This window comes from Mesorhizobium sp. M0563, assembly GCF_040321065.1.
Lineage (GTDB): Bacteria > Pseudomonadota > Alphaproteobacteria > Rhizobiales > Rhizobiaceae > Mesorhizobium.
Genome location: NZ_JAMYQV010000005.1, coordinates 114,792 through 171,189, shown reverse-complemented (window position 1 = coordinate 171,189; position 56,398 = coordinate 114,792). Strand labels below are relative to the sequence as shown.

The following is a 56,398-nucleotide window of genomic DNA, read 5'->3' as shown; positions in this document are numbered from 1 at the left end:
CAGGCGCCATGTCCCGTCGCCCCCTTTTTTCCAAACGACAATGTACTTGCCCGCAACGGTGGAAGGGGCACCGCCTTTGCTCGGCACACTGAGCGTAAATGCGCCAACTTCGTAGGCGAGATTCCCGCTCCCTTCCACTTCCAGCGCCTTCAGGGTGAGATTCTTCATCCCGGCCTTGATTGCGCCCTGCCAGAATTCTTCCACGCCCTTGCGGTCATCGACGCGTTTGCCGTCGGGTGGCAGCAGAGCGGCATCGTCGGTATACATTTGACCTACCGCTGCTGCGTTTCCGCTGTTGAAGGCGTCCATGAATTTTACCAACGCCGCTTCGATGTCCTCACGAGCCGAGTGGGCGGCCGCAGACAATGCAGACGAAAGAAGCAGCACAGCAGCAAATGCAAATGACTGAACCAGTCTCATTTCGTCCTCCCTTGCGTACCCGACATGCCCACCCGATGAATAGCGCCGACCCGAGGGCGCCGCGGCGTTCGATGGCTAGGCGCGGATTATATTAGACTTATCTGATATGACGGCGCAAGCGCAGCTGCGACCCTCTGAACGACCAGCGTAGCAGCTGCCGGAGAGCTTCAAAGCGGCGGCTACCGCCTCACTGCCCTCCTCGTCTCGACGAAAGAGTTCGTTCGAATGATGCTTTTCCGTGGCTTTGCTCGCAAGTTTTCGTCAGCCAGCGCAGGGCCTCCTCTTACGCTCGCTGGTCGTCAAGGCCCAGCGGCCACTAGCTGACAGTCCCCCCGCAGCCAAGCCGCTGGGCCCTCGACGTGGGGAACGAGCATTGGAGACGATGTCGCGCTTTCCGTTACAGCCCGAAGGCGGGTGACAGATGACCGTGTCAGCCTCTCCACCCGAGCTACGATTTCACGCATTCGATCAGGCACAGCTCTCTCGGGCTAGCGCGCCAAGCAGGAGTTAGCTCCCGAATGAGCAGGTGCCACCCAGTTCAACTTCGGCCCTTGCGCGCGCAAAGTATTGGGCGAGATCGATCGGCAGTCCGGTCGGCAAATTGGGGCAGCGATGGCGAGAATGAATGCCAGGAACTTCCCTTCGGTGCCGCTTCGTCGATCTGTTTGCCGAGAAGACGCGCGCGCTGCGTGCCGTCCCCCATACCGCAGAGAACTCACTTCAGGTCACACACACACACACACACGACGCCACCGAGATCCTGCATCAGTTTTCTACTCCGACGCCGCCACGTCACCAAGATCAGTCGCGAGCGTGATCGCGGCTATCAAATCGGGATCGCGCGCCGGAGCGCTCTATGAGTGAGCCCCGAACGGCGCGGTTCTCCTCGAGCAATCCGGCTCGACGTAAGGCGGGCCATCCGTGCCGGCCTCGTGACTAAGAGACGGGCGAATGGCGGTTCCTGGACTCACCTTTTTGTCATGAAGTCGCTTCCTTGAGCCGGTGGCGGAGTTCTTGCTTGATGACTCCAGCACCGTTTAGAATCGGTTTTCGGAAAATTTGTCTTGTGGCATCAATTTTCATGGAATAGGATCATTTTTCACAGGTGTTGGCCCAGCTGAACCAAAATTCGATGAAAGGATTCGCTTTTCATGCCTCCGGTGCAAGAGCACCAATTTTCAGGTCCTGTTACCGTTTTTCAGGAAATCCGCCTTCCTGAAACGGCGACCCCGGCCGGGTACAGCGCCCTGGTCGGAGCCTACAGGCTCGCCGTGCCCTTGCCCCGTAGGTTGTTCGCCACGGGCGAGCATCATCGCATTACCGAACGGGATGGCTGGCGGATCATGACCCCCCGCCACGCCCCAAATCCTACCCTCGAAGGCCACCTGACCTTTGCGCTCAAGTACGAGGGACTGGACCTTGCCGTCCTCAAGCGGCTGTTCCAAGTGACCGGTCCCGCGCCGATCGAGGCGCTGGTCCGTGAAAGCCCGACCGGCAGTTATGCCCGCCGCATCTGGTTTTTATATGAATGGCTGAGGGGCGCCCGTATCGATCTGCCGGACGCGGCGGCCGGACGATACATTCCGGTTGTCGATCCCGAGCTGCAGTGGCCCGGACCCGACAAGACCGCTTCGCGCTACCGCGTAAGGGACAATCTCCCCGGCACGCGTGAGTTCTGCCCTCTGGTGTTCCGCACCAAGATTCTCGAAAAATTCATCGGCCTTGAACTACCGCGGCGCGCGGAGGCAATCGTAGCGGACGTGCCGCGCGACCTTCTTGCTCGGACCGCCGCCTTTCTTTTGCTCAAAGACTCGCGATCAAGCTATGCGATCGAGGGCGAGCGCCCGCCGCAAGATCGCATCCAGCGCTGGGGCCGCGCCATCGGCGAAGCCGGCCGCTGGCCGATCGATCGCGATGAGCTGCTGCGTCTGCAAAGAATTGTACTTGGCGACGCCCGTTTCGCAAGACTTGGCTTCCGAAAAGAAGGAGGTTTCGTCGGTGAGCATGACCGAGACAACGGCACGCCCTTGCCCGATCACATCAGCGCTCGGCCCGAGGACCTGCCGCGGCTAATCGATGGAATGGCGGCGTTCGATCAGGGCCCCGCGCAAAACCTTGATGCAGTCGTAGCCGCCGCAATCCTCGCCTTCGGCTTTGTCTACATTCACCCGTTCGAGGACGGAAACGGCCGCATTCACCGCTACCTAATCCACCACGTCCTTGCCATGCGCGGCTTCAATCCGCCGGGAGTGGTCTTTCCCGTCTCGGCCGCGATCCTGGACCAGATCAACGAGTACAGGGGCGTGCTCGAGAGCTATTCGCAGCGCCTTCTGCCATTGGTGGAATGGGAACCGACGCCGCAATTCAACGTCCGGGTGCTGAATGACACCGGTGATTTCTACCGGTTCTTCGATGCAACCCCGCACGCCGAATTCCTCTATGCCTGCGTTCAGCGGACGATCGAACGGGACCTTCCCGAGGAAACCGCATTTCTGCAGCGCTACGATCAGTTCCGGCAGCAGGTGGACGCCTTTATTGACATGCCCGAGCGGTTGACCGATCTGCTCTTCCGTTTTCTTCACCAGAATGATGGACATCTATCGAACCGCGCGCGCGAAAAGGAATTCGCCACGCTGACCAGTGACGAGGCAGGAAGAATCGAGGCGATCTACGCGCAAACCTTTGGTGCCCATTGAAGGTGTGATCATCAGGATCGATTTTTAGTCCGACGGTTTGTAATTCCCTTGTCCCTGCCTTCATCTCCGAGGCTTGACTTGTCGCCGAGACATGCACGATTTTTTCCGCACGGTCTGACCGGCCGCCGATCAGCCGCGGCCAGAACGCGCTTGACAAACCGGAGCCGTCCCGTCCAACCTCACGCATTCACCAGGGGAGTCCCGGCAAGGGGCTGAGATACTGCTGGCATTCGCGGCGCAGTGACCCGTTGAACCTGATCCAGTTCATACTGGCGTAGGGACGGTGCAAGCGCTTGCGGGAGTTTACGCCCGAGGTCCTGTTTCGGCAGGTCGACAGAAGCGTCTTTTCATCCTCCCGGCACAGAACTGGGTCTCCAATGCAACGAGCAAAGGAGCCTCAAGATGAATGCCCTCACCCCCGCCGTCTCGACGGGACCGCTGCCCGCCTCACGAAAAATCCACAAGCCCGGTGCCATCCACCCGCAGATCAGGGTGCCGATGCGCGAAATCTCCGTCCATCCGACGGCCGGCGAACCGCCCGTCACCGTCTACGATCCGTCCGGCCCCTATACAGACCCGACTGTCGAAACCAGCATCGAAAATGGCCTTGCACGGCTTCGCCACGAATGGATTACGGCGCGCGGCGATGTCGAGGCCTATGACGGCCGCCATGTCCGGCCGGAGGACAACGGATTCGCGACGGGCGAACGCCTGACGCCGGAATTTCCCATTCGCCATCAACCGCTCAGAGCCAAAGCAGGCAAGGCGGTGACGCAGCTTGCCTATGCGCGCGCCGGCATCATCACACCCGAAATGGAGTTCGCCGCCATCCGCGAGAACCTTGGTCGCGAGATCCTGCACGGCAAGCTTGAGCGCGACGGCGAGGCTTTCGGCGCGACACTGCCCGATTTCGTCACGCCGGATTTCGTGCGTGATGAGGTGGCGCGCGGACGCGCAATCATTCCCGCCAACATCAACCATCCCGAGAGCGAGCCGATGATCATCGGTCGCAATTTCCTGGTCAAGATCAACGCCAACATCGGCAACTCCGCCGTCACATCGTCGATGGCTGAAGAGGTCGAAAAAATGGTGTGGGCGATCCGCTGGGGCGCAGACACGGTGATGGACCTGTCGACCGGTCGCAACATCCACAACATCCGCGACTGGATCGTCCGCAACGCGCCGGTTCCGATCGGCACGGTGCCGCTCTATCAGGCGCTCGAAAAGGTCGGCGGCATCGCCGAGGACCTGACCTGGGAGGTCTACCGCGACATGCTGATCGAACAGGCCGAACAGGGCGTCGACTATTTCACCATCCATGCGGGCGTGCGGCTGCACTACATCCCGCTGACCGTTGACCGGGTCACTGGCATCGTCTCGCGCGGTGGCTCGATCATGGCCAAATGGTGCCTGCATCATCACCGGGAAAGCTTCCTCTACGAACATTTCGCCGAGATCTGCGACATTTGCCGCGCCTATGACGTGTCCTTTTCGCTGGGCGACGGCCTTCGTCCTGGCTCGATCGCCGACGCCAATGACGCAGCACAATTCGCCGAGCTGGAGACGCTCGGCGAGCTGACACAGATCGCCTGGGCGAAGGATTGCCAGGTAATGATCGAAGGCCCCGGCCACGTGCCGATGCACAAGGTCAAGGAGAACATGGACAAGCAGCTCGCCGTCTGCGGCGAGGCGCCGTTCTATACGCTTGGGCCGCTGACGACCGACATCGCGCCGGGCTACGACCACATCACCTCCGGCATCGGCGCGGCGATGATCGGTTGGTTCGGCACCGCCATGCTCTGCTACGTCACGCCCAAGGAGCATCTCGGCCTTCCCGATCGCAACGACGTCAAGATCGGCGTGATCACCTACAAGATAGCCGCCCATGCCGCCGACCTGGCAAAAGGTCATCCGGCGGCGAAAGTCAGGGATGATGCCCTTTCCCGCGCGCGCTTCGAATTCCGCTGGAAGGACCAGTTCAACCTGTCGCTCGATCCCGAAACCGCGCGGTCCTTCCACGATCAGACCTTGCCCAAGGAGGCGCACAAGCTGGCGCATTTCTGCTCGATGTGCGGGCCGAAATTCTGCTCGATGCGAATTTCCCACGACATCCGCACCGAAGCGCAGAAGGAGGGCATGGCGGCGATGGTGGCGAAATACCGCGAGGGCGGCGATCTCTACCTGCCGGCGGACGAGACCGGCGCACCGCTCATACCTCAGCCACGTGAGCCATCATGAAGGTGCTGGTCAAAGGGGCCGGCGTTGCCGGCCTCACCGCCGCCTTCGAGCTCGCCGCACGCGGCGCGGCGGTTTCCGTTGCCGAGACAAGGCCTGGCCTTGGGGGCAATGCGTCGTGGTTCGCCGGCGGCATGTTGGCGCCATGGTGCGAGCGCGAAAGCGCCGAGCAGCCGGTGCTGGATCTCGGGCGCGGTGCCGCCGACTGGTGGGATGCCGCAACCCCCGGCCAGGTGACGCGGGCCGGAACGCTGGTCGTGGCCGCGCCGCGCGATGCGGGCGAGATCGACCGCTTCGCCAGCCGCACCTCGGGCCATCGGCGTGTCGATGAAGACGAAATTGCGCTCCTGGAGCCCGACCTCGCCGGCCGCTTCCGGCGCGGATTGCTCTTCTCCGACGAGGCGCATCTCGACCCGCGTCAGGCGATGGCAGCGCTTCATGACAAGCTCGCAGCCATGGGTGTCGAGTTTCACTTCGGCACCGAGGTCTGGCATGTTTTTGGTTTCGATCATCAGATCGACTGCACGGGAATGGCAGCCATCGATGACCGGCTACGTGGCGTTCGCGGCGAAATGCTGATCCTGCGCACGCCCGACATCTCGCTGTCGCGCCCGGTCCGGCTGCTTCATCCGCGCTTTCCGCTCTATGTGGTGCCGCGCACCGGCCAGTGTTTCATGGTCGGTGCGACCATGATCGAGAGCGGGTCCGCCGAGCCGGCCACGGTGCGTTCGATGATGGAGCTTCTGGGTGCCGCCTATGCCCTCCATCCGGCATTCGGCGAGGCCGGGATCGTTGAAACCGGTGTCGGCGTCCGTCCTGCTTTTCCCGACAATCTGCCGCGTGTCGAGGCACATGGAAGCACCGTCGCAGTCAACGGGCTTTATCGCCATGGCTTTCTTCTCGCCCCTGCCATGGCGCGCCAGGCGGCCGACCTGGTCTTCCATCAAGACGGAACGAAGGAGCTTGCTCATGAAACTGACGGTCAACGGCAAAGTGCATGAGGTTGCAGCCACCACGCTGGCCGAGCTGCTTGCGGCGCTCGACTATGAAGGCGATTGGCTGGCAACGGCCGTCAACAGCGAACTCGTGCACAAAGCCAACCGGGCGGAATTCCGGTTGAGCGACGGCGACCGGATCGAAATCCTCTCACCGATGCAGGGAGGCTAGGCCATGTTCGATCTTCTCGGAACGTCGCTTGCCTCCCGCCTGCTTCTCGGCACCGCTCAATATCCATCGCCGGCCATCCTTGCCGAGGCCGTCAAGGCGTCGGGCGCTTCGGCGGTAACCGTCTCGTTACGCCGTGAGATGGCAGGCGGCAGGGCCGGCGAACAATTCTGGTCGTTGATCCGCTCGCTCGGCGTCAGAATCCTGCCCAACACTGCCGGCTGCCACTCCGTCAAGGAAGCGGTCACGACCGCGAAGATGGCGCGCGAAGTTTTCGGCACCAACTGGATCAAGCTCGAAGTGATCGGCAACCACGACACGCTGCAGCCGGACGTGTTCGGGCTGGTCGAGGCCGCCCGCATCCTGTGCGAGGACGGTTTTGATGTATTCCCCTATACCACCGACGATCTTGTCGTCGCCGAGCGACTGCTGGAGGCGGGCTGCCAGGTTCTGATGCCGTGGTGTGCACCGATCGGTTCCGCCCTCGGGCCGATCAACATTCCGGCGCTGCGCTCGATGCGCGCACATTTCCCAGGCGTTCCGCTGATCGTGGATGCGGGGCTCGGACGGCCGTCGCACGCGGCAACCGTCATGGAGCTCGGCTTTGACGCCGTACTCCTGAACACCGCAGTCGCCAAGGCGGCCGATCCGGTCGGCATGGCGCGTGCGTTCGGCAAGGCGGTCGAGGCCGGTCGTGAAGCTTTCAACTCGGGAATGCTCGAACCGCAGGACGTCGCCGTGCCGTCGACGCCGACAATTGGCAGGGCAGTTTTTTCATGAAGCTCGACCCCTTCTACCTGATCGTCGACAGCGCCGCCTGGATCGAACGGCTGGTGCCGCTTGGCGTCAAGCTGGTTCAGTTGCGCATCAAGGATAGGGACGAGGCCACGTTGCGGACGGAAATCCGCCGCGCGAACGGCGTCTGCGCGGTCCATGGTTGCCAACTGATCGTCAACGACCATTGGCGGCTCGCCATTGAGGAAGGCTGCGACTTCGTCCATCTCGGCCAAGAGGATTTGGCTGCGGCCGACCTGCTGGCGATTAAGTACCCCGGATTGAAGCTTGGGCTCAGCACGCACGATCATCTCGAACTGGAAACGGCCATCGCTGCCGAGCCCGACTATATCGCGCTCGGCCCCATCTATCCCACCGTCCTGAAGCAGATGAAATGGGCGCCGCAAGGGCTCGAGCGGATCAGCGAGTGGAAGCATCGGGTGGCGCCGATCCCATTGGTCTCCATCGGCGGCCTCAACCCCGACCGGCTCGACGGTGTCTTCGAGGCTGGTGCGGACAGCGCCGCGGTGGTCACCGACATCACCTTGAATGCCGATCCCGAAGCGCGCACGCGAGAATGGATCGAAAAGACAAAGCCATGGCGCTGAGGCGAGAACCGCATGTGCTCGTGGTCGGCGGATCAGACTCCAGCGGTGGGGCTGGAATTGCACGCGATATCGAGACGATCTCTTCCATTGGCGTGCGCACCTGCCTCGCTGTCACCGCGCTCACAGTGCAAACGCACGACGCCGTACTGGAAATCCTTCATTCGCCACCAAGCCTGGTGGCTGATCAGATGCGCGCCGCGCTGCAGGCCAACGAAGTGGCGGCAATCAAGATCGGCATGCTCGGAACAGCCGAGACCATCGCTGCGGTTGCCGCCGTACTGCGCGAAAATCGACAGGTGCCGGCAGTACTCGATCCAGTGCTGGCCTCCACCTCAGGCCGGGCGCTCTTACAGGCAGCCGCTATCGCTGTCATGAAGCGCGATCTGATGCCGCTTTGCTGCCTTGTCACGCCCAACCTTCCCGAACTGGCGCACCTTATTGGCCCCGAACTGGCAGTGGATGAGGACGATGCGCTCCGACAAGGACAAAGACTGTTGGCCGCCGGCCCTCAGGCCCTGCTGATCAAGGGTGGGCATGCCTCGGGACTCCGATCGACCGATATTTTATTACGCTCCGATCATGAACCCATCCACGTCGATACACCGCGCCTTGCCACATCAATGCGCGGAACAGGTTGCATACTGGCCAGCGCGATTGCGGCGCATCTGGCGAAGGCGAAGCCGCTTGAAGACTGCGTGCGCGAAAGCAAGCGGGTTGTCTTCGCCACGTTTCAGAGGAATGGAGCAGAATGAACCCGGCTATGCGGTACAAGCAGCTTTGGCCGCTAGTATGCTGGATCCTGAGCGTCTTGCTCGCTGGCGCAAACTCTTAGACGAAAATCGCAACAACACGGCGGTTCGAACCGGACCTCGTGGAAGCAATTCGGCCGCGGTCGCAGCGATCATTCATGAAGGAGGAGAGCTGGTCCTCTTGTTTCGAGGGGATCGGCAGCTCGTAGTTCGCAGTTTCGTTCAGTCCGGGGAGTCGGAGTGGATTCGAACGGCGTGACCGCCCAACCCAAATTAGAGAAAGTGGTGCGGGTGGCAGCGTGAACCTGCGACCCCATCGTCCCGAACGATGTGCGCTACCAGCAAAGCCGCAGCTTTTTGGGCCCGATCGTCACGCTTGCTTCGCAATGATCGCGTTTCCTTTCGAGCTTTGGGTGGGAAACATAGGGCCCCCCCTGCCGAGTTCATGTTTCATTGTCATCTGTCCTGAGACCGATTTCGTCGCCTCGGCGGCGACCTGCTTCTTGGCGATCTTCTCGGCGGCGTCTGCCTGGAAGTCGGGATGATGGTGGCCATAAGTATCGATCAGGACATCCACGGTGATGCCCAGAAAGCCCGCCGCCTGCCACATGTCGGCGCCGGCCCGCATCAGCCAGGTCGCAGCGGTGTGGCGAAGCGTGTGCGAAGTGACGTCGGGACCGAGGCCGGCTGCCTCGCGAGCTCTCCTGAAGCTCTTCTTTACCGACACCACCGGCTTTCCATTCCATTCCACGACAAAATCTTGCGATATTTTTCGGCCGATATTTGCGCTTTTGCCGCGCGCCTTGGTTCTGATATCGAGATCCGTGCACGCCCAGCGGCGGAGGTGAGCCAATAGCCGGTCCGGCAGGCGCACGGGCGGCTGGCGTTTTTTGGTCTTCTTTGCGCCATCGGCACGGCGGTAAAAGATGCCGCGGTCAAGGTCCACATAACCACGCCCTTTGGTTGGACGGACGGCGGCGCCGCAGACTGCGGCAGAGCGTGTTCCTGTATAAAGCGCGACAAGCATGAAGCGGGCGAGGTGTCGTCCGGTACGCCGGCCGCTCTCCTGGCCCTTCCATTTCTGCTTCATACGCCAAGCTGCCCAGATGAGAGCGGCCGCTTCACTGCGCGTCAACCAGCGCTCGCGTGCACCAGCCTTGTCGGGCAGGACAATCGTCGGTGCGGCAGTCGTGTAACCTTCCCTGCGATAGTAGTTGATGGCTGCACGAAAATCCTCGAGTTGGCGGCGCGCAACGGCTTCTGTGGGACAGGACGCGGCGTAGTCGCGGCAGAGTTTGCCGTTAATAGCGGCGAGGGTCTTTTCACCGAAGAAATCGAGGATGTTGTCCAGCCGAGCCGCCGTCTCTTCCGGCGCGGCATGCTTCGGTGCAACCTCTCTCAGGTAGACGCTGACGACATCGGCTATCAAGACATCTTCGGCACCGCGCGCTCGGTGGTACTTGCTGGCGATGTAGACCGCGAGCGCCTTTTCAGCTTCAGGTCCTGGATGGCCCTTTTCGCCGCTGCCAGCGCTGATGAACGTTGTTCGATCGCGGATAAACCATCCAGCTTTGTTTCGGAGTGTTCCGTCCTTTTTCCAGCTTTCGCCGCGCCAGACGAGGCGTGGCCCTTTCGACGCCCGCGGCATAGTTCCCTCATTCTGGTGATCGCCAGCAAGGTGACGTACTCCTTTCCTGCGATTAGCTCGGTTTCAAGTCCGCCGGCGTCACGTTCCTTGCGTAGGCCTGCTGCGCACATCGAGCCATCGGGAAAGGCAATTCGTGCTGCAATCGCGACGCGCAGGGGCGTGGTCTCGTCGAATTGGTCGGGGATTTTCAAAACGGAGCCCTCAGCCAATCTCTATGGTCCGATAGTTTCGCTCGGAAACAGACGGATCGCGGTTCGCATTGAGCACACTTTTCTGTCTCGCCATTCCGGATGCCCTGCCGCACGATCTTTTCTCTGAATATACGGCTGCGAAAAGCGCCGACTGGAGCGCCTGCGGCAAAGATGCTCCTTTGACCTGCTAATCGGAACGGTTGCGCTGACGCGCACTCCACGAGCCTTTCGGCTGGCTCCCCACTTCCGTGGCCGGTGGAACCGCTCCTGACTGGCTTCGGCTGTCTGTGCGGCTTCCGTTTTCATGGACTCACTGCCGGGTCGCTTGGGCCTACTCCCGTGCGCCCGGCTTAGTGGGTTCTGCTGATCGCCTCACGCTGCGGTTTCGAATGGTGTCTTCCACCTCGGAGTTGGTCGGCAACCGAAATCTTCATTTGAGTTCATAAAGTTGGAGGGCCGCGCTTGGCGCACTGACGGGTTGAAGGCTGGGAGAGAGGCTCCCGGCGCCCGGCGCGGAGACTCGCAATGACCAAGCATCGGCACCAAGCTGCCCCGACGCGGGCCAGCGTATATGAGGACATCACCAGCAAGATCATCGGCGAGCTGGAGGCCGGTCGGCTGCCCTGGGTTCAGCCATGGGGAATGGCAGCTGCGAAGGCGCCGCTCGCCATGCCGAAGAACGCCGCCACCGACCGGCAATACTCTGGAATCAATGTCCTGATCCTCTGGGGTTCGGTGATCGAGCAGGGCTTTTCAGGACAGAGCTGGCTGACCTTCCGCCAGGCGCTCGCGCTTGGCGGTAGCGTCCGCAAGGGTGAGCATGGAACGACAGTCGTCTACGCCCATCGGTTCGTGCCCGACGACGAGAAAAAGCGTACCCGCGAAACCGGCGAGCAAGCCCGATCGATCCCATTCCTCAAACGCTTCACGGTGTTCAACGCCGCGCAGTGCGACGGGCTGCCCGACGATGTTGCGATGGCCACGCACCCGCCCCTACCCGGCCTGATCGAGCCGAAGGTCGAGAGGCTGATCAAGCAGACGGGGATCGATTTCCGGGTTGGTGGCAGCCGCGCCTTCTACGCTCCGGCCCACGATTATGTGCGGGTCCCGCCACCCCAAGCCTACTTCGAGCCGATCAATTGGCACCGGACCGCCCTGCATGAACTCGGGCACGCCACCGGTCATGCCTCACGCCTCAACCGGGATTTGTCTGGTTCCTTCGGCACCAAGAAGTATGCCTTCGAAGAGCTGGTTGCCGAGATATGTGCGGCTTTCTGTTGCGCCTCGCTGGGCATCACGCCGACCGTGCGTCACGCCGACTATATCGGCTCGTGGCTGGAGGTGCTGCGCGAGGATAACCGTGCGATCGTTCGCGCCGCCTCTCTGGCAAGCAGGGCTGCGGATTATCTCTTGGGTTTTTTGCCGGACAAAGTGGCCGCTGACGACGATCGGCGGGAGGCAGCGTAATGGCCGCCCGCTTCCAGTTCGGCGTCTTCCTGCGGATGCGTTCATGACCGAAGTCTGCCTCGATGCCGGACCCCGCTGCGGCGAAGTCGTTGCAGAGCGCCAGGACCGACCTGCTGCTCCGCGACAAGTGTCGCGTGGCTGCGAGCACATCAGAGGGCGAGGAGTGACGGAATTCTCATGACGGGTTTGGAGGTCGAGAGAGAGGCTCTCGGCCGCCCGTCGCGGAGTACATCCCGATGGCTACTGCCGTTCAGAAGATCACCCTGTCGTCCTCGCGCGACATTCCGTTCAACAAGCTGGTGCTCTCCCAGTCCAATGTCCGGCGCGTCAAGGTCGGCATCTCGATCGAGGATCTTGCGGCCTCGATCGCCCGCCGCGGCTTGATCCAGAGCCTCAGCGTCTTGCCCGTCGTCGACAGCGACGGTAACGAGACTGGCATGTTTGAGGTGCCTGCCGGAGGCCGGCGCTTCCGCGCGCTTGAGCTGCTGGTGAAGCAAAAGCGCCTCGCCAAGACCGCCCTCGTGCCCTGTGTCGTGCGCGCCCGTCACAGCGCGATCGTTGCCGAGGAGGTGTCGCTCGCCGAGAACATTGAGCGAGCGCCGCTGCACCCGCTCGATCAGTTTCGCGCCTTCCAGGACATGCGCCAAAAAGGCATGAGCGAGGAGGAGATTGCCGCAGCCTTCTTCGTGCCGGTCAACGTTGTTAAGCAACGGCTTAGGCTGGCTTCTGTCTCCCCAGTGCTGCTCGATGTGTATGCCGATGACGGGATGACGCTGGAGCAACTCATGGCTTTCACGGTCTCTGAAGACCGCGCTCGCCAGGAGCAGATCTGGGAGGCAATCAGGGATGCCTGGTCGAAAGAGCCCTATCAAATCCGGCGCATGCTGACCGAAACGACGGTGCGCGCCTCCGACAAGCGCGCCGTCTTCGTGGGGACCGACGCCTATGAGGCCGCGGGTGGTATCGTCATGCACGACCTGTTCCAGTCGGATGACGGCGGCTGGCTGCAGGATGCAGCGCTGCTGGACCGCCTGGTCACAGAGAAGCTCAAGGCGGTTGCCCAGGAAGTTGCAGCCGAGGGTTGGAAGTGGGTCGAGGTCGCCATCAGCTTCCCCTACGACGCAACGCGTGGGCTGTATCATCTGCAGAGTGATCCGCTCGATCTCTCTGCCGAGGAGCAGGCTACCATCGATGCCCTCAACGCCGAGCATGCCAAGCTTGAAACCGAATATGAGGGTGCTGACGAGCTGCCCGAAGACGTCGATCAGCGACTCGGTGAAATCGAGACCGCGCTCGCCAATTTCGACAAGCGCCCAAGGCAATTCGATCCGGCCGACATCGCCGTCGCCGGCGCGTTCGTCAGCATCGACACTGACGGCTCACTCTCGGTCGACCGCGGCTTTCTCCGGCCTGAGGACGTGCCGCTGATGTCATTTGACGGCGCGAATGAATCGAAAAGGGACGGCAGGTCCGGAGCTGCCGACAGCTCGTCGGTGCACCGTGCCGTTGTCACCATTGGCGGCCAGGCTGTCGAGTGCGAGGAAGACGAGGACGATGCGGTCAAGCCCCTGCCGGACCGACTGATGACAGAGTTGACCGCACACCGGACACTGGCGTTGCGCGATGCGGTTGCCGGCAACCCTCACGTCGCCATGACAGCGCTCTTGCACAAGCTGGTCACTGACACGTTCCAGCACCGCACCACGAACGGGTGCCTGGAGGCCTCGATCCGTCACGTCTTCTTCCCTCTGCAGGCAGGTGACCTGAAGGACAGCCCCTCGGCGAAATCGGTGGCCGAACGCCATGAGGGCTGGAAATCGGACCTGCCGACCGAGGACGATGCACTTTGGGACTGGATCGCCTCACTTGATGAGACCAGCCGCGCGGCGTTGCTCGCCCATTGCGTCAGCTACGGCGTGAACGCGCTCCACGAGAAAGGCGACCGCTATGGCGGCGCTGTCTCGGCACACGGCGTTCGGCAGCGGATCGCGCAAGCTGATCGACTGGCACGCGCGGTCGGTCTCGATATGGTTGACGCCGGCTGGACACCGACAGTCGAAAACTATCTCGGCCGCATCACCAAGTCCCGCATTCTCGAGGCGGTGCGAGAGGCGAAGGGCGAACAGGCCGCGCAGCTAATCGAGCATCTGAAAAAGGGAGATATGGCGAAGAAAGCCGAGCGCTTGCTGACCGATAGTGGCTGGCTGCCCGAGCCGCTGCGCCTGGTCGACCTCGACGGCAGCGCTGGCGCTGATAACGGCGCCGGCACCGACGGCTATGGGGAAGAGCTGCCCGAATTCCTCTCAGACGACGATGCGCAGATTGAAGACAGCGAACCGCACATGGCCGCTGAATAGATCGCCTCGCGCGGAGCGGGTTCGGCCCGCTCCGCGCCCTTTCCTACCGCTGCCGGACGCTCACTTTCTCAGACACGGGCAAAGCTAATTGGCCGCTTCAGCCGCGTCCTTCTCGCTCGGCGGCTGCTGCCCCGCCGTCCCCACTGCGTGCCAAGATATCGCCCCGGGCTGCCAACCGCGTTGCCGCTGTCGTCGTTGGGCTGACGGCGGGTAGCGGCGCAGCGCCTGGATCGAAGAAGGATCGTTATCGGCAGGACCGCAGTCCAGAGGGGAGAGGCCGGCCAGGGCGGATTTGAGCCGGATTGGTCGAGAGAGAGGGCCGCCCGGTTCATTCCCGTTCCGCTCTCCTCGAGGTTTTCTCCATGTTTGATGTTTCTTCGAAGACTGCCGCTCCGGCAGTGCCGCTTCCGCTTGTCTCATCCCCGGCTGTCGAACCAGCTGCCGCCATCCACAGCGCGGCGCAGTTTCTTCTGCCCCATCTCGAACGCGGTCAGCGCGTCGACGTCTCGAGCCTTCGCTCGGCCATGGAAGCTGCCTTCGGTGCCTCCGATGCGTCCGGCGCATGGGACTGGAAATCAGCCTATGACGCTTGCGAAGTCGCGACGGTGCTGTTCCTGCGCAAATACGGAAAGTCGCTTTTCCGCAAAGCCGGTTCTGCGGCCGCCGCACTTCCGATGCTGGGCAAGATCGCCGGCCTGTTCCCAACTCACACGCGCCGCTCCGAAGAGACCGAAGCGCTTCAGCAGTTCAGCACCCCCATTCCGCTCGGTCTGGCGGCCGTTACTGCCGCGGCAATCACCCCTGCCGACCGCGTGCTTGAGCCCTCCGCCGGCACCGGGTTACTTGCTATTCTGGCCGAGATCAGCGGCAGCACGTTGCTGCTCAACGAACTGGCCGAGGCCCGCGCCGGGCTTCTCTCATTGCTCTTTCCGGCCATCCCCGTCACTCGCTTCAACGCAGCGCAGATCGATGATTATCTCGATCCCGGCATTGCACCAAGCGTCGTGCTGATGAACCCGCCGTTCTCGGTGCTTGCTAACGTCAGCGGCCGCGTGTCCGACGCTGCCTATCGTCACGTCGCCTCTGCGCTGGCCCGGCTCGCCGAGGGCGGGCGGCTTGTCGCAATCACTGGCGCAAATTTTTCCCCAGAGCTGCCCATCTGGCGCGAGTCCTTCGTCAGGCTCCAGGAGCGCGGTCGCGTCGTGTTCACCGCCGCGATCGACGGCGCCGTCTACGCCAGGCATGGCACCACCGTCGAGACCCGGCTGACCGTCATCGACAAACTGCCGGCCGACAAACGAGGCACCCTTCCAGCATCGGCCGGCATGGCGCCCGATGTCGCCACACTGATCGCCTGGATTGACAAGCATGTTCCCGCGCGACTGCCGGTCAGCGCTTCGGCTTTCGTGCCCGCCGTCAAGGCGACGGGGCCCACCGCGCGCGGCGTGCGCGGCTATCTCGCCAGATCCGCCGGTCCCACTCCGGTGCGCAGCCTTGCCGAGCCGGAAGGCACCGCGCTTGCTTACGAGACATTGGACTGGACGCCTGCCGAAAGTAGGCGCATCACCGATGGCATCTATGAGGAGTACGGGTTGCAGGCGATCCGCATTCCGGGCGCCCATCCGCATCCGACCAAGCTGGTCCAATCGGCGGCAATGGCATCCGTTGCCCCGCCGAAGCCGAGCTACCGGCCGATTCTTCCTGCCAAGGTTGTCAGCGACGGCCTCTTGTCCGACGCGCAGCTAGAAACAGTCATCTATGCCGGCGAGGCCCATTCGGAGTTCCTCACCGGTTCCTGGACGGTGGACGACACCTCCGACCTTGTCTCTGCCGCGCGCGACGATGCCGCGCACGCCGTGCGATTCCGCCGGGGCTTCATGCTCGGCGACGGGACGGGCGCCGGCAAGGGCCGCCAGTCAGCAGGCATCATCCTGGACAGTTGGATGCAGGGCCGCCGCAAGGCGATGTGGATCTCCAAATCCGACAAGCTGATCGAAGACGCCCAGCGCGACTGGTCTGCTCTCGGCATGGAGCGCCTGCTGGTCACGCCGCTGTTGCGGTTCCCGCGGGGCAAGGCCATCCGCCTCGATCAAGGGGTCCTATTCACCACCTACGCCACGCTGCGCTCCGACGAACGCGGTGAGAAGATCTCGCGCGTGCGGCAGATCGTCGAATGGTTGGGCACCGACTTCGACGGAGTGATCATTTTCGACGAGAGCCACGCTATGCAGAACGCGGCAGGCGGGAAGGGAGAACGCGGCGACGTCGCCGCCTCACAGCAGGGACGCGCCGGGCTCCGCCTCCAAAACGCCCTGCCGAACGCCCGCGTCGTCTATGTCTCGGCGACGGGAGCAACCACCGTCCACAACCTCGCCTACGCGCAGCGTTTGGGCCTGTGGGGTGGCGACGATTTGCCCTTTGCGACCAGGGCCGAATTTGTCGAGACGATCGAGGCTGGCGGCGTTGCCGCCATGGAAGTGCTGGCCCGAGACCTCCGCGCAATCGGTCTCTATACGGCCCGATCGCTCTCGTACGATGGTGTCGAATACGAGCTGGTCGAGCACCAGCTTACCTCCGAGCAGACCCGCATCTACGACGCCTATGCCGGAGCGTTTAGCGTCATTCATAACAATCTCGACGCCGCGATGCGGGCCGCCAACGTCACAGGCGAGACCGGGACACTGAACCGTCAGGCAAAGTCGGCTGCACGTTCGGCTTTCGAGAGCACGAAACAGCGCTTTTTCGGCCATTTGCTCACCGGCATGAAGACGCCGACCCTGATACGCTCGATCGAGCGCGATCTCCATCAAGGCCATGCCGCCGTCATCCAGATCGTCTCGACCGGCGAGGCGCTGATGGAACGGCGCCTCGCGGAAATTCCAACCGAGGAATGGAACGACGTTCGCGTCGACATCACGCCGCGCGAATATGTCCTCTCGTATCTGCAGCATTCCTTCCCCGTGCAACTCTACGAGCCGTTCACCGACAGCGAAGGCAATTTGTCGTCACGTCCGGTCTATCGTGACGGCCAGCCCGTCGAGAGCCGCGAAGCGGTCGCCCGCCGCGATCACCTCATCGAGCAACTCGCTTCACTCGCCCCCGTCCCGGGGGCACTCGATCAGATCGTACAGCGCTTCGGCACCGACCTCGTAGCGGAAGTGACAGGCCGGTCGCGCCGCATCGTGCGCAAGACCAGCACTCGAGGCATCGATCGCCTTGTCGTCGAAAACCGCGCCGGATCGGCCAATCTCGCCGAGGCACAGGCATTCATGGATGACTGCAAGCGCATATTGGTGTTTTCCGACGCCGGTGGCACTGGCCGCAGCTATCACGCTGATCTCACTGCGAAGAACCGCCGCCTTCGAGTTCACTATCTGCTCGAGCCGGGCTGGAGGGCCGATGCCGCCATCCAGGGCTTGGGGCGCACCAACCGCACGAACCAGGCGCAGCCGCCGCTGTTCCGGCCGGTTGCGACCGATGTGAAGGCTGAGAAGCGCTTTCTCTCGACGATAGCCCGGCGCCTCGACACATTGGGCGCCATTACGCGCGGCCAGCGCCAGACCGGCGGCCAGGGCCTATTTCGCCCTGAGGACAATCTGGAGTCGCACTATGCCCGCGACGCGCTGCGGCAGCTTTACCTGCTGCTGGTTCGCGGCAAGGTGGACGGCTGCTCACTCCAGATGTTCGAGGAAGCGACCGGCCTAACACTGACGGATTCCACCGGCATCAAGGACGAGCTGCCGCCGATCACGACCTTCCTCAATCGGCTGCTGGCGCTTACCATCCCGCTTCAAACCGCCCTGTTTACGGCCTTCGAGCAATTGCTGAATGCGAAAATCGAGGGCGCCATCGCCTCCGGTGCCTACGACATCGGCTTGGAAACACTGCGTGCGGAGAGCTTCGTCGTCACCGAGCGACGCGTCATCCATGTCCATGCCGCCACCGGTGCGGAAACGCGACTGCTGACCATCGCCCAGCGCAAGCGCAACCGACCCGTTTCACTTGCCGATGCCCTTGCTCAGCTTCACGATCCCCGCGCGAAGCTCCTGGTCAACAACCGATCCGGCCGCGCCGCCGTACAGGTGCCAGCGCCAGCGCTGATGCTCGACAACGGCGAGATCGAATGGCGAGTCCGGCTGATCCGGCCGATGGAGCACCATCAGGCCTCATTGAAGATGATGGCGGAGAGCCACTGGGTTGAGGCTGAGCAGGCTGCATTCGCTGACGCCTGGAGTGCCGAGACGGCTGACGTGCCCGAATTCACGGACAGCACTATCCATGTCGTTGCCGGCATGCTGCTGCCGATCTGGAAGCGTCTGCCCAGGGAATTCTCACGTGTGTACCGGCTCCAGACTGACGATGGCGAGCGCATCATCGGTCGTCAGGTCCCGCCAGCATGGATCGCGGGCGCACTGGCAACAAGCTCGCCTTCGATCACAGCCAGTGATGCTTTCGTTGCGCTTCTGGGCGGTCGAACGATCCTCGACCTCGTCGATGGTCTGCAGCTTCGGCGCAGCCGCCTCATGGGCGTCAGCCGAATCGAGCTGACGGGCTTCAACGACACAATGCGTGACCGTCTTTCGGCTTACGGCCTCTTCCGAGAGATCATCTCCTGGAAGCTGCGCATGTTCGTGCCCGCCGACGCATCTGGACCCGCAATTCTGGGCAAGTTGCTGAAGGGTTATCCAGTCCAGCGCATCGACACGCGGGAGGATGCGTGATGGCCCGCCACGATGCGTCAGAACTGGCGCACCGCCTCGGCCGGCACGCTGAGGCGGTTTGTCGCTACTATCTTTCGAACGGGCATCGCGAGGGCCGCTACTGGCTTGTCGGCGATGTGCAAAACACGCCGGGCCGCTCAATGTTCGTGCGGCTCGTCGGGTCAGCGAACGGAAAAGGAGCCGCCGGCAAGTGGGCCGATGCGGCGACTGGCGAGCATGGCGACCTTCTAGACGTCATTCGCGAAAGCCGCGGCTTCAGCAACTTCAAGGACGTTGCGAATGAAGCAATGACGTTTCTCGGCTTGCCGCATCCCGAACCAGAGCAGATTTCTCCCCGGCCGAAATCGGTAGACACGCCATCCGGATCATCGGAAGCAGCGCGTCGGCTGTTTGCGATGTCGCAGCCGATTGCGGGTACGGTCGTAGAGGCGTATCTGCGCAACCGCAGCATTGCCGCTTTGCACGGGACCGAAAGCCTGCGTTTTCACCCGCGCTGCTACTACCGGCCCCACGAACATGCGCCGACTGAGACCTGGCCGGCGATGATCGCTTCCGTCACCGATCTCGACGGCCATTTGACTGGCGCACATCGCACCTGGCTTGATCCTTCCGGCAGGGGCAAGGCACCGGTCGGTACGCCGAAGCGCGCGATGGGCGATCTTCTCGGTCACGCGGTTCGCTTTGGCCTGCCGGGCGACGTCATGGCGGGCGGCGAAGGCATCGAGACCGTCTTGTCGCTTCGGTGCATCCTGCCCGATATGGCTATGGCAGCGGCACTCTCGGCAGCCCATCTCGCTGCCATGCTGTTCCCCCTCACGCTGAGACGGCTCTACATCGTGCGCGATGCCGATCCAGCCGGCGACAGCGCGCGTGACACCTTGATCAAAAGAGCGAATGCTGCCGGGATTGAGGCGATCGTGCTCTCGCCGGCACTTGGAGACTTCAACGAAGATCTCTGTACGCTTGGCGTGGATGATCTTCGAGCACGCGCGCGTGTCCAGCTCGCCCCGCAGGACATCGCCCGTTTCATGGCAGTGGCGGGATAATTCGAAACGAACAACCTGTCCGCTGTCGCTTGCATCGCTCGAATGCCCCCCGAAGTCGGAGAGAACCGCGCCTGCGGGCCTTCGAGAGGGCGATCGGCCAGCAAACGACCCGGACCCGCAATGTCTTCGGCCGACTATTTTCCGGCGCGCTCCCAAGGGAGCGCTTTCCATCGCGAAGCAAAATAGCCGGCCTTCCCCCTCCTCCGCTGACACTCCGGCCCTTCGCTTCGCTGCGGGTGCAGGTCCGTCCCGTCCGCCGGCTTCCGTCGCCATGAAGGCCGCGAGGTCGCGGTCCAACCGGCGGAGCATCTAATGAGCGAGCATGACGACTACGAACCACAGCACTCGTCTTCACCCATCGACCAAGTCCTCACCGAACTCCAGCTCTATGGCTACCGACCCTTCGCAGATGAGCCTGATCCTCGACCGCTTCCAGAGGGGCACTGCGTCGCCGTCGCGATCGCTGACATCTTCGACGCCCTCATCGTGGCACTGCAAGACAGTCGCCTCGAGCCCGATCTCGACGATCTTCTGTGGTCGACCGTCAACATCTTTCACCGCGCCGCAGATCGAATCGAGCGCGAACTCGACCACAACGAGCAGGCGCAACGCCGCAGCCAGCGTGAGCAAGACGGCAGCGAAGTGAAATCCGTCGAGCTGGAACACCTGACAGCCGAAGGGCAGACGCTGATCGAACGCCAATGCGCCTTCGAACTGATGCGTGATCAGGCCGCGGAGCACTACGAGCGCCACACCGGATCAAGTTGGCGACCGCGCAGCGGATCGATGGTCAACCACCGCAACCTGACCTCTGCGCTGATCGACAGCCGCGACTTTCTCAGCGCCAAGAAACGCGCCTCGCAGGAAGTCCTTCTGCCACCTGGCCCGAAAATCGCCTTCACCGCTGGGCTCGACTTCAATGACCACCAGCTGATCTGGGCCAAGCTCGACCAGGTCCACGCCCGGCATCCAGACATGGTCTTGATGCACGGGAAATCGCCGAAGGGTGGCGAAAAGATCGCCTCCTGTTGGGCAGACCATCGCAAGGTACCCCAAATCGGCTTTGCCCCTGATTGGACAAAGCATGCCAAAGCCGCCCCGTTCAAGCGCAATGACGCAATGCTGGAGTTGCTGCCGATAGGCGTCATCGTCTTTCCCGGGACCGGAATTCAGGACAATCTTGCTGACAAGGCAAAAAAGCTCGGCATCCCAGTCCTCGACTTCCGCCCCAAGGGAGGCGGCGCGTAAGCGCTGCCCGCCCCTACCCTTTTTTCGATTGTACGATACGGCCGCGATGGGGCAGCGCGGCGCCGCCCGTCTTATGCGATACTCAAGTCCGCGCCCTAGCAAAGGCGCGCGACGCCGTCACGCTTGCCGTCAACGTTTCAGCTGCGTCGCAGCTGGCATCACAGCTGCGAATAACGACGCCTGTTCAACCGAACAGGGGCTGGATCTGGGCGAACTCACCGAACAACCGGCGTGGGCAGGATGCTTGTTTCTGACCGGCCGTCGCATTGTTAGCGTTGTCGCTGACACGGCATGGCGCGACGCACAGCTCGAATCCACCACGGCGTGCCGTCTCGTTCCAAAGATCGCGGATATCCGGCGATGCACGTCAGCCGTGACTTGAGCCGTGTCTTAAGCGCGGTGCTGACAACAGCTTGCGACTCGCGATGCCTGTACAGAGGAGCATCGACGCCGCTGATCGTCGTAGCCGGGATTTCGCCAGCGACGGTATCGCCAGGTTCTCCGTTGATGTCTCTATCTGGTGGGCCGCTCCAAACGGCCTCTTTAATGGGCTGATCTGGCCGAAGGTCGGCTGCGCCTCGATCGCCTAAGCCGCAATGGCGCCGATCGACTTTCTTCCCCTGCCGGCTACGCCGTCATTCCTCGCCAAACAACAAAGTCGCCTGGCTGCCATCCTCCGCTGGCGCTGCGGTCGCAAGCGATGCGGCGTCGATCGCCCCCGGCCCGCCGATCGCCATCGAGGCCGCAACGGTGCGGGCTCGAAACAGAGTTCAAGGAGAAAACTCATGGCGATAATCGGAACCTTCAAGAGGGCCGGCAACAACGAGTTCACCGGCGAAATCGTGACCCTCTCGCTCCAGACCAAGAACGTCCGGGTCGTGCCCGAGACCAACCGCTCTGGCGACAGCGCCCCCAGCCACCGTGTCTTCGTCGGGCAGGTCGAGATCGGCGCCGCATGGTCCAAGCGCTCCAATGACGGCCGCGACTATCTCAGCATGAAGCTGGACGATCCGAGCTTCACTGCTCCGATCTACGCCAACCTCTTCAACGATGAGGAAGGCGAAGGCTTCAGCCTCATCTGGTCCCGCCCCAACGGGCGCCGCAACGCCGAGTAAGGGCCCGACCAAGGCTCCGCCCGGACGAACAGGGCGGGGCCGATCTCCTTTCATCCGACAAGTTGAGCGCAGTCGCTGCGCAACGAGCTCCGTCGGACTGTGGGGCGACTACCGGTCGTGTTCGCGACTGGCGACTTCATTCTTGCATGTTGCCTCGCCGATCATCGAAAATTCGCGGTGCTTCCCGCGTCAACTCACGGTGCCGATTTTCTGATCAACTCGCAAGGCTCCACATTCAGCGCAGTGGCGATCCTCCCAAGAACACTGATGCTGGCCGAGACCCGAGCGCGCTCGATCGATCCCACGTAACGCATGCTCAGTCCAGAGCGGGCGGCCAGTTCCTCCTGCGTCACGTTCTGGTCATGGCGCAGACGACGCATGTTGGCCGCCATGATCTCCTTGAGATTCATGACGGATTAGGGACCAGAAAGGGAACTATCGTTCTAGGAATGATCGTTCCTATTCGCTATGATTGGTGCTCGATCTAAAGGACGGCTCCTTCGAGATCGCGATCGAAATATGAACGGTCAAATACCATGCTTAAACCGCTGCTCGATCCTGATGTCGCCGACATTGCGCCGGATGCCCCGGTCCTGACCGGCTATGACGAGGAGCGTCTGCTCACCTACATTCGCCTGCTTGATGCGGCAGCGGAAGATGCCGATTGGCAGGAGGTGGCCAGGATCGTCTTGCATATAGACCCGGAGCAGGAGCCGGAACGAGCGTTCCGGTCCTGGGAGACCCATCTTGCTCGCGCGCGATGGATGACGACCAGCGGCTACCGATATCTTCTCGCTGGCGGCGCTCCGCACTGACGCGACCGGCGCTCCACCTTGCTGAATCGGCATAATGGTTTGCCGATTCTCCAACTATCCAACTTCCTTATCCCCCTGAATGTTGACGCCGACGCCTCACATCCGGGTACGCGGAGAGGACAGGAGCAGTGCAAGGCGATTGGACCGATCCGGCGGCGTATGCACATATGTGCAGCTACCAGGCTACGGAGTTCGCTGCCGAGTATCTGATCCGGAATGACGAATTCGTGGCAGAGTGCAGCCAGCTTGCATCGCAATCCGCTGGTTCTGGAGAACCTGCCGGTCAGCCCGATCTCGCCGCCCGTTGGGGCGCGCGATTTCAAAACTGCCGCTGCCGGACTTCCGAAAGCTGACAATATCATCTGGACGGAACAGGCCTCGCCGCGCGTGCTCCGGGTCATGCGGGTACCTGCATCCCACCAGACAGTTCAACCTTCCAGCCTTGGCGGAGCCAGCGTTTGGCCGCAGGACGAAGGCCTTCACATTATTTGGTCTACCTTAATTGGGAAAAGTCATCTCGTCGCTGACGACCGCGCCGGTGAATTCAACGCTATCCTTCTGCCGCTCGACGCTGCATTCGAGACGCGGCTCGATGCAGCGCGCCGGTTCTGGCGCGCACTGAACGGCCGGGCAGCCAGTCCATCTTACGGCGCGCTGCCGCAACAGACCAAGACCAGGCATATCCTCAATTTACGCGCACATGATGGTCAACGCACGGGTGCAACCTATCGTCAGCTCGCGGAGGTGCTGTTTTCGCAAGAGCCGATTGTGCCGCGAGATTGGCGTGATCATCATCTCCGCCACAAGGTCCGAGCTATCTTACGCCGTGCAGCTTTTTTTGTCGCCGGCGGCTATCGCGATCTTCTCTTCTACCCCCACAACCGCAGCGAAAGGTCCGGCCGCCGAAGTCCTTCTTCGGGGTAGCAAAAACGCACCCCCCCATCTTTGCCCTCCCTCGCCTTTCCTCATTTCGATCATGGTCCACTTCGCGCGTCCCGGCAGGCCAGGACGACAGCAGAACCGAATGGAGATCGAGCGATGTCGAAGGGTCCCGCGGACGCGCCCCAAAAGTATTTGCGCACGAAGGAGGCAGCACCCATCGTCGGGCTCTGCGCCCGCACACTCGAAAAGCACCGGACCTACGGCACCGGCCCAAAATACCGAAAGGTCGGCGGGCGCGTTCTCTACGACATCAACGACCTGCACGCCTGGATAGACCTGGGCGCACGCACCTCCACCAGCGATGCCAACGCGACCTATGTTCCGCCGGCAAAACCCCATGCAGCCCGCGCGCCCGCCTATGTCGGCAGGCGCGACCGCAGCTCCTGATCTGTGGCGCACCGAAATGCCGTATCGCGAGACCGTTCAGCAGCAATTTGCGCTGCCTCATGTCCCCTCATCCGGCTTCCCTCCACCCGGCACGCGGGACGTTGTGGCCTGGCAGCTCGTCTTGATGGTGAAATCCGGCCGCCTGACACCGATCCACTCTCATGCGGGCGAAGAATCGACCTGCGTTGAGGCGGCAAGTGTGCACGGCATGGCAACGATTTGGAACGCTGCCATCCTGGTCTGGGCTGCGTCGCAAACCATCCACGCGCAAGCCAGGAGATTGCAACCGCGCCGCCTGGTAGCGGCGAAACAGCAGCAAACCCTGATCTTCATGTCGCTGCGTAAACGGCGGCATGTCCACAGCCGGATAGCCGCACGCGAGCAGCCGAGTCCATACACGGCCAAGCGTCGTAAAACTTGCCTGCTGCGCCCCGGGATCGAGTCATGAGCAAGCGCACAAAGATCATCGCCACGATGGTTGGCGGCGTAGTGCTCGCCGCGGCGCCGGCATGGATTAGCCATCCGCCGCTGTCCATCTGGAACGCATCGGCGAGCATCCCCGTCGGGCTCTACCGCGTCCAGCCGGCCGACAAAATCGGTATTGCCAATATCGCCGTCATCATGCCGCCCGAGCCATTGGCGGCCTTCATGGTAAGACGCGGGTATCTGCCGAAAAATGTGCCGCTCCTGAAGCGTATTTTGGCACTGGGGGGCGCAACCGTCTGTCGCCAAGGCACAACGATCATCGTCAACGGCAAGACGTATGGACATGCGCGCGAGCGTGACGGTCGCGGTCGACCCCTGCCCATCTGGCAGGGCTGCCGCGACATTGCCGAGGCGGACGTCTTCCTTATGAACCCGGGTGCAGCCGACAGTTTTGACAGCCGCTATTTCGGCCCGCTCCCGCTCTCATCAATCGTTGGCCGCGCGCTTCCCGTCTGGACCACGGAGCCCACCACTCCGGTGCTGGAATTCACCAACGATCCCCTTGCTAGCGAGCCGTGACGGCTCGGTTCGACGTGCACTAACACCCATGAAAGGAGCACTGCAATGACTCAGATCGGAATATTCACGCGCAACGATGACGGCTTCTTCGGCAATCTCTCCACGCTAACGATCGAGGCGAAGATTGCCATTCTGCCTGCCGAGAAATCCAAAACCGAAAACGCGCCCGACCATCTGATCTATTGCGAAGGGACGGCGGTCGGTGCGGCTTGGGACCGCGCCGGAGACAAGGCTGGGGATTACCTCTCCGTCTCAATTGACGACCCGTCCTTTACGCAGCCGATCCGCGCCAAGCTGTTCCGGTCCGATGCAGAGAACAGCGTCTGGAGCATGCACTGGAACCGATCATCGAAGCGCGACGGGCGAGGCTGAACAAATGCTTCTGGAGCCCTTCGACGAATCTTTCTCGCCAATCCTTTTGATCCATTGGGCGCCGGTTAAACCCTTCGACCCGACCGCCCGCGAGGCAGCCCACAGAGGGCCGGACACTTGCTTGTGGCTCCGGACGCAGATTTCATCACAGTTTTGGCAAAGCCGGTTCGATCGGCGAGCCCCTGCCCTTAACGGAAGCGAACACCGTCGCAGGCTGGCGGCGCATCGGTTCTGCGGTCTGCGGGATGCAGCCCACAGAGGCATGACGACGTTTGCCGCATGTGTCATGCTCGGCTTCGTGGCGCCCGAAACTGTTGCAGCGGCTTCCTCTGCTGGTGAACGGCCGGCGCACTCCGAGTCGACGATCTTGTCGGCAGGCCCGTGGTCGCGGCATATCCGGGAAGCGTCAAAACGCTTCGCCATTCCAGAGCGGTTGCTGCGCGGCGTCATGCATGTTGAGAGCGTCGGCGATGTTCGTGCGCTTTCAAGCAAGGGCGCAATGGGCTTGATGCAGATCATGCCGGCGACCTGGGAAGAACTGCGCATCAAATACCGTCTCGGTGACGATCCCTATCAACCGCGTGACAACATTCTTGCAGGTGCAGCATATCTTCGCGAAATGCTCGACAGCTTCGGGCGCAGCGGCTTTCTTGCCGCTTACAATGCCGGTCCTGGTCGGTACAGGGAACATCTCTCAACCGGCCGGCCGCTGCCACGCGAGACGGTCGACTACGTCAGGAAACTCGCGCCGCTGCTCGATGGTGCAGTTCTCAGTCCGCGGCGCGCGCGGCAAAGAAGGGGCAGAGCCAGCTCACTCCGTGCAACGATCTTTGCGCATCCCCATGACATTCGGAACGCCGCTGCATCGGATGGCAATGGTTATGCCGAGACGATCTTTGCGGCGATTCATTCGTCCGCGATGCGGTCGCCAATGGGCCATCCTGTTGCGGACCTGACTGCGATCGAGCCACGGCCGGGTGAAACCGATTTCCAATCGAACCACGCTGTTTCCGGCCTATTCGCTCAGCCCTCTTTAGTCATATCGCGATGATCGCCACGTTCCTCCTCAATTCCATTCCGGCCTGTTCCGTCGCGGAAATTGCGGCGGAAGGGTTGTCCGCAGATGGGGACAGAGAGAGTGGCAGGATAAAGGGCCGCGAGGTGCGGCTCGGATCGGCCGATTGTTTTCCTTACAATTTTCGACTCATTTCGCGATGTGCTGCCACAATCAGCGATGTGCGCTATTCCCATTTTTTCAGTCTTTCAATGGAAACCGCACCTCGTGGCCGCCTAGCATGACGCGTGACGATAGCTTTCGCGTCCGCCCGGGTCGTATCCGCTCCCGCGCCGGCCAGCGCGCACGACCCTTCATCTTCCAGGCTCTTGCGGCCACACAGCGCGCCGGCGGTCACCTTACACGCGAGGGTCGGATCACCTCCCCGCGAGCTTCAACGTTTGGCCGCGGCAGATCAGCGAGCATCCGCGCCAGTCGCCTCATCTCTGACCGCTCACGCGGCGCCGTCGTCAAGACCCGTGTGGTGCGGCAGTTCAGAGGGTCTGCGCCACTCGCCACCCATCTCAAATATCTTCGCCGCGAAGGTGTTACACGGGATGGTGAGAAGGCGAGGATGTTCGGCCCTGACACCAAAGAGGCAGATCATGACGCCTTCTGCGATCGCTGCAAGGACGATCGGCATCACTTCCGTTTCATCGTTTCACCGGACGACGCAATGGAGCTCGGCGAGCTCAAGAACTTCACTCGTGACCTGATGGTCGACATCGAGCGCGACCTCGGCACGAGGCTTGACTGGGTAGCCGTCGATCACTGGAACACCAAACATCCGCACGTTCACATCCTCGTTCGCGGCGTTGCCGACGATGGCGAGAGTCTTGTCATCTCGCGCGACTACATCCGCCAGGGCATGCGCGATCGGGCGAGCGACATTCTCACCCAGACGCTTGGGCTCCGCACCGACCTCGACATCCGCCAGGCCATCGAGCACCAAGTCGACACTGAGCGCTGGACGCAGCTCGATCGCCAGCTTGCTCGTGACGCCGACCGTCATGGTATCATTGATCTCGCGCCACACCCTGATCGCCATCCCGACCAGTTCCTGGGGCTCAAAGTCGGCCGGCTGCGGCAACTGGAACGCCTGGGTCTCGCGAACGAGATCCGTCCCGGCCAATGGATGGTGGTCGAAGAGGCCGAGGCCACTTTGCGCGCCCTCGGTGAACGCGGCGACATCATCAAGCGCATGCACCGCAGTCTCACCGTGCATGGGCTAGAAAAGGGGACAGCCGACTACGTGCTGGCCGCCGAAAAAATTGATGCGCCCGTGATCGGCCGACTGCTCGAACGCGGCCTTGATGACGAACGGCGCGGCGCGGCCTATGCCATCGTCGATGGCATCGATGGACGCACGCACCACATTCGCTTCCATGATCCTGATGCGGCGGGAGATTCCGACCCGGGCTCGGTCGTGGAGTTGTGTCGCGATGCGAGTGCAAATGGCGGTGGCCGGGTCACGCTCGCCGTCCGCTCCGACCTCTCAATCGAACAGCAGGTCCATGCTTCCGGCGCGACTTGGCTCGATCGCCAACTCGTTGCACGCGAGCCCGCCGAATTCGGTGACGGCGGCTTTGGCAAGGACGTAGGACAGGCACTGCAAGATCGGGTAGATCACCTTGTCAGCCGCGATCTGGCCAGGCGCGAGGGACAGCGCGTCATTCTTGCCCGCAATCTGATCGATACACTACACGATCATGAGGTGGAATCGCTTGGTGCCCGCATCGCCGCCGAGACGGGCCTGTCATTCACGAAGGCTCCCAACGGCAATCATGTGGCTGGGATTTACCGGCGGCGTTTTTTGCTGGCTTCAGGCCGGCTCGCGATGATCGATAATGGACTCGAATTCAAGCTGGTGCCCTGGTCGCCGTCGCTCGAAAAGCGATTGGGTAATCAAGTTACCGGGGTCGTGTGCTCAGATACGGGGGGCGTGGATTGGAGCCTGGGAAAGAAGCGCGGCATCGGCTTATGATGGTTACACGCGTATGCTCTATCCTGATGCTGGGAAGCCGGCACGGTCCGTCGCACATCCTCTGTTTGTACCTGCACGGTGAAGCGCCAAATGGGCTCGTAAAAAACAGGGACGTTGCGAATCCTCAATCAGTCCGCGGTCAGCACGACCTTGACACTCTGAGTGCGGTCGGCGGCAAGTCGGAACGCATCGGGGGCGGAGGAAAGCGTGCGCTCCGCCGTCACCAGCTTCAGGACGTCCACCTCCCGCGACACAATGAGGTCGACTGCGCGACCGAACTCGCTGCCGAAGCGGAAGGTGCCTTTGAGGTCGATCTCCTTGGCCATCACCGCATTGGCGGGCAGCGGGATCTGGCCACCGGGAAGATTGCCGACCTGGACCACCGTGCCGCCGCGCCGGACGCTGGCGATTGCCGCGGCAAGGCCTGCGGCAGTGCCTGAAATCTCGAACGCCACGTCAAGCGAACCGCCGGCGGCGAGCGCCTGGAGCTCGCCGTCGCCGCTGGCAATGTCGATCGTCCTGTCGGCACCCAACCTGCCGGCGAAGGCGAGCGGCGCGGCGGCGATGTCGGCGACGGTCAGTTCAGCGCAGCCGGCAAGCCTGGCCGCGAGCATGGTCAAGAGACCGATGGGGCCGGCACCGAACAGGATGACGTTGCGGCCCCTGATGTCGCCCGCCCGCGCGACGGCGTGCAGGCTGACCGCCAACGGCTCGGCAAGCGCCGCCGCCTGGTAGGCCACATCAGATGGAACCTTGAAACATTGCGCGGGCTTGGCGTCGAACAGACTGGCGAAACCGCCCTGCATATGCGGCGTCTTCGATGCCGAGCCCATGAAATAGATGTTCTCGCAGAGATTGGCGCGGCCTTCCAGGCATCGCGCGCAATGCCCGCACCAGCGCGACGGATTGACCGCGACGTGGTCGCCGACGCCCAGGCCGGGTGCCGCGCCATTGATCTCGACGATTTCGCCTGAGATTTCGTGGCCGAGGACAAGCGGCGAGGTCACCACGAAATCGCCGGTACGGGCATGGCGGAAATAATGCAGGTCGGAGCCGCAGATGCCCCCGGCCTCGAAGCGCACCCGCACCATGCCTGGCGCCAGCGGTTCGAGCGGACGCTCCACGACGCGCAGGTCCTGCGGGCCGAACAGCGTCGCGGCAACCACCTGGCCGCTCACCGGATCAAGCCCATCTCGGTCGGCAGCCAGAGCGTGATGGCGGGTATGAAGGTGATCAGAAGCAGCGCCACGATAAGCGGCACCAGCCACGGCAGGATCGCCATGGTGGTGCGCTCGACAGAAAGCTTGGCGACACGTGACAGCACGAACAGCACCATGCCGAGCGGCGGGTGCAAAAGCCCGATCATCAGGTTGAGCGTCATGATCAGCCCGAAATGCACCGGGTTGATGCCGTAGACGGCGGCAACCGGCAGCAGGATCGGCACCAGAATCGTGATCGCGGCGATCGTATCGAGGAAGCAGCCGACCACCAGCATCAGGATGTTGACCAGGATCAGGAACACCCACTTGTTTTCGGTGAGCGCGAAAATGAAGTTCGAAAACAGCTGCGCTGCCTGGCTGACGGTGAGCAGCCAGGCGAAGATCGATGCGGCGGTGACGATGAAGAGCACCGAGGCGGTCGTTTCGATCGTGTCGAAGCTGGCCTTGGCAAGCAAACGCAGCGTCATCGTGCGGTAGCGCACCAGCCCGAGGAAAAGCGACCAGATGACAGCCGCCATCGCGGCTTCGGTTGGCGTGAACCAGCCCATCGTCATGCCGCCGATCAGGATGACCGGCGTCATCAGCGCCATGACCGCGGAGAAGTCGAAATACCAGTCCGCCGCGACCAGCACCAGCAGCGCGATGCCGACCGCGATATTGATCGACAGGCCAAGCTGCACAAGCACGTAACAGCCAATCGGAAAGGCAGCCACCACCAGCACCTCGCCTGCTGCTTCGGCGAGCCGCCGAAGCTCGAAAGGTGTGTCGGAACCCCAGCCGCGACTGTAGGCAAAGATGGCAACCGTAATCATCATCAGCACGGTCATGACCACGCCGGGCAGGATGCCGGCCATGAACAGCGCACCGATCGAGACATTGGCCATCATGCCGTAGATGACGAAGGGCAGCGAGGGCGGAAAGATCGGCCCGAGCGTGGCGGAAGCGGCGGTGACGCCGACCGCGGCGTCGATAGGATAGCCGTGGTCCTTCATCGCCTTGATCTCGATCGTGCCAATGCCGGCGGCGTCGGCGAGCGCGGTGCCCGACATGCCGGAAAAGATCACCGATCCGATGATGTTGACCTGCGCCAGGCCGCCCTTCATCCAGCCGACCAGGGCAAGGGCAAAGGAATAGATGCGCCCGGTGACGCCGGCGATGTTCATGAGGTTGCCGGCCAGGATGAAGAAGGGAACGGCGAGCAGTGGAAAGCTCTCGACCCCGGCGATCATGCGCTGGGCCGCAATGATATCGGGCGCCACGCCGTAGATGACGAGGTAAAGGATCGAGGCGGCCGCCATCGAAACGGCGACCGGCACGCCGATGAGCATCAGGACAAGAAAGCCCCCTACCAGAAGCAGCATCGCTCAGACCCCCGCCGTCTCGAACGCCCCGGGACGCTCGAGCACCGAATAGCCGCGCCTGTAATTGCCGATGAAGACCTGGATCGAGCGCAGAAGCATCAGCACGAAGCCAGCCAAGACGGCGTAGAAGAACCAGCGCCGCGGCAGGTTGACTGTGACCATGCGCTCATGCGCCACGATCGTGACGTAGCGCCACATCAGCCATGTTCCGTAGGCGAAGAATGCAATGCGGATAATATCGACGGCGAGCGCCAGCCAGCGGCCAACGCGCTCCGGCAGATAGTGGTAAAGCACATCGACATGGATATGGCGCGAAAGGCGCACGCACATGGCGGCGCCGAGAAAAACGACGACGACGAGCGCGTTGATGGCGATCTCCTCGGTCCAGGCAAGGCTGTTGTTCAGCGCATAGCGGGTGAAGAACTGCAGGAAGACACAGACGACCATGCCCCAGAACACGGCAAGCGTGATCCAGTCCTCGATACCGTGGTCCGACAGGTCGACGTGTACCGGCACCTCCTCGAAGGCGTGGGCGATCTCTTCGACGGCGATCTCGGTGTGGTGTTCCTCGGCCATTGGCGCGGGCTCCCGAAGCTGGTGGTCGTCAAGGATTGGAAAGGCCGTCCGGCACAATTTCAAGCCGGACGGATGGGCAGGTTAAAGCGGCGAATCCGATTGCCGCCCTATCCTCTTGATTGAGCATCCGATTTCCCGATGCCCTATTTGATGGCGCGGATCGCTTCCCAATCGGCCTTGTTGTAGCCGAATTCCTCGAAGGTGACCTTCTCCAGCACATTCTTCTCGAAGTCGGCACGGTCGACATCGGTTACGCTGATGCCGCGGTCCTTGAATACCTGCACCAGTTCCTTTTCGCGGGCGACGATCTTCGCCGTGGCGCGGGCGGCAGCCTCCTGCATCACCTCGGTGAAGATCTTCTTGTCCTCGTCGGAAAGCGAGGCCCAGCGCGACGCCGATATGATGGTGTTGAGATGATCGACGATATGGCCGGTGAGCACGATGTTCTTCTGCACCTCGTAAAATTTCTTCGCCTCGATGGTGGTCAGCGGGTTCTCCTGGGCCTCGACCGTGCCGTTCTGCAGGGCGAGATAGACCTCGGCGAAGGCAATCGGCGCGGTGTTGGCGCCGCAGGCACGCGGCATGGCTAGATAGGCGGGCACGTCGGGGACGCGCATCTTCAAGCCCTGCATGTCGGAGCACTTGGCGATCGGCCGGTTCGAGGTGGTCTGCCGCGTTCCATAATAGGTGGTGGCGGCGATGTGATTGCCGGTCTTGTCCTCGTAGCCCTTGGTCAGGGCCTTGTAGACGTCGCTCTTGGTGTATTTCAGCAGATGGTCGGCATCGCGGAAAGTGTATGGGAAATAGGTGACGCCGATCGGTGGATATTCGCGCGCTGCGAAGCTCGATCCGGAAATGATGATATCGACGGTGCCGAGCATCAGGCCCTGGTTGATGTCTGCTTCCTTGCCAAGCTGCGAGGCCGGATAGACGTCGATGGCGTAGCGGCCCTGGGTGCGCTTCTTGATCTCGTCGGCCGCCCACACGGATTCGGTGTGGAAGGGCTCCGTCGTCTCGTAGACATGTGCCCATTTCAGGACCGTTTCCGCCGAGGCCGACGCCATGGGTATGGCAATTGCGGCGATCGCACCGAGCAGAACTGCGTATTTTCTCAGCATCTAATTCCTCCCTGGTTGGATTTGACGGCCGGATCTCCCCCCGGCCAACTGCTATTCCGCAACCTCCTTGGCTGCGGCTCTCTCATCGAAATTGCGTGAGAATCTGATTTGCGACTGGCGCAGATGCTGCTGCATGGCGGCCTTGGCCCGCTCGGGGTCGCGCGCGGCAATCGCATCGCGCACGGCACGATGCTCCTTTGCCGCTATCTGCCAGGAATCGTTGGTCTCGAAATAGATCGACAGGCGTTCGAAGTACGGGTTCATGCGCTGGTCGAAGAGCTCGCCGATGAAGCGCACCAGCACCGCGTTCTCGAGAATGCCGGCGACTGCAGTATGGAATTCCCGGTCGAGCGTAATGGTCATCTTGTTGGGGTGACGCATGGCCTCCATCCGGCGCAGCACGTCGTCGAGCCGTTCGATATCTGCAGGCCGGACGTGGAGAGCAGCTTCGGCGGCGATCGCGCCTTCGACGAATTCGCGCGCGCGCAACAGCTCGAACGGGCCTTCCTCGATTTCGGGTTCGGAGGCGGGGGCGCTCGGCGGATCGGTGACGTAGATGCCCGAGCCGACGCGGATGCGTATGCGGCCTTCGACCTCCAGCGCTATCAGCGCTTCACGGACCGTCGGGCGGGAAATTCCGAGCTGGTCGGCCAGATCCCGCTCGGTCGGCAGACGGTCGCCGACGGAAAACTCGCCGGCATCGATCAGTTGCCTGAGCTGATCGGCGACCTGTCGGTATAGCCGGCGTGGTTCAACGGCCTGGATCGGCATGCGTGTTTAGTTCCCTCCCCGGCTCGCCCCTGGTACATTGGTCTGACCCATTGACCGCAAGCTTAGACAGACCATGCAGAGAGTCAAGCTCGACAGAACCGCGGCCCGCGCACCGGAAGGCGGCGGCATTCGGCAGGCATTCCATGCGTCAGCGCCGTCCTCCGCGAATGACCAGGACGTTCCCGGCGGCGACGAGGACGAGCCCGATGATCGCGTAAGCGGTCCAGGCATAGCCTTCCAGCGCCGTGGAGATCAAAAGCGCAAAGACGGGAAATATGACGGTCGCATAGCCGGCGCGGGCGCCGCCAATGCGTCCGAGCAGCGTCAGGTAGGCGGCGAAAGCCATGACCGTCGATATGACGGCGAGGAAGACCAGCGAGCCGATATAAGAGGCGGTCGTCGCGAACACGAACGGCTCACCGAGCAGGAAGGCCAGGAACGCCGACCACAGAGTGCCGTAGAGCATGCCCCAGGCGCTGGTTGAAACGAGCGGCAGGCCGCGGCGCTGGTTTGCGACGGAGACGAGATTACCGGCGCAGAAGCTCAGCGTGCCACAGAGGCACAGCAGAAGGCCCACCAACGTCCTGCCTGAAAGCCCGTTCGCGGCAATTTCGGGAAAGAACATCAGCGCTATGCCGGCGAAGCCAATAACGCCGCCGGCGAGAATGCGCGGCGCCGGGCGCTCGCCGATGACCAAGGCACCGAGCAGCATGTTGATGACCGAGGCGAGCGAGAAGACGACCGAGAGCAATCCGCTGACGAGATAGCCGGCGCCGTAATAGAAAAACAGGAAGTTCGATGAGAAGATGAGGATGCCGAGCACAGCAAAGCGCAGATGATCGGTGATCGGAAAGCGGAGCCGCCCGCCGAAAAAACCGGCCCAGGCAAACATCAGCAGCGTGGCGATGGCGAAGCGCCAGACCAGATTGACCTCGTTCGATACGCCGCTGCCGACCTGAAGTTCGATCGCGAACCACGATGCGCTCCAGGCGATGACCGTCAGCGCGTAAAGCCCGTAGTCGACGGGTTCGAAGGGGCGGTCGCGCGTCGTCGTGCGCTTTTCCGCGGTAGCCGGCTCCGGGGCGCCGTTTGGTTCTCTTGTTACCGACATGCTGGCCAAGACTCTTCCGCTCATAAGGCGCTTATAGACCAACCGTCCGCCTTCGCCGCTTCTGACCCCAGACGACGAGACCGAGCAACAGCAGTGCCGGGATGGCGAACCAATAGCGCGACGGCCGTTCCGCAGGGACTAGCACCTGATTGATTTCGTCGCCCGGCTGCAGGCCGAATTTGGCCGCCTGGCTGCCCAGTCGCACCACGCCGACCGTCACGTTATCGCCAAGCGCACTGACGTCCAAGCCCGCGGCCTTCAGGCGTTCGGCCGATGAATTTCCAGGCCCGAGTTGTAGTCGCACCAGCTTCGATATCTCATCGCCGTTGAGGTTCAGTGTCGTCAGGCGCAAGCGAACTGCGCCCCCCTCGGCTGTCTCGTCGACGATACGGCCGAGTTCGGAGGCAGGCACTGCCCGATAGGGTTCGCTCACCTGATCGAGCAAGAGTCCCGGCCTGAACAAGATGAAACAGGCCAGCAGCAACGCAATCGTCTCGTACCAGCGGTTGCGCACGAGCATCCAATTCTGCGTCGCTGCTACAAACGAGACCATGGCCAGCGTCGACGTCACCACCATCGCGACGAAGTCGAACGGACCTTCGAGATCGATCATCAGCAGTCCGGTGTTGAAGATGAAGATGAACGGCAGCAGGCCGGTACGGATCTCGTATTTGAAACCCTGAATCCCGGTCTTCACCGGATCGGCGCCGGAAATTGCCGCAGCAGCATAAGCCGCCAGCCCCACTGGCGGCGTCACGTCTGCCATCAGCCCGAAATAGAAAACGAACATATGGACGGCGACCAGCGGCACGGCAAGATCGTTCTGCGCCGCCAAATCGACGATGACCGGCGCCATCAAGGTGGCGACGACGACATAGCTTGCAGTGGTCGGCATGCCCATGCCGAGAATGATGCAGATCACCGCGGTGAACAAGAGCATGACGATGAAGCTGCCGCCCGAGATGAATTCGACCAGCTCGGTCATCACCAGCCCGATGCCCGTGAGCAGAACCGTGCCGACGATGATGCCGGCCGTCGCAGTGGCAATGCCGACCGTCGTCATGTTCCGTGCAGCGGCGGACAGGCCACCGACCAGATCGTCGAAACCGCGAAGCCAATGCCGTGCCAGCGCACGGTCCTTGCGGAAAAAGGCGGTGAGCGGCCGTTGCGTCACGATCAGCGCCATCAGGGCGACAGCGCCCCAGAATGCCGACAGGCCGGGCGACAGCTCCTCCACCATCAGGCACCAGATCAGCAGGATCACCGGCAGCAGAAAATGCAGGCCGGTGCGCGCCGTCTCGCCGAAATGCGGAATCCTTACGATCTCGCCCTCCAGATCCTCCAGCGGCAGGTCGGGATAGCGCGCACGGTAGGCGACAAGGCCGATGTAGACGGCGATCAGCGCGGCACTGATCATCCAGGTCGCGGCCGCGCCGAAAACGATCTTCGTCCAGCCAATGCCGTAATAGACAAGCCCTGCGAGGACGATGAAGCCGCATATGCCCATCAGCCCACGCAGCGCACCCTGAAATGCGGAGTGCGTGCTGCGTGACGGCAGGCCCTTCATCCCCGTCTTCATCGCCTCGATATCGACGATGTAGAACAACGAGCCGTAGGTCAGCAGCGCTGGGTAGAAGGCGTGCTTGACCACCTCGGCATAGGAGATGCCGACATATTCGGCGATCAGGAACGCGGCGGCGCCCATCACCGGAGGCATCAGCTGACCATTGACGCCGGCCGCACATTCGATGGCGCCCGCCTTGACCGCAGAATATCCGACCCGGCGCATCAGCGGGATGGTGAAGGTTCCGGTGGTCACGACATTGGCGATCGACGACCCAGAAATCATGCCGGTCAGGCCGGAAGCGACGACGCCGGCCTTGGCCGGACCGCCGCGGTATTTGCCGAGCAGCGAGAAGGCAAGCTGGATGAAAAAGCCGCCGGCGCCGGCGCGCTCCAGCAATGTTCCGAACAGAACGAACATGAAGACGACATTGGTGGACACACCGAGGGCAACACCGAAGACCCCCTCCGACGTCAGCCACATCTGCGAGGCTGCGCGCGATAACGTCGCGCCCTTGTGGCCAAGCAGGCCAGGAAGGTGAGGCCCGGCGAAGATATAGATCAGCATGATCGCCGCGATGACGGTGATAGCAGGCCCGACGGCGCGACGCGCGGCCTCGAGCAGGATGAGGACGCCGGCGATCGAGACGACCAGGTCAGCCGTAGTCGGAAGACCCGGCCGATGGGCGATATCGCTGTAAAAAACCAACAGATAGAGGGCGGACGCCGCCCCGGCGATGCCTAGCACCCAGTCGGGCGGCGGCACCCGGCTGCGCGACGAGGTCTTGAAGGCCGGAAACGTCAGCATCGCCAGAAACAGGGCGAAGGCCAGATGAATGGAGCGGGCGATGCCGTCGCTGACAACTCCAAAATTGAGCATGAACGGAAGGGGCGAGGCATACCAGAGCTGGAACAGCGACCATGCCAGCGATACGCCGAGGATCAGCTTCGCGGTGCGGCCGGTCGGCTTGCGCCCACCGGTGTCGGCCTCGGCGACGATCTCGCTGAGCTTGTCAATGTCGATAACGGGTTGGTCAGGCGCTGCCGCCCGCTGGCTTTGATCTGTCATCGTTCCCCACAATTACTTGCGATGCGAGGTGCCCGTTGCGCCTCGCATCGGAGGCCTCAGAGCCAGCCCTTTTCCTTGTAGTAGCGCTCCGCGCCCGGATGTACCGGCGCCGACAGACCGGTCTTGATCATCTCCTTGGGATCGAGATTGGCGAAGGCCGGATGCAGTTTCTTGAAGTCGTCGAAATTTTCGAAGACCGACTTCACCAGTTCGTAGACCACCTCATCGGGCGTGCTGGCGTTCGCCACGACAGTGGCGCGGACGCCGAATGTCTTCACGTCGTCCGGATTGTTGGCGTACATGCCGCCCTTGATGGTGGCGACTGAAAAGTAGGGATGGGCTGCTAACAGCGCGTCCACTGCCGGACCGGTCAGTGGGATGAGTTTGGCGCCACAGGCCGTGGTCGGATCCTGGATCGCGGCGGAAGGATGACCGACGCCATAGAAGAAACCATCGATCTTGTTGTCGCACAGCGCGCTGCCCTGCTCGTCCGCCTTCAGCTCAGCGGCAAGCGAGAAATCGCCGAGCGTCCAGCCAATCTGCTTGAGCAATTCCTCCATCGACGAGCGGGTGCCTGATCCGGGATTGCCGACGTTGAAGCGTTTGCCTTTGAAGTCCTCGAATTTGGTGACGCGGGCGTCCGGCCGCGCCAGCACGGTAAACGGCTCGGGATGAACGGAGAACACGGCCCGCAGATCCTTGAACGGCTTGCCGTCGAAATTTCCAGTCCCTTCATAGGCCTGGTACTGGACGTCCGATTGGGTCAAGCCGAAATCGAGGTCGCCGGTCTGGATGGAGTTGACGTTGAAGACGGAACCGCCAGTCGACTCGGTCGAGCATCGGATGCCGGTTTTCTGCCGGTCCTTGTTCATCAGTCGGCAAATGGCGCCGCCCACAGCGTAGTAGACGCCGGTGACCCCGCCGGTGCCGACCGTGACGAAGCGCTGCTCGGCTCCGACGGATGGCAGCGCCAGCAGCATGCAGGCCGCCGCGCCGATCAGGGTTTTCATCGAACTATACATGGTTGCTACCTCTCTGGTGGTTGTCCCGGCCCGTCGCCGATGACGCGTTGGAATTGGGTTGAGACGATCCGCGTCGTGCGGGTCAGGCCGCTGAAGCGATCGCAGCGTCGATCGCCTCACCGAGCCGTTCGACTATCCGATCGATATCCTGTTTGGAGATGATGAAAGGCGGCGCCACAAGCACATGAACGCCGCGCACACCGTCAATCGTCCCGGCCATCGGGTAAATCATCAGGCCGCGGGCCATTGCTTCGCGCTTGATGCGGGCGTTGAGTTCAAGCCTCTGGTCGAACGGCTCCTTGGTGGCGCGATCAACCACCAGCTCGATTCCCCTAAACAGACCCCGCCCGCGAACATTGCCGACGTGATGGTGGTTATCGAAGCGTTGGTGCAGGCGTTCGTCCAGCTGCGCGCCCATTGCGCTGACGTTGTCGAGCAGACGGTCACGTCGGATGACCTCCTGCACGGCAAGGCCGGCCGCGGCCGCCATTGGATGCCCCATATAGGTATGCCCATGCTGGAAGAAGCCCGAGCCTTGGGCAAAGGCGTCGAAGATATGCCTGCCAAGCAGCACCGCGCCAATCGGCTGGTAGCCGCCGCCGAGCCCCTTGGCGACGGTCAGCAGGTCGGGAGCGATGCCGTCCTGTTCGCACGCATGCAGCGTGCCGGTACGGCCCATGCCGCACATCACTTCGTCGAGGATGAGCAGCACGCCGTAGCGGTCGCAGATCGCGCGAATGTGCTTGAAATAATCGGCAACCGGCGGCACGGCGCCGAGTGTGGCACCCACCACCGGCTCGGCGACAAAGGCGATGACCTCGTCCGGGCCGAGTTCGAGGATCTTGTCTTCGAGCTGCTGGGCGGCGCGCGCCGCATAGGCTTCGTCGCTTTCGCCATGCTTTTGATAGCGATAGGCGTAACAGGGGTCGATGTGATGGGTCTCGATCAGCAACGGCCTGAATTGGGCGCGCCGCCATTCATTGCCGCCGGTGGCGAGAGCACCGAGCGTATTGCCGTGATAACTCTGCCGGCGTGCGATGAGATGGCGCCGTTGCGGTTCGCCTTTCTCGACAAAATATTGCCTGGCCATCTTGAGCGCGGCCTCGACCGCCTCCGAGCCGCCGCTGACCAGATAGACATGGTCCAACCCTTCCGGCGCGTCCTCGACCAGCCGATCTGCCAAGCGCTCCGCCACCTCGGTGGTGAAGAAGCTGGTGTGGGCGTAGGCGATACGGTCAAGCTGGGTGTGCAGTGCAGCGATCACGTCGGGATGACCGTGGCCGAGACAGGACACGGCGGCGCCGCCCGAGGCGTCGATATAGGACTTGCCCTCGGCATCGAACAGTTCGATGCCTTGGCCGCGAACGGCGACCGGCAGCGTCGAGTGGATGGTTCGATGAAGAATGGGTGTCATCGACGGTCCCTCATGGGCATTTTCTTCGGCGGACGTTGGTTCAGATGGGTCTTGAGGGCGGCGCCCTGCTCATCGAAACGTCGCAGCGACTCAACGGCGCCCTCGCCTGCCTGCCCTGCGACAAGAGCGCCGAGGACCTCCGCAACGATGAAAGCTGGCGTCATGGTGTGGAAAAAGGACGGGCTGCCCGTCGGCACGATGACCAGGTGATCGGCAAGCAGCGCCAAGGGCGCTACCCCGCTGTCGGTGACCGCAACGATCGGTACGCCGCGGCCGGCAGCATACTCGACAAGCTCGATGGTGAAGCGCGTGTAGGGCAGGACGCTGGCGGCGATCAGCACGTCGTCCTTGGTCGCGTGGGCCAGAGCGTCGCCGTCGGTTCCGCCGATGCCGTGCAGCAGCACCGACTTCTCGCCGATCAGCGACAGGATGTAATGCAGATGCCAGGCCACTGCGTGGCTCGAGCGCAGGCCGAGGCAATAGACACGCCTTGCCGCACTCAGCGCCCTGGCCGTGCCGACCAGACGGTCGATCGACCTGCTTTCGGCGAGATGGGCAAGTTGGCTGGAAATTGAATCCAGAATATCGGCCGCCAGCGCGTGGTCGCCCTTGAGCTTTTGGCTGGCCACCTGGAGGCCCGCCTTGCCGGCAAAACCGATTTCGCCGTCCCGGATCGCGGCGGCGTAGATATCGCGTACGGTCTCGTAGCCATCAAGGCCGAGATGCTGGGCCAGCCGCGTCATCGTGGCCGGCTGCACTCCCGCGTGCCGGGCCTGCTCGCGCATGGACAACAACGCGACATCATACGGCTTATCAAGGACATAGCGCGCGGCGGACCGAAGCTGCGCCGACATGCCGTCGAAGGCACTGACGATCTGTCCAGCAAGCTCTCCCTGATCCATGGATATTGCTAGCTCGCCAGACCAGCGATTGCAACGTCTGTTTCAGTGTGGTCAAAGATTGATTCATATGAATCTTGTCACTCACAGAGCGTCTCCATGAAGCCGGCCCATGGTCTCGATCGCGTCGCCATAGCTGTCGCGCCGAACGGGGGACGTCGCAGCAAGGCCGACCATCCGGCGATTCCGCTGACAACAGCCGAACTTGCGCGGACGGCCGCGGAATGCGCCGATGCCGGTGCGGCTATGATCCACGTCCATGTCCGCGACAGAAGCGGCAATCATCTGCTCGACGCCGACGCCTACCGCCAGGCGATCGCCGCCATCCGCGGTGCCGCCGGCGACCGCTTGGTAGTTCAGATCACTTCCGAAGCACTCGGTATCTATTCGCCGGCCCAGCAGATGGCCGTCGTACAAGATGTGAAGCCGCAAGCTGTCTCCCTGGCGCTTCGCGAAATCGTTCCTGATGCCGGATCGGAGCTCGCATTCGCGCGCTTCATGGCCTGGCTGCGCACCGAGGGAGTAGCGCCGCAGATCATCCTCTATTCGCCCGAGGAGGCCGTCAGGCTTTCGGACATGCAGCAGCGCGGACTGATCCCCTGGGCAAGCACACCGGTTCTCTACGTGCTGGGCCGCTACACGCCGGGACAGACGTCCGTTCCTGCCGATCTCCTGCCATTCCTCGCGGCGAACACGCCGCGCTTCGACCATTGGAGCGTCTGCGCCTTCGGCCGCAACGAAGCGGCGTGCGTGATCGCCGCCGCGTTGCTTGGCGGCCATATCCGGGTCGGCTTCGAAAACAATCTCTTCCTTCCGGACGGCAGAATAGCTTCGTCCAACGCCGAACCGGTAGCGACGGTCGCACGCATACTCGCCGACTGCGGCGTCAAGATCGCCTCGGCCGCCGAGTTGGCGGCTCAATGGAACGCGCCGTTTCGTTCCATATGACAAACCAAAGCCTATTTTCGGCGGCAAGCTCGCGTAAGGCATAGAGAGGCGGCTGCAATGTCATCGCCACGGAAGAACGACGTGTCCCCGCCTACGGCGCGGCGATTGCAACAACAGTGCCGGTCGTTGTAACCATTCCGGCCGCTTGATTTTGGAGGAGACGCAGCATGGACCGATTCACCGGCGGGTGCCTGTGTGGCAATGTCCGAATTGTCGCGTCGGGGCGCCCATACCGGGTCGGCCTTTGCCACTGTCTCGACTGCCGCAAGCATCATGGCGCCCTTTTTCACGCTTCCGCGATATTTCCTGAGGATGCGGTGACGATCGACGGCGAAACACGCGACTATGCCGGGCGGTTTTTCTGTCCGCGCTGCGGCTCGACGATTTTCGGACGCACCGCCGACGAAATCGAAGTGAACCTGGGATCCCTGGATGCGCCTGACCAACTGATGCCGACCTACGAAAGCTGGATCATCCGTCGCGAGTCCTGGTTGCCGCCGTTTCCGCTCACCAGACGATACGAGCGCGATCGTGACGCCACGGGTCGCTTTGAGGAATAGGTCGCACGAACGGTGCGACGGCGCCGGCGCGTCACTCCGGAAGGCCGGCCTTGCGGAAGCCGTCAACGAAATGCTCAAGCGTCGCAGCGTCGCGGAATGGCTCAGTCGCGGCCCAGTGGCGGATTGTGAAATGCGGGTTGCCGACGAGGAACAGTTCGACCTCCGCACGCGCCTCGTCGAGCCGGCCGAGTTGGGCAAGGCTTGCCGCCAGGAAACGGCGTGAGCTTGTACGATAAGTCTCGTCCCTGCGCAGTGTCTCGACAGCAGCCTCGTATTCGCGGGCCGCGTATTGCGCCTGCCCGAGTGTCAGATAATACCAACTTGCCGGAAACGGGTTCAGCCGGAAGGCCTTGCGGATGTGCTCAAGGCCCTCCTCGACCTGCCCCGCCAAGATCGCGATATCGGACAGTGCCGCCCAGGCATCGGCCTCGTTCGGGTCGAGCTCGATGGCCTTGGCGAATTCCGCATCCGCCTCGGCGAAGCTGCGCTCATAGGCAAGCAGGTAAGCCAAGACCCAGCGGCAGCCGGCATCGTTGGGATCGATCGCCACGGCTTTGCGCGCCAGCTCCAAAGCAACGCTACGGGACGTTTCGGTTGGTCCGCCGGAATGCACCCATCCCATCCAGTGGTTCATGGCAAGCCAGCGATAGGCCTCGGCATATTCCGGATCGAGCGAAACCGCGCGGGTGAGCATCAGATGCGCTTCCCGCGCCGTCTGCGGCGAATCATCCATCAGCTTGCGCGCGCGCACACACAGATCGTAGGCCTCGAGATTTTTGGGCCGATTGCGCGGCGGTGGTGCGCGTAGCCGGCCGAGCAGCGCCTCGACGATCTTGCCGGTGACCTCGTCCTGAACGGCAAAAATATCTTCCAGGCTGCGATCGAAGCGTTCCGCCCATAGATGATCGCCACTCGCCGCGTCGACCAGTTGTGCATTGATGCGCACCTGCCCAGCGGCGCGTCTTGCGCTTCCCTCCAGCAGGTAGCGCACGCCAAGTTCCCCAGCGATCCCGCGCACGTCCATCGCCTTTCCTTTGTAGGCAAAGGCCGAGTTGCGTGCGATGACGAACAGGCCGGAGATCCTCGACAGGTCCGTGATCAGGTCTTCGGTCAACCCATCGGCGAAGGATTCCTGCTCGGGATCGTTGCTGACATTAACGAAGGGCAGCACGGCTATCGATGGTTTGCCGGGCAGTGGCAAAGGTTTTCGCTTCGCGCCGCCGAGCTGTTCGACGGCGCCCGTGAAGCGGTAGCCGATGCGCGGAACCGTGACGATCCATTCACCGCCGTCGGCGGCCGGACCAAGCAGCTTCCGCAGCAGCGCTATCTGGACGGTAAGGTTGCCCTCCTCGACGGCGGTGCCCGGCCACGCCGCGTCCATCAACTCAGCCTTGCTCAGGATTTCGCCGGACCGTCCGACGAGCGCCGCAAGCAGCTTTAGCCCGCGGTAGCCAACGGCAACGGGGACACCGTTCCGGAGGAGCGTTCCCGCGCCCGGATCAAGCGCGAACGGTCCAAAGGCAAAGCGCGATCCCTGCATACGGCGCATCTATAGCCCGTTTGGAAGTTTTGAGAACTATTTGGGAGAGCTTAATTACGGCGCTGTTCGTATCCTGCAGAATTCCTCCTCTTTCAGGTCGAGGGTCCTCCCAAATCGTATTGGACCTCAAACCATATGGAGGTTTGCCATGAACGATATTCCTACCTTTGCCTCGGGCCAGCATAAGGCAGCTCGGCTGGCGGAAGTGTCGCGTCGGCACCACAGCCTGGCGACGCTGCGAAACATTATCGCGGCCTGGCGCGAGCCGACACGCTTTCGCTGGGACCTCAAGCGATTGGCGGAGACCAATCCCCATCTGATCGACGATATCGGTCTGACGAGACGACAGGCCGAGGAAGAGATCGCCAAGCTGCCCTTCTGGCAGCGATAGGCGAATGCTGCAAAGACACGGATCGCCAACGACCGGCGGCTGATGGCAGATGAAGACGAAGCCGCCGCCTCGAAACGATGATCACAGGCTAGTGGTCGCGGCGACAATCAACCCGCCCAAGACGGCAACATTGATGGTGAAGCCGGTACGAAGGGCTTCGCGTTCATAGCCGCTGTAGCGCCAGAAATTGAGCGCCATGAAAGACGCCGCGATGGTGAAGACGGCCAAAGCTGCGGCGGGAAAGGGTCCACCAAAGGCCCGTTGCGAGGCAAAAGCCGCCGCCGATCTCAAGCACCGATCCGGCCGCGAGAAGAGGCTTGGGAGCAGGAAAGCCCCGTTCGGCCAGGGACGCTGCAATCGCCCGGAATCTGAGGAAATGCTCGGCGCCTGCCCAGATAAAGACGCCGCCGAGCAAAACCACTCCGAGGTGGTGGAGGACCGCGATCATTCCTTGGTGCCGTCTTCGGTGTAAACCGCTAGCTCGTAACCGTCCGGGTCCGCAAAATGAAAGCGCCGGCCGCCGGGGAACCCATAAATCGGCCTGACGATCTTGCCTCCCGCTTGCTCGACACGCTTGACCGTTGCCGGCAAATCATCGGCATAGAGAATGACGAGCGGGCCTCCTCCGGACCTCGCTGGGCCAGCCGCAAAGCCGCCTGACAAGCGCCCGTCGTTGAACTCGCAATATTGCGGGCCGTAGTCAGTGAAGGTCCAGCCGAAGGCCTTTCCGTAGAAGTCGCGTGACCGCTGAATGTCTTTCACGTTGAATTCGACGTAGTCGATCCGTTGGTCGTTGTTGTTGCTCATGACGCATACCTCTCGTGTGATGTACGACGCCGAAAGATAAGCACGCATCTCGTTTGCCGGATTGAACAAAACGGCCATCGACGTATGAGCAGCAAACGGCGCTGCCGATGGCGATGCACGTGACATCACCCCTCATCTGCCCTCTTCGTTCCGGCCGGAAGAAAACAACCGATTCTTGCAACCGTTCTCGATTGGCAGACGTTGTCGGTCGTGCAGATTGTTGTCTCGAGCGACGGCCGGGCGCAGCCGCTGCGCCGTAGGTTCACCGCCGCTAATCCGAAGGGGAGCGAGATGAGCGATCCCGTCCCAGCGCAGGCAACGGGCACATTTCAGCAACGTCCAGTGTCGGCGCGGCTTCGCGGGACCTTCGCTTCGGTGTGGGTGCATCGAATGGACCCGGCGGGCTCACCGCCAATCGTCGTCATGCCCGACGCAACGATCGATCTGCAATGGATCGGAGGCAGCTTCCGAATTGCCGGACCTGACAAGGAGCCGCAGACCGAGGTTCTAGCGGCGGACGAGGTCGTGATCGGCTTGCGCTTCCATCCTGCCACGGCGGCGGCATGGCTCGGCGTGCCGCAAATCGAACTGGTCGGTCAGCGGCTGTCGCTCGACGATTTGTGGGGAGCGCGAGCTCGGCGCCTCGCCAGCCGCGTGCGCGCCAGCGACAATCTCGAAGATCTGGCCTGCTCGCTCCAACAGGTCGTCGCCGAGGAGATGGCCTCCGACGCCCCAGACGTTCCCATGCAGGCGGCATATCGCTTGATCGAGCGCGGTCCGCCACCCGACGCGCCTCTCGTCCCTTGGTTGATGCGCGCCCTCGAGATGAGCGAAAGGACGTTGCGCCGGCGCTTCGACGAGAGCTTCGGCTATGGCCCCAAGACGCTTGAACGTATCCTCCGCTACCAGCGCTTTCTGCGGCTTTCGAACCAATCGAACAGCACTACGGCCATCCTGGCAGCCGAGGCGGGCTATTCCGACCAGGCGCATCTTGTTCGCGAGAGCCGACGCCTGACAGGAAGCACCCCGCGACAGATTCATCACCTGCTGCACGGCGAGTGAAACCTCGGCGCGTTCTTCGACTTGGCGGCACGCTTTTGGCCGTTTTGTTCAAGTCTTCACTGTCGCCCGACTTTATCCTGGTGTCTCCGACAACCAGAGGAGACTGCCATGAAACCGCGCATTTCGGTTTTGACGATCGCTGTCGCCAACCTCGAGAGTTGCCTCGTGTTCTACCGCGACGGCCTCGGCTTGCCGACGGAAGGGATCATCGGCCGCGAATTCGAGCATGGCGCCGTCGCGTTCTTCACGCTGTCCGGCGGGTTGAAGCTCGCGATCTGGGCTCAGGACGACCTCGCCTACGACACCGGCCTGCCCAAAGCGCCGATCAGTTCGACCTCGTTCACAATCGGCCACAACGTTGTGCGCCGCGAGGAAGTCGATCAAGTGATGGATGAGGCCGCCCGTGCCGGAGCCGAGATCATCAGGCCTGCCCGGGACACGTTCTTTGGCGGGTATGCCGGATACTTCCGCGACCCGAACGGACACCTGTGGGAGGTCGTCTGGAACCCCGCCAACATACCGAGTGAGGATCCTCTTTAGGGCGGCGCGGACCTGCAGTATCGAACGGCGTTAGTCATCCCCAGTGCTGGCAAATTCTGTCGGCATCGGGGCGGGCGGCCATGCTTTCCCTGGCAAACGAAGCCAGCTCGACGGCAGTCCACCAGTCTTAAGGGGCTGATTGTGTAGCTTTATCCAGATTCGCCTCGCCTGCATGGCGCATCATGCGGCGGAAGCTCATTGAGATATGCGCCCGCCTTATGTGCCCTATGGACTCCCAGTCGCCGATCTCGGCGGCGGCAAGGACCTCTTCCATTTCGCGGCGGAACGCGGTGAATTCCTCGACAAGGCCCAATTGCGGCATCAGCTTCAGGACGACGCGCGCAACCTGAAAATACAGGCGCTCGCTGATCTCGCGCAGTGGCTGGTTGCCGGTCATCGCCGTGAGCTCGTAAAAGAAGTCCATGTTGAGGCGCAGGAAAGCGCGCTGGTCGGGATTGAGTATATCGGCATCGCAGCGCGCGATGAGCGCCCGTATCCGGTCGAGGTCGTCCGCCGTGCGCGGGATCGGTGAAAGCTTGCCGACGAGGAGCGCCAGCTCCAGGCGCAAATGATAGACCTGCTGCAATTCCTCGATATCGACGTCGGTGACGATCGTGCCGACGCCGTGGACGGATTGAACCAGACCCTCGGATTCAAGGCGCGCCAGGACACGCCGGACCGGCGTGCGGCTGATCTCGAATTCCTGGGCAAGTTCTTCCTCGGACAGACGGCTTCCCGGCGCATAGACGAGCAGACAGATGCGGTCGCGCAATATCCGGTAGATGCGCTCGAACCGCTCTCGCGCGGAGAGCGGGCGCGGCGGCGCGGCGGTCACCGTCGTGGGCGGCTTGGCCTTTGTCTCGATCGTCACCCAGCCTCCAGGACAGCGTGCAGGAATTGCCGTGTCCGCTCGTTCTTGGGAGCACCAAACAGTTCGCTTGGCGGCCCCTGCTCGCAGATCTTGCCTTGATAGAAGAAGCAAACGCGGTCGGAAAACTCCTTGGCGAAGCCCATCTGGTGGGTGACCATCAGCATGGTTAGATCATGCTCGCGGCCGATCTGCCTTATCACCTGCAGCACTTCGCCGACAAGCTCCGGGTCGAGCGCAGACGTCACCTCGTCGAACAGCATGATCTTGGGCCGCATGGCAAGCGCCCTGGCGATGGCGACACGCTGCTGCTGGCCGCCGGAAAGCTGTGACGGATAGTGGTCCTTCTTCTGGGCCAGACCGACCAGCTCCAGCAGCTCCGCCGCTCTTGCCTCGGCGTCCGCCCGCTTCATGCCGAGCACCGTTATCGGCGCCTCGATGCAGTTCTGCATCGCCGTCATATGCGGAAACAGGTTGAACGACTGGAACACCATGCCGATCTTGGCGCGGATTTTACGGATATGGGCGAGATCGGCGGGAACAAGCTTGCCGTTCCTCTCCATATGGGTCAGCGGCTCGCCTTCGACCCAGATGACACCGTCATTGATCGTTTCCAGCGTCATCAGCATGCGCAACACCGTCGTCTTGCCCGAACCCGACGGACCGATGACGGAGACTTTTTCGCCGCGCGCTATTTCGAGATTGAGCCCGTCGAGAACGGTTAACGTGCCGTAGCGTTTCGATACATTGTCGAAGCGGACCATCGGTTGTTCCGTCATCGCGTGGTCCTCCGGTTGAGCAGCTCTTCGAGGGAGCGGATGAGCGCCGCCGAAACCAGGCTCATGGCAAGGAAAAACAGGCCGACCAGCGTGATCGGCTCGGTGTAGCGGAACGTTTCGGAGCCGATGATCTTGGCAGTCTGCATCAGTTCCATCACGGCGATTGCGGAAAGCAACGGCGTCTCCTTGAACAAGGCCACCAGATAATTGCCGAGCGCCGGAACGATCGGCGGGATCGCCTGCGGGATGATGATGTCGCGAAACGTCGTCCAGGACGAGAGATTGAGCGCGATCGAGGCTTCCCACTGGCCGCGATGGATGTTGTCGAAACCGGCGCGATAAACCTCCGAGCAATAGGCGGCGTAGTGGATACCGATGGCCAGCACCCCGGCGGTGAAGGCGTCGAGCACGACACCGAATTTCGGAAAGACGAAATAGAGAAAGAATATCTGGATGAGCAGCGGGGTCGAGCGGATCAGCTCGACCAGCACCGAAATCGTCCAGCTGGTCCATGGCACGGCGATGCGGACGACCGCCAGCACCAGGCCGAGCGAGGCCGCAAGCGCAAAACCGATCAGCGTCGCCTCGATGGAAATGATGGCGGCGCGGGCGAGCACCGGCAGGATTTCCAGGGCAAATCCCCAATCCCAGATCATGCCGCCTTCCCCCGCGCCAGTCCGAGCGACGCCCGCCTTTCGAGAAGCCGCATGCCGATGGTCACAACCAGCGACATTGCCAGGTACATCAAAAGGACGAGGGTGAAGATCGGAATGGTCTTGAACGTGTTCTGGTTCATTTGCTGCGCCTTGAAGGCGAGGTCCGAAAGCGTGATCAGCGAAACCAGCGCTGTCGATTTCAGAAGCTCGATGAACAGATTGCCCCAGGGCGGGATCATCGCGACAAAGGCCTGCGGCAGGATGATCCGGCGCAACATCTGTGGGCGGCTCATGTTCAATGCCGTACACGCTTCCCACTGCCCGCGGGCGACGGACTGGATCGCGCCGCGCACGCACTCCGATCCGTAGGCGCCGACATTCAGGCCGAGTGCGAGCACTGCCACCACGAACGCGTTGATCGTGACGCCGAATTGCGGGAGGACGAAAAACAGCCAGAACAATTGCACCAGCGCCGACGTTCCGCGAAAGATCTCGACATAAACCGTGGCCAGCCATCTGAGCGGCGTTGGACCGTACATCCTTGCAAGTGCTGCAAGCACGCCCATGATAATTGCGAGCAGGCTGCCGAGGACGGCGATCTCGACTGTCAGGACCGCGCCTTGCAGCAGCCCCGGCATGAACACTCGGTAGCTTTCCTGTGTTGCCAAGGCGCCGATCACGACGAGCGCGATGACCAGCATGGCAACGAGCGTACGGATACCCATGCGATTCCCCCGGGGAAAAAGGGCGGCGCTTTCGCGCCGCCAGCAGTTGGGAACCTATTTGCCAGCACAGAGCTCTGCGGTCGTCTTGTTGGGGAGATAGTCCTTGCCGAAGCCGAGTGGCTCGACCAGCGCGATATGCTCCGGCGAACCGAGGAACTTCTTCAGCTCGGCGTTGAACGCCTCCTGCAGGTCGGTGTCTTCCTTGCGGAAGCCGAAGCCGCCATGACCTTTCACCGACTTGCCGGCGACCTCGCCGAAGGGCTTGGTCGATTCGACGCCGTCGGCTTTCTTGGCCATGTCCGCGATCGAAAGAGCGGTCAGTGCGGCAGCGTCGGCGCGGCCCGACTGGACGGCGGCGACCAGGCTGGACTGGTCGGGCAAGGAGACGATCTGCCCACCGGCAACGCCCGCTTCCTTGGCGAAGCCGCCTTCGACGGCGCCGGCCATCACGGCAAGCTTGAGATCCGGATTGTCCTTGATGCTGGAAAAATCCTTGATGCCTTTCGGATTGCCTTTTGCCACCAGCATAGCCTCGCCGATGCCGTAGGACGGCTCGGAGTAGTTGATCTCAGCGCAGCGCTTCGGAGTGATGAACATGCCGGCGGCGATGATGTCGAAGCGGCCGGCCTTGAGACCCGGAATGAGCGAGCCGAATTCGGTCAAAACACCGTCGACCTGCGGTATGCCCATCTTGGCGAGCACCGCCTTGGCGACTTCCGGCGCTTCGCCGGTCAGCTTGCCGTCTGGCGTGGCGTAACCGAACGGCGCCTCGTTGGCGAAACCGACGCGGATGTAGCCGTCCTTCTTGGCCCGTTCGAGGGTGGTTTCCGCGTGAGCGGACAGCGACGTCAATGACGTCGCGGCGAGCGCGATGCAGGCAGCCGCTTTCACGACCATGCGGCGCGATATCGATGATTTGAGCATGCTTTTCTCCCATTGAACAACTGTGGATGGTTCCCAGGGCGCGGCCTTCTTCGAGGTCGACGCCTGCTTGATCAGACGTATACAACTGCCCTAGACATTTCGCAAGCAGAGATATAGAAACCATGTAAATTCGGCGCTAATTCGTAGTTATCCAACAAACTTGACGTCGAGTTGTGCACAATTTCGCCTGGTTTGCCCATTTACAAGAGGGCAACAGCGTACCCAGAAGGCAGGACTTCGGTGGCGACCGCGAACGAGTTCGGGACATTCACGCAAGCGGAGTATGGGCAGCGCCTGGCCGGCGTGAAGACACGCATGCAAAAAGCCGGCTTCGATCTCGTCGTCTGTCAGGATCCAGCCAACATGTGCTGGCTGACCGGCTATGACGGATGGTCGTTCTACGTTCCGCAGTGCGTGCTCGTCCATCTGGAGGAGGACCGGCCGATCTGGTTCGGCAGGGCGCAGGATGCCAAGAGCGCACGCCTAACCACCGGCCTGCCCGAGACAAACATCGTGCCGTTCTCGGAACGGCTGGTGCAGCAGCCGGTCGAACACCCTTATGACGAACTCGCGCAACTGATCCGGTCGCGCGGCTGGGGAAAGGCCCGCATCGGCGTCGAGATGGACGCGCATTATTACACTGCGCGCTGCCACGCCCACCTTGTCGAGGGGCTGCCCGACGCGCACTTCGCCAACAACCACGATCTCGTCAATTGGGCGCGGCTGGTGAAATCCGAAGCCGAGCTGGTGCTGATCCGCGAGGCGGGTGCGATCTGCACGCATGCAATGAACCGCGCCATCGAGAAAATGCGACCCGGTGTGCCTCAGAACCATGTCATTGCGGAAATCTATCACGCACAGATCATGGGCGTGCCCGGAGCTGGCGGCGACTATGCCGCGATCTGTCCGCTGATGCCCGTTGGCGAAGGCACCAGCACGCCGCATCTGACGTGGTCCGACGCGCCGCTGCCGGACAGCGGCCTCGCCATTCTGGAGATCGCCGGCGTGCGCCGCCGCTATCATGCAGCCCTGACCCGGACGGTACATTTCGGCAAGCCGCGGCAAGCCATCCTCGACATGGCCAAGGCGATCGTCGAGGGCGTCGACGCTGGCCTCGAGAAGGCGCGCCCCGGCAACACCGCCGAAGAGGTGGAAGCCGTCTGGCAGGCAGTCCTGCGGAGGAACGGACTGAAGAAGGAAAGCCGCGTCGGCTATCCGGTCGGGCTCGCATACCCGCCCGATTGGGGTGAACGCACCGCAAGCCTTCGTCCCGGCGACACCACCGAGATGCAGCCTGGGATGTGCTTCCATTTCATGGCCGGCGTTTGGCTCGACGATTTCGGCATCGCCATCTCGGAATCGTTCGTCGTCACGGAACGCGGCGGCGAACGCCTCTGCGATGTGGCGCGCGAACTCATCGTTATCGATTGACATGGCGGCCGGGAAGCCGGCTGCCGAAAAGACCATGCCTGCCACCAAGCCGGCAACAAGCACGAGGACGCCCGATGGACCGTAATCCCTTTTCCGAAGCCGAAATCGCCGGCCGCCTTGCCAAGGTCCGTACTACACTGGCCGAGCGTGAGCTCGACGCGGCGGTCTTCGCCTCGCCGGAGAACGTCTTCTATCTCACCGGGCTCGATCACTGGGGGTATTTTGCCCCTCACCTGCTGATCGTCCCGCTCCAGGGAAAACCTGTCCTGGTCACCCGCTCGATGGAAAAGGTGACCATCGAGAAGCGGGTGAAGGCAGCGGAATTCCGTGGCCACTCCGACAGCGAAACGGCGGCCGACCTTGCCGCGCGGGTGCTTGCGGAGCTCGGCCTGTCCAGCAAGCGGATCGGCCTCGAATACTGGACGGCCGGCCTTAGCCATGGACTTGCCGTAGCACTCCAGATGCAAGCGGATGCCAAGTGGAGCGACGTCTCCGGTCTGATCGACAAGATGCGGCGGGTGAAGAGCGCCGAGGAACAGGTGCTGATGCGGCGCGCCGCAAAGGTGACGGACGCCGCCGCCGGTGCCGCGATCGCCGCGATCTCGGATGGCGCTTCCGAACAGGAGGTCGCCGCCCAATGTGTTGCGGCAATGATCCGCGCCGGCGGTCATGCGCCGGGCTTCGGACCGTTCATCCGCCCGGCCGCGCGCCTGGGTGAAGAGCACACGACCTGGGGCGACGGGATCTACCGCAGGGGCGAGCCGGTCTTCGTCGAACTGTCCGGCTGCATCTCACGCTACCACGCGCCGCTCGGCCGGCTCATTCGCATCGGCCACATAAGCGACGAAGACGCCACAATGGCGGCGGTGACCGCCAAGGCGTTCAACGCTGTCGTCGAGGCGCTGCGGCCGGGCGCCAAGGCGCGCGATGTCTACGCCGCCTGGCAGGCCGTCGCCGACGAGGCCGGTCTTTCCCACTATCGCCGCCATCACTGCGGTTACCTGGTTGGCGCTGGCCAGCCGCCATCATGGACCGGCGGCAATTCGGTGACCGGCTTGAGGCACGATTCCGACCTTGAGATCGAGACCGGGATGAGCTTCCACATCCTGTCGTGGCTGATGGGAACCGGTCGCGGCGATGACTTCGTCTCCAACACGGTGCTTTTGACCGACGCGGGTGCTGAAGTGCTCACCCGCACGCCGGCCGGCCCGATCGTTCGATAGGCCCGCACGTATGGCGCGCTACTCGGCACTCTCGATTTTCCGCAACGCGCTGTCTGGCCAGAAGAATTGGCAGCGCGCCTGGCGGGCGGCGGAGCCAAAACCGTCCTATGACGTGATCGTCATCGGCGGCGGTGGACACGGCCTCGCCACCGCCTTCTACCTTGCCGATAACCACGGTATCCGCAACGTCGCGGTGCTCGAAAAGGGCTATGTCGGCGGCGGCAATGTCGGCCGCAACACCACCGTCATCCGCTCCAACTACCTGCTCGACGGCAACACCCAGTTCTACGAATTCTCGATGAAGCTCTGGGAGACCATGTCGCGGGTGCTGAATTTCAACGTCATGTTCTCCCAGCGCGGCCAGCTCGTCACAGCGCATTCGGCCGATCAGCTCGACGGTTTCAGCCACCGCGCCAACGTCATGCGGCTGAACGGCATCGATGCCGATATCCTCGACCGCGAAGAGGTGCGCCGGCTGGTGCCCTATCTCGATTTTTCCGACACTGCCCGCTTCCCGATCCATGGCGCCATCTTCCAGGGCCGGGCGGGCACGGCACGCCACGACGCCGTCGCCTGGGGCTATGCGCGCGCCGCCGATAGCCATGGCGTCGACATCATCCAGAACTGCGAGGTGACAGGCTTCCTCCGCGACGGCGACAGTATCGTCGGCGTCGAAACGACGAAAGGCCGGATCGGCGCCGGCAAGGTCGGCCTCGCTGTTGCCGGGCATACATCCGTGCTCGGTGCCAAGGCCGGCCTTGAACTCGAAAGCCACGTCCTGCAAGCCTTTGTCACCGAACCGCTGAAGCCGCTGGTAGATCACGTCGTCGCCTATGGCGCCGACCACTTCTATGTCAGCCAGTCCGACAAGGGCGGGTTGGTCTTCGGCGGCAATCTCGACGGCTACAATTCCTACGCCCAGCGCGGCAATCTCGGCGTCGTGCGCGAGGTGGCGGAGGCGGCGATTGCATTGATGCCGTGTATTTCGCGCGTCCGCCTGCTGCGCCACTGGGGCGGCGTCATGGACATGACCCCCGATGCCAGCCCGATCATCTGCCCGACGCCGATCGACGGCCTCTATCTCAACGGCGGCTGGTGCTATGGCGGCTTCAAGGCAACGCCAGCTTCCGGCTGGTGCTTCGCCCACACGATCGCCACCGGCAAGCCGCATCCCTTGATCGCGGCCTACGGGCTCGATCGTTTCCGCACCGGCCACACGCTCGATGAGGCCGGCGTCGGCCCTTCCGCTTGGCTGCAATAGGAGGCGGAACAAAATGCTGCGCATCGAATGCCCCTGCTGCGGCCCGCGCGACCATGACGAGTTCCGCTACGGCGGCGATGCCTCGGTCACGCGTCCGGCCCATGACGATCCCGATCCGGAGGCCTGGTACCGTTACGTCTATATCAGGACAAACCCGGCCGGCCCGCACCGTGAATACTGGCAGCACGTGACCGGTTGCCGGCAATGGCTGGTGGTCGAACGCGACACCCGCAACCATGCCGTCGCATCAGTCGACTTCGCCAGGAAATCAACTCTCAGGAAATCACCGGCATGAGTTCGAACCGCAAACGCCTGCCGGTGGGTGGCCGTATCAGTCGCGAGGTGCCGCTCGATTTCACCTTCGACGGCCGCAAGCTGATTGGATATCGCGGCGACACCCTTGCCTCCGCGCTGCTCGCCAACGGCGTCACTCTCGTCGGGCGCAGCTTCAAATATCATCGCCCGCGCGGCATCTTTTCCGCCGGGCCGGAGGAACCGAATGCGCTGGTTACGCTCGGGATCGCAGGCAGGCGCGAGCCGAACCTGCCGGCGACGACACTGGAACTCGCCAACAGCATGGACGTGGAAAGCCAGAATCGCTGGCCATCGCTGGCCTTCGACGTACAAAGCGTCAACGGGCTGTTGGCGCCGTTTCTGTCCGCCGGCTTCTACTACAAGACCTTCATGGGCCCGACGCGCCGCGCCTGGATGTTCTACGAGCACTTTATCCGCAAGGCGGCCGGTCTGGGCAGAGCCGGCACCGGCCCGGATCCCGACCGCTACGAGGTTCGTCATGCTTTCGCCGATGTCGCAATTGTCGGCGGCGGCCCGGCGGGATTGTCAGCAGCGCGGGCAGCCGCCGCGGCCGGGGCGCGGGTCGCGCTGATCGAGCAGGATTTCCTGCTTGGCGGCCAGCTTCTGGCGGAACCGTCCGACAGCGCAGCGGCCGCATGGTTGAGGCAGGCCGAGGCCGAGTTGAAGGGCTTCGAAACCGTCGTGCTGATGAAGCGGACAACCGCTTTCGGCAGCTATGACGGCAATGTCATCGGGCTGGTCGAACAGCGCGATCCAACCGGTCCGAAGCCGAACGGCGAGGCGCGGCAAACGGTCACCATGCTGCGCGCCCGCTCGATCGTTTTCGCCACTGGCGCCATCGAGCGACCGATGGTGTTCTCGAACAATGACCGGCCCGGCGTCCTGCTTGCCTCAGCCGCCCGGACCTATCTCAACCGTTTCGCTGTCCTGCCGGGCAAGAAATCATTGTCGCCACCACCAATGACGGTGCCTGGCGCACCGCCTTCGACTATGCCGCAGCCGGCGCGGAGGTGACGGTTGCGGATCTGCGCGCAGTCCCGCCCGCAGCACTTGCCGCGGAAGCCGCACGGCTCGGCGTAATGATACGGGCCGGGACGCGGATCGTCGACCTGCACGGCGGCCATGCCGTCAGGCACGTAACGCTCAACGGGCCGGAGGGCCAGTCCTCGGCCGCCTGCGACCTGGTCTGCGTGTCCGGCGGCTGGTCGCCAACCGTGCATCTCACCTCGCACCTCGGTGTCAAACC

Annotated in this window: 54 protein-coding genes, 1 pseudogene and 1 riboswitch (2 of these 56 only partly in view); of the genes and pseudogenes, 34 read left to right on the top strand and 21 right to left on the bottom strand. The window is 62.6% G+C overall.

From position 1 onward, the window contains the following. Positions 1 to 420 carry the 5' portion of a YybH family protein gene (locus tag NKI50_RS09775; protein WP_051409569.1) on the bottom strand. It extends 36 nt beyond the left edge of the window, so 420 of the gene's 456 nt are visible here — the first part of the coding sequence; it begins with the start codon at positions 418 to 420; the stop codon falls past the left edge of the window. Positions 421 to 1,571: 1,151 nt separating this feature from the next. Between NKI50_RS09775 and NKI50_RS09770 the strand changes: the two genes are divergently transcribed. The 8 genes and pseudogenes from NKI50_RS09770 to NKI50_RS09735 form a co-directional block, all read left to right on the top strand. Further along, positions 1,572 to 3,116: a Fic family protein gene (locus tag NKI50_RS09770; protein ID WP_023717068.1), complete on the top strand. Its 1,545-nt coding sequence runs from the start codon at positions 1,572 to 1,574 to the stop codon at positions 3,114 to 3,116. Positions 3,117 to 3,298: 182 nt separating this feature from the next. After that, positions 3,299 to 3,415: riboswitch (TPP riboswitch) on the top strand. 103 nt (positions 3,416 to 3,518) lie between these two features. Beyond that, a complete protein-coding gene (thiC, locus tag NKI50_RS09765; protein WP_352716349.1) occupies positions 3,519 to 5,354 on the top strand; it encodes a phosphomethylpyrimidine synthase ThiC in 1,836 nt (611 codons plus the stop codon). Continuing rightward, positions 5,351 to 6,352 carry a glycine oxidase ThiO gene (gene thiO, locus NKI50_RS09760; protein ID WP_023717066.1) on the top strand — a complete coding sequence of 334 codons (1,002 nt, stop codon included), beginning with the start codon at positions 5,351 to 5,353 and terminating at the stop codon, positions 6,350 to 6,352. Before thiC ends, thiO begins: the two co-directional genes overlap by 4 nt. Continuing rightward, positions 6,321 to 6,518, top strand: coding sequence for a sulfur carrier protein ThiS (gene thiS, locus NKI50_RS09755; protein ID WP_023717065.1), 198 nt, complete (start codon positions 6,321 to 6,323; stop codon positions 6,516 to 6,518). The genes thiO and thiS overlap by 32 nt, the downstream gene beginning before the upstream one ends. A gap of 3 nt (positions 6,519 to 6,521) precedes the next feature. Further along, entirely contained in the window at positions 6,522 to 7,295 is a 774-nt protein-coding gene (locus NKI50_RS09750) for a thiazole synthase (protein ID WP_352494344.1), read from the top strand. Next, entirely contained in the window at positions 7,292 to 7,897 is a 606-nt protein-coding gene (locus tag NKI50_RS09745) for a thiamine phosphate synthase (protein ID WP_023717063.1), read from the top strand. The genes NKI50_RS09750 and NKI50_RS09745 overlap by 4 nt, the downstream gene beginning before the upstream one ends. Beyond that, entirely contained in the window at positions 7,888 to 8,649 is a 762-nt protein-coding gene (locus NKI50_RS09740) for a hydroxymethylpyrimidine/phosphomethylpyrimidine kinase (RefSeq protein WP_352716418.1), read from the top strand. Before NKI50_RS09745 ends, NKI50_RS09740 begins: the two co-directional genes overlap by 10 nt. Next, a pseudogene (locus tag NKI50_RS09735) lies at positions 8,645 to 8,788 on the top strand (ribosome small subunit-dependent GTPase A); the annotation flags it as partial. The gene NKI50_RS09740 and the pseudogene NKI50_RS09735, both read left to right, overlap by 5 nt. Positions 8,789 to 9,016: 228 nt before the next feature. On the opposite strand, the gene NKI50_RS09730 reads toward NKI50_RS09735, so the two are convergent. Next, complete coding sequence (locus NKI50_RS09730) at positions 9,017 to 10,294, bottom strand: tyrosine-type recombinase/integrase (protein ID WP_352515843.1); 1,278 nt, start codon at positions 10,292 to 10,294, stop codon at positions 9,017 to 9,019. Between the two features lie 716 nt (positions 10,295 to 11,010). On the opposite strand from NKI50_RS09730, the gene NKI50_RS09725 reads away from it, so the two are divergent. The 6 genes from NKI50_RS09725 (at position 11,011) to NKI50_RS09700 (ending at position 22,439) form a co-directional block, all read left to right on the top strand. Continuing rightward, positions 11,011 to 11,952 (top strand): ArdC family protein, encoded by a 942-nt coding sequence (locus tag NKI50_RS09725; protein ID WP_023717060.1) that lies wholly within the window; start codon positions 11,011 to 11,013, stop codon positions 11,950 to 11,952. 236 nt (positions 11,953 to 12,188) lie between these two features. Continuing rightward, positions 12,189 to 14,309, top strand: coding sequence for a ParB/RepB/Spo0J family partition protein (locus NKI50_RS09720; protein ID WP_352716347.1), 2,121 nt, complete (start codon positions 12,189 to 12,191; stop codon positions 14,307 to 14,309). A 362-nt stretch (positions 14,310 to 14,671) separates the two neighbouring features. Then, positions 14,672 to 19,030, top strand: a complete 4,359-nt coding sequence (locus NKI50_RS09715; RefSeq protein ID WP_352716345.1) for a strawberry notch-like NTP hydrolase domain-containing protein — start codon at positions 14,672 to 14,674, stop codon at positions 19,028 to 19,030. Further along, positions 19,030 to 20,076, top strand: a complete 1,047-nt coding sequence (locus tag NKI50_RS09710; protein WP_023717056.1) for a DUF7146 domain-containing protein — start codon at positions 19,030 to 19,032, stop codon at positions 20,074 to 20,076. The genes NKI50_RS09715 and NKI50_RS09710 overlap by 1 nt, the downstream gene beginning before the upstream one ends. Positions 20,077 to 20,388: 312 nt before the next feature. After that, complete coding sequence (locus NKI50_RS09705; RefSeq protein ID WP_352716343.1) at positions 20,389 to 21,324, top strand: DUF2493 domain-containing protein; 936 nt, start codon at positions 20,389 to 20,391, stop codon at positions 21,322 to 21,324. Between the two features lie 785 nt (positions 21,325 to 22,109). Continuing rightward, positions 22,110 to 22,439 (top strand): DUF736 domain-containing protein, encoded by a 330-nt coding sequence (locus tag NKI50_RS09700; RefSeq protein ID WP_352716341.1) that lies wholly within the window; start codon positions 22,110 to 22,112, stop codon positions 22,437 to 22,439. A gap of 194 nt (positions 22,440 to 22,633) precedes the next feature. Here the strand turns inward: NKI50_RS09700 and NKI50_RS09695 are convergent, their stop codons facing one another. After that, a complete protein-coding gene (locus NKI50_RS09695; RefSeq protein WP_023717051.1) occupies positions 22,634 to 22,849 on the bottom strand; it encodes a helix-turn-helix domain-containing protein in 216 nt (71 codons plus the stop codon). Positions 22,850 to 22,975: 126 nt separating this feature from the next. Here NKI50_RS09695 and NKI50_RS09690 point away from each other — a divergent pair, with 126 nt between their 5' ends. The 9 genes from NKI50_RS09690 to NKI50_RS09650 all read left to right on the top strand — a co-directional run bounded on the left by NKI50_RS09690 (position 22,976) and on the right by NKI50_RS09650 (position 28,998). Further along, the gene (locus NKI50_RS09690; protein ID WP_023717050.1) at positions 22,976 to 23,254 is read left to right on the top strand and encodes a DNA -binding domain-containing protein; all 279 of its coding nucleotides are present in this window, start codon (positions 22,976 to 22,978) and stop codon (positions 23,252 to 23,254) included. 167 nt (positions 23,255 to 23,421) lie between these two features. Continuing rightward, positions 23,422 to 23,607: a transcriptional regulator domain-containing protein gene (locus NKI50_RS09685; protein ID WP_352483886.1), complete on the top strand. Its 186-nt coding sequence runs from the start codon at positions 23,422 to 23,424 to the stop codon at positions 23,605 to 23,607. Positions 23,608 to 23,653: 46 nt separating this feature from the next. Continuing rightward, on the top strand, positions 23,654 to 24,178 hold the full coding sequence (locus NKI50_RS09680; protein WP_352483885.1) for a DUF2285 domain-containing protein: 525 nt from the start codon (positions 23,654 to 23,656) through the stop codon (positions 24,176 to 24,178). A 114-nt stretch (positions 24,179 to 24,292) separates the two neighbouring features. After that, complete coding sequence (locus tag NKI50_RS09675; RefSeq protein ID WP_023717048.1) at positions 24,293 to 24,583, top strand: helix-turn-helix transcriptional regulator; 291 nt, start codon at positions 24,293 to 24,295, stop codon at positions 24,581 to 24,583. 16 nt (positions 24,584 to 24,599) lie between these two features. After that, positions 24,600 to 25,031 carry a replication initiator protein A gene (locus NKI50_RS09670; RefSeq protein ID WP_023717047.1) on the top strand — a complete coding sequence of 144 codons (432 nt, stop codon included), beginning with the start codon at positions 24,600 to 24,602 and terminating at the stop codon, positions 25,029 to 25,031. After that, a complete protein-coding gene (locus NKI50_RS09665; protein ID WP_352716339.1) occupies positions 25,028 to 25,588 on the top strand; it encodes a S26 family signal peptidase in 561 nt (186 codons plus the stop codon). Before NKI50_RS09670 ends, NKI50_RS09665 begins: the two co-directional genes overlap by 4 nt. 45 nt (positions 25,589 to 25,633) lie before the next feature. Beyond that, the gene (locus NKI50_RS09660) at positions 25,634 to 25,960 is read left to right on the top strand and encodes a DUF736 domain-containing protein (RefSeq protein WP_352494349.1); all 327 of its coding nucleotides are present in this window, start codon (positions 25,634 to 25,636) and stop codon (positions 25,958 to 25,960) included. Positions 25,961 to 26,246: 286 nt separating this feature from the next. Further along, a complete protein-coding gene (locus NKI50_RS09655) occupies positions 26,247 to 27,011 on the top strand; it encodes a lytic transglycosylase domain-containing protein (RefSeq protein WP_352494350.1) in 765 nt (254 codons plus the stop codon). Positions 27,012 to 27,255: 244 nt separating this feature from the next. Next, entirely contained in the window at positions 27,256 to 28,998 is a 1,743-nt protein-coding gene (locus NKI50_RS09650; protein WP_023717043.1) for a relaxase/mobilization nuclease domain-containing protein, read from the top strand. Positions 28,999 to 29,126: 128 nt separating this feature from the next. Here NKI50_RS09650 and NKI50_RS09645 read toward each other — a convergent pair whose 3' ends face one another. From NKI50_RS09645 to NKI50_RS09600, 10 genes are all read right to left on the bottom strand, one after another. Beyond that, positions 29,127 to 30,176 (bottom strand): L-idonate 5-dehydrogenase, encoded by a 1,050-nt coding sequence (locus NKI50_RS09645; protein ID WP_352483861.1) that lies wholly within the window; start codon positions 30,174 to 30,176, stop codon positions 29,127 to 29,129. Then, positions 30,173 to 31,579: a TRAP transporter large permease gene (locus NKI50_RS09640; RefSeq protein ID WP_352483860.1), complete on the bottom strand. Its 1,407-nt coding sequence runs from the start codon at positions 31,577 to 31,579 to the stop codon at positions 30,173 to 30,175. The genes NKI50_RS09645 and NKI50_RS09640 overlap by 4 nt, the downstream gene beginning before the upstream one ends. Before the next feature lie 3 nt (positions 31,580 to 31,582). Further along, on the bottom strand, positions 31,583 to 32,155 hold the full coding sequence (locus NKI50_RS09635) for a TRAP transporter small permease (protein WP_352716337.1): 573 nt from the start codon (positions 32,153 to 32,155) through the stop codon (positions 31,583 to 31,585). Positions 32,156 to 32,298: 143 nt separating this feature from the next. Next, positions 32,299 to 33,273, bottom strand: coding sequence for a sialic acid TRAP transporter substrate-binding protein SiaP (locus tag NKI50_RS09630; RefSeq protein WP_023717039.1), 975 nt, complete (start codon positions 33,271 to 33,273; stop codon positions 32,299 to 32,301). Positions 33,274 to 33,324: 51 nt separating this feature from the next. Next, complete coding sequence (locus NKI50_RS09625; protein ID WP_031193403.1) at positions 33,325 to 34,044, bottom strand: FadR/GntR family transcriptional regulator; 720 nt, start codon at positions 34,042 to 34,044, stop codon at positions 33,325 to 33,327. Positions 34,045 to 34,192: 148 nt separating this feature from the next. Continuing rightward, positions 34,193 to 35,155, bottom strand: coding sequence for a DMT family transporter (locus NKI50_RS09620; RefSeq protein WP_352716335.1), 963 nt, complete (start codon positions 35,153 to 35,155; stop codon positions 34,193 to 34,195). 31 nt (positions 35,156 to 35,186) lie between these two features. Next, entirely contained in the window at positions 35,187 to 37,787 is a 2,601-nt protein-coding gene (locus NKI50_RS09615) for a TRAP transporter permease (protein WP_352494351.1), read from the bottom strand. Positions 37,788 to 37,843: 56 nt separating this feature from the next. Then, positions 37,844 to 38,797 carry a TAXI family TRAP transporter solute-binding subunit gene (locus tag NKI50_RS09610; RefSeq protein WP_051409598.1) on the bottom strand — a complete coding sequence of 318 codons (954 nt, stop codon included), beginning with the start codon at positions 38,795 to 38,797 and terminating at the stop codon, positions 37,844 to 37,846. A 94-nt stretch (positions 38,798 to 38,891) separates the two neighbouring features. Next, positions 38,892 to 40,223, bottom strand: a complete 1,332-nt coding sequence (locus tag NKI50_RS09605; protein WP_352716333.1) for an aspartate aminotransferase family protein — start codon at positions 40,221 to 40,223, stop codon at positions 38,892 to 38,894. Next, positions 40,220 to 41,125 (bottom strand): MurR/RpiR family transcriptional regulator, encoded by a 906-nt coding sequence (locus NKI50_RS09600; RefSeq protein ID WP_352483855.1) that lies wholly within the window; start codon positions 41,123 to 41,125, stop codon positions 40,220 to 40,222. Before NKI50_RS09600 ends, NKI50_RS09605 begins: the two co-directional genes overlap by 4 nt. A 96-nt stretch (positions 41,126 to 41,221) precedes the next feature. Here NKI50_RS09600 and NKI50_RS09595 point away from each other — a divergent pair, with 96 nt between their 5' ends. Further along, entirely contained in the window at positions 41,222 to 42,070 is an 849-nt protein-coding gene (locus NKI50_RS09595) for a beta-keto acid cleavage family enzyme (RefSeq protein ID WP_352483854.1), read from the top strand. Positions 42,071 to 42,237: 167 nt separating this feature from the next. Next, positions 42,238 to 42,630, top strand: coding sequence for a GFA family protein (locus tag NKI50_RS09590; protein ID WP_023717032.1), 393 nt, complete (start codon positions 42,238 to 42,240; stop codon positions 42,628 to 42,630). Positions 42,631 to 42,661: 31 nt separating this feature from the next. On the opposite strand, the gene NKI50_RS09585 is transcribed toward NKI50_RS09590, so the two are convergent. Then, the gene (locus tag NKI50_RS09585; protein WP_352716416.1) at positions 42,662 to 44,170 is read right to left on the bottom strand and encodes a winged helix-turn-helix domain-containing tetratricopeptide repeat protein; all 1,509 of its coding nucleotides are present in this window, start codon (positions 44,168 to 44,170) and stop codon (positions 42,662 to 42,664) included. 148 nt (positions 44,171 to 44,318) lie between these two features. On the opposite strand from NKI50_RS09585, the gene NKI50_RS09580 reads away from it, so the two are divergent. After that, positions 44,319 to 44,561: a DUF1127 domain-containing protein gene (locus NKI50_RS09580; protein WP_023717030.1), complete on the top strand. Its 243-nt coding sequence runs from the start codon at positions 44,319 to 44,321 to the stop codon at positions 44,559 to 44,561. A gap of 163 nt (positions 44,562 to 44,724) precedes the next feature. Here the strand turns inward: NKI50_RS09580 and NKI50_RS09575 are convergent, their stop codons facing one another. Further along, positions 44,725 to 45,009, bottom strand: a complete 285-nt coding sequence (locus NKI50_RS09575) for a DoxX family membrane protein (RefSeq protein WP_352483853.1) — start codon at positions 45,007 to 45,009, stop codon at positions 44,725 to 44,727. Next, the gene (locus tag NKI50_RS09570) at positions 45,006 to 45,368 is read right to left on the bottom strand and encodes a VOC family protein (RefSeq protein WP_031193399.1); all 363 of its coding nucleotides are present in this window, start codon (positions 45,366 to 45,368) and stop codon (positions 45,006 to 45,008) included. The genes NKI50_RS09575 and NKI50_RS09570 overlap by 4 nt, the downstream gene beginning before the upstream one ends. A gap of 210 nt (positions 45,369 to 45,578) precedes the next feature. Between NKI50_RS09570 and NKI50_RS09565 the strand changes: the two genes are divergently transcribed. Continuing rightward, the gene (locus tag NKI50_RS09565; RefSeq protein ID WP_352483883.1) at positions 45,579 to 46,430 is read left to right on the top strand and encodes an AraC family transcriptional regulator; all 852 of its coding nucleotides are present in this window, start codon (positions 45,579 to 45,581) and stop codon (positions 46,428 to 46,430) included. Positions 46,431 to 46,538: 108 nt separating this feature from the next. Continuing rightward, complete coding sequence (locus NKI50_RS09560; RefSeq protein ID WP_023717026.1) at positions 46,539 to 46,970, top strand: VOC family protein; 432 nt, start codon at positions 46,539 to 46,541, stop codon at positions 46,968 to 46,970. 127 nt (positions 46,971 to 47,097) lie between these two features. Here NKI50_RS09560 and NKI50_RS09555 read toward each other — a convergent pair whose 3' ends face one another. Genes NKI50_RS09555 through ehuB form a run of 5 tightly spaced genes read right to left on the bottom strand, consistent with a single transcriptional unit; the run spans position 47,098 to position 50,922 of the window. Beyond that, entirely contained in the window at positions 47,098 to 47,841 is a 744-nt protein-coding gene (locus NKI50_RS09555; protein WP_023717025.1) for a GntR family transcriptional regulator, read from the bottom strand. Further along, the gene (ehuA, locus tag NKI50_RS09550) at positions 47,838 to 48,617 is read right to left on the bottom strand and encodes an ectoine/hydroxyectoine ABC transporter ATP-binding protein EhuA (protein ID WP_023717024.1); all 780 of its coding nucleotides are present in this window, start codon (positions 48,615 to 48,617) and stop codon (positions 47,838 to 47,840) included. The genes NKI50_RS09555 and ehuA overlap by 4 nt, the downstream gene beginning before the upstream one ends. Further along, positions 48,614 to 49,273 carry an ectoine/hydroxyectoine ABC transporter permease subunit EhuD gene (gene ehuD, locus NKI50_RS09545; RefSeq protein WP_023717023.1) on the bottom strand — a complete coding sequence of 220 codons (660 nt, stop codon included), beginning with the start codon at positions 49,271 to 49,273 and terminating at the stop codon, positions 48,614 to 48,616. The genes ehuA and ehuD overlap by 4 nt, the downstream gene beginning before the upstream one ends. Then, positions 49,270 to 49,998 (bottom strand): ectoine/hydroxyectoine ABC transporter permease subunit EhuC, encoded by a 729-nt coding sequence (ehuC, locus tag NKI50_RS09540; RefSeq protein WP_352483851.1) that lies wholly within the window; start codon positions 49,996 to 49,998, stop codon positions 49,270 to 49,272. Before ehuC ends, ehuD begins: the two co-directional genes overlap by 4 nt. Positions 49,999 to 50,052: 54 nt before the next feature. Then, positions 50,053 to 50,922 carry an ectoine/hydroxyectoine ABC transporter substrate-binding protein EhuB gene (gene ehuB, locus NKI50_RS09535; protein ID WP_023717021.1) on the bottom strand — a complete coding sequence of 290 codons (870 nt, stop codon included), beginning with the start codon at positions 50,920 to 50,922 and terminating at the stop codon, positions 50,053 to 50,055. A gap of 240 nt (positions 50,923 to 51,162) precedes the next feature. Between ehuB and NKI50_RS09530 the strand changes: the two genes are divergently transcribed. The 6 genes from NKI50_RS09530 to NKI50_RS09505 form a co-directional block, all read left to right on the top strand. Further along, positions 51,163 to 52,353: a M24 family metallopeptidase gene (locus NKI50_RS09530; RefSeq protein ID WP_023717020.1), complete on the top strand. Its 1,191-nt coding sequence runs from the start codon at positions 51,163 to 51,165 to the stop codon at positions 52,351 to 52,353. Positions 52,354 to 52,427: 74 nt separating this feature from the next. After that, positions 52,428 to 53,576 carry a M24 family metallopeptidase gene (locus NKI50_RS09525; RefSeq protein WP_023717019.1) on the top strand — a complete coding sequence of 383 codons (1,149 nt, stop codon included), beginning with the start codon at positions 52,428 to 52,430 and terminating at the stop codon, positions 53,574 to 53,576. A 10-nt stretch (positions 53,577 to 53,586) separates the two neighbouring features. Next, positions 53,587 to 54,837: a sarcosine oxidase subunit beta family protein gene (locus NKI50_RS09520; protein WP_352716330.1), complete on the top strand. Its 1,251-nt coding sequence runs from the start codon at positions 53,587 to 53,589 to the stop codon at positions 54,835 to 54,837. A 13-nt stretch (positions 54,838 to 54,850) separates the two neighbouring features. Continuing rightward, positions 54,851 to 55,132 carry a sarcosine oxidase subunit delta gene (locus NKI50_RS09515; RefSeq protein ID WP_023717017.1) on the top strand — a complete coding sequence of 94 codons (282 nt, stop codon included), beginning with the start codon at positions 54,851 to 54,853 and terminating at the stop codon, positions 55,130 to 55,132. Continuing rightward, positions 55,129 to 56,166, top strand: coding sequence for an FAD-dependent oxidoreductase (locus NKI50_RS09510; RefSeq protein WP_352716328.1), 1,038 nt, complete (start codon positions 55,129 to 55,131; stop codon positions 56,164 to 56,166). Before NKI50_RS09515 ends, NKI50_RS09510 begins: the two co-directional genes overlap by 4 nt. Then, on the top strand, positions 56,163 to 56,398 hold the 5' end (the start) of the coding sequence (locus NKI50_RS09505; RefSeq protein ID WP_352716326.1) for a glycine cleavage T C-terminal barrel domain-containing protein. It continues 1,684 nt past the right edge of the window; 236 of the gene's 1,920 nt are visible here — the first part of the coding sequence; the start codon lies at positions 56,163 to 56,165; the stop codon falls past the right edge of the window. The genes NKI50_RS09510 and NKI50_RS09505 overlap by 4 nt, the downstream gene beginning before the upstream one ends.

Coding starts and splice junctions, on each gene's coding strand:
- NKI50_RS09770 (WP_023717068.1), top strand. CDS start 1,572: ATGCCTCCGGTGCAAGAGCACCAATTTTCAGGTCCTGTTACCGTTTTT.
- thiC (WP_352716349.1), top strand. CDS start 3,519: ATGAATGCCCTCACCCCCGCCGTCTCGACGGGACCGCTGCCCGCCTCA.
- thiO (WP_023717066.1), top strand. CDS start 5,351: ATGAAGGTGCTGGTCAAAGGGGCCGGCGTTGCCGGCCTCACCGCCGCC.
- thiS (WP_023717065.1), top strand. CDS start 6,321: ATGAAACTGACGGTCAACGGCAAAGTGCATGAGGTTGCAGCCACCACG.
- NKI50_RS09750 (WP_352494344.1), top strand. CDS start 6,522: ATGTTCGATCTTCTCGGAACGTCGCTTGCCTCCCGCCTGCTTCTCGGC.
- NKI50_RS09745 (WP_023717063.1), top strand. CDS start 7,292: ATGAAGCTCGACCCCTTCTACCTGATCGTCGACAGCGCCGCCTGGATC.
- NKI50_RS09740 (WP_352716418.1), top strand. CDS start 7,888: ATGGCGCTGAGGCGAGAACCGCATGTGCTCGTGGTCGGCGGATCAGAC.
- NKI50_RS09730 (WP_352515843.1), bottom strand. CDS start 10,294: ATGCCGCGGGCGTCGAAAGGGCCACGCCTCGTCTGGCGCGGCGAAAGC.
- NKI50_RS09725 (WP_023717060.1), top strand. CDS start 11,011: ATGACCAAGCATCGGCACCAAGCTGCCCCGACGCGGGCCAGCGTATAT.
- NKI50_RS09720 (WP_352716347.1), top strand. CDS start 12,189: ATGGCTACTGCCGTTCAGAAGATCACCCTGTCGTCCTCGCGCGACATT.
- NKI50_RS09715 (WP_352716345.1), top strand. CDS start 14,672: ATGTTTGATGTTTCTTCGAAGACTGCCGCTCCGGCAGTGCCGCTTCCG.
- NKI50_RS09710 (WP_023717056.1), top strand. CDS start 19,030: ATGGCCCGCCACGATGCGTCAGAACTGGCGCACCGCCTCGGCCGGCAC.
- NKI50_RS09705 (WP_352716343.1), top strand. CDS start 20,389: ATGAGCGAGCATGACGACTACGAACCACAGCACTCGTCTTCACCCATC.
- NKI50_RS09700 (WP_352716341.1), top strand. CDS start 22,110: ATGGCGATAATCGGAACCTTCAAGAGGGCCGGCAACAACGAGTTCACC.
- NKI50_RS09695 (WP_023717051.1), bottom strand. CDS start 22,849: ATGAATCTCAAGGAGATCATGGCGGCCAACATGCGTCGTCTGCGCCAT.
- NKI50_RS09690 (WP_023717050.1), top strand. CDS start 22,976: ATGCTTAAACCGCTGCTCGATCCTGATGTCGCCGACATTGCGCCGGAT.
- NKI50_RS09685 (WP_352483886.1), top strand. CDS start 23,422: ATGTGCAGCTACCAGGCTACGGAGTTCGCTGCCGAGTATCTGATCCGG.
- NKI50_RS09680 (WP_352483885.1), top strand. CDS start 23,654: ATGCGGGTACCTGCATCCCACCAGACAGTTCAACCTTCCAGCCTTGGC.
- NKI50_RS09675 (WP_023717048.1), top strand. CDS start 24,293: ATGTCGAAGGGTCCCGCGGACGCGCCCCAAAAGTATTTGCGCACGAAG.
- NKI50_RS09670 (WP_023717047.1), top strand. CDS start 24,600: ATGCCGTATCGCGAGACCGTTCAGCAGCAATTTGCGCTGCCTCATGTC.
- NKI50_RS09665 (WP_352716339.1), top strand. CDS start 25,028: ATGAGCAAGCGCACAAAGATCATCGCCACGATGGTTGGCGGCGTAGTG.
- NKI50_RS09660 (WP_352494349.1), top strand. CDS start 25,634: ATGACTCAGATCGGAATATTCACGCGCAACGATGACGGCTTCTTCGGC.
- NKI50_RS09655 (WP_352494350.1), top strand. CDS start 26,247: ATGCTCGGCTTCGTGGCGCCCGAAACTGTTGCAGCGGCTTCCTCTGCT.
- NKI50_RS09650 (WP_023717043.1), top strand. CDS start 27,256: ATGACGCGTGACGATAGCTTTCGCGTCCGCCCGGGTCGTATCCGCTCC.
- NKI50_RS09640 (WP_352483860.1), bottom strand. CDS start 31,579: ATGCTGCTTCTGGTAGGGGGCTTTCTTGTCCTGATGCTCATCGGCGTG.
- NKI50_RS09635 (WP_352716337.1), bottom strand. CDS start 32,155: ATGGCCGAGGAACACCACACCGAGATCGCCGTCGAAGAGATCGCCCAC.
- NKI50_RS09630 (WP_023717039.1), bottom strand. CDS start 33,273: ATGCTGAGAAAATACGCAGTTCTGCTCGGTGCGATCGCCGCAATTGCC.
- NKI50_RS09625 (WP_031193403.1), bottom strand. CDS start 34,044: ATGCCGATCCAGGCCGTTGAACCACGCCGGCTATACCGACAGGTCGCC.
- NKI50_RS09620 (WP_352716335.1), bottom strand. CDS start 35,155: ATGTCGGTAACAAGAGAACCAAACGGCGCCCCGGAGCCGGCTACCGCG.
- NKI50_RS09615 (WP_352494351.1), bottom strand. CDS start 37,787: ATGACAGATCAAAGCCAGCGGGCGGCAGCGCCTGACCAACCCGTTATC.
- NKI50_RS09610 (WP_051409598.1), bottom strand. CDS start 38,797: ATGAAAACCCTGATCGGCGCGGCGGCCTGCATGCTGCTGGCGCTGCCA.
- NKI50_RS09605 (WP_352716333.1), bottom strand. CDS start 40,223: ATGACACCCATTCTTCATCGAACCATCCACTCGACGCTGCCGGTCGCC.
- NKI50_RS09600 (WP_352483855.1), bottom strand. CDS start 41,125: ATGGATCAGGGAGAGCTTGCTGGACAGATCGTCAGTGCCTTCGACGGC.
- NKI50_RS09595 (WP_352483854.1), top strand. CDS start 41,222: ATGAAGCCGGCCCATGGTCTCGATCGCGTCGCCATAGCTGTCGCGCCG.
- NKI50_RS09590 (WP_023717032.1), top strand. CDS start 42,238: ATGGACCGATTCACCGGCGGGTGCCTGTGTGGCAATGTCCGAATTGTC.
- NKI50_RS09585 (WP_352716416.1), bottom strand. CDS start 44,170: ATGCAGGGATCGCGCTTTGCCTTTGGACCGTTCGCGCTTGATCCGGGC.
- NKI50_RS09580 (WP_023717030.1), top strand. CDS start 44,319: ATGAACGATATTCCTACCTTTGCCTCGGGCCAGCATAAGGCAGCTCGG.
- NKI50_RS09575 (WP_352483853.1), bottom strand. CDS start 45,009: ATGATCGCGGTCCTCCACCACCTCGGAGTGGTTTTGCTCGGCGGCGTC.
- NKI50_RS09570 (WP_031193399.1), bottom strand. CDS start 45,368: ATGAGCAACAACAACGACCAACGGATCGACTACGTCGAATTCAACGTG.
- NKI50_RS09560 (WP_023717026.1), top strand. CDS start 46,539: ATGAAACCGCGCATTTCGGTTTTGACGATCGCTGTCGCCAACCTCGAG.
- ehuA (WP_023717024.1), bottom strand. CDS start 48,617: ATGACGGAACAACCGATGGTCCGCTTCGACAATGTATCGAAACGCTAC.
- ehuD (WP_023717023.1), bottom strand. CDS start 49,273: ATGATCTGGGATTGGGGATTTGCCCTGGAAATCCTGCCGGTGCTCGCC.
- ehuC (WP_352483851.1), bottom strand. CDS start 49,998: ATGGGTATCCGTACGCTCGTTGCCATGCTGGTCATCGCGCTCGTCGTG.
- ehuB (WP_023717021.1), bottom strand. CDS start 50,922: ATGCTCAAATCATCGATATCGCGCCGCATGGTCGTGAAAGCGGCTGCC.
- NKI50_RS09525 (WP_023717019.1), top strand. CDS start 52,428: ATGGACCGTAATCCCTTTTCCGAAGCCGAAATCGCCGGCCGCCTTGCC.
- NKI50_RS09520 (WP_352716330.1), top strand. CDS start 53,587: ATGGCGCGCTACTCGGCACTCTCGATTTTCCGCAACGCGCTGTCTGGC.
- NKI50_RS09515 (WP_023717017.1), top strand. CDS start 54,851: ATGCTGCGCATCGAATGCCCCTGCTGCGGCCCGCGCGACCATGACGAG.
- NKI50_RS09510 (WP_352716328.1), top strand. CDS start 55,129: ATGAGTTCGAACCGCAAACGCCTGCCGGTGGGTGGCCGTATCAGTCGC.